Origin of the sequence: Georgenia sp. SYP-B2076 (genome assembly GCF_003991205.1) — a bacterium.
Taxonomy (GTDB): domain Bacteria; phylum Actinomycetota; class Actinomycetes; order Actinomycetales; family Actinomycetaceae; genus Georgenia.
On the sequence record NZ_RXOZ01000003.1, the window covers coordinates 56,202 to 112,205 of the forward strand.

The window sequence follows — 56,004 nt, forward strand, 5'->3', positions numbered from 1 at the left end:
GCTGCCCCAGCTGGTCGGCCTCGTCAACAACGCCGGCGTCAGCTCCCCGGTCCCCTTCCTCGAGGTCACGCCCGAGGAGTGGGACCGCGTGGTCGACATCAACCTGCGCGGGACGTTCCTGATGTCCCAGGCCGCCGCACGGGTGATGGCCGCGAACCGGCTCGGCCGGATCGTGAACATCTCGTCCACCTCCGCCGAGCGCGGCGGCGCCGTCTACAGCCTCGCCGCCTACGCCGCCTCCAAGGCGGGCGTCATCGGCCTGGCCAAGACCCTGGCCCGCGAGCTCGGCCCCTACGGCATCACCGCGAACACGGTGTCCCCCGGCTCCATCGACACCGACATCATGGGTGGCCGGCTCACCGACGAGCGCAAGGAGGCCATGCTGAGGGACCTGCCCGTGGGACGCGTCGGCACCGTCGACGACGTCGCCAACGTCATCGCCTTCCTCCTCGGCCGCGACGCGGGCTACCTCACCGGCGTGACCTACGACGTCAACGGCGGCTCCCACATCGCCTGAGCCGACGGCGCGAGGCGCTACCGCACGCGCCCGGCGTCAGGCGCGCGGGCGTGCGCGGTAGCCGCCCTCATAGACCGACGCGTCGAGGGTGTGGACCGGCCGGCGCCCCCGGGCGACGTCGACGAGCGCCTCGACGACGCTGCCCGAGCCGTCACGCACGAAGTCCGCCGTCCAGCACAGGGAGTGCGGGGTGACGATGACGTTGTCCATGCGCAGCAGCGGCTCGTCGGGGGCGGGCGGCTCGGGGTCGAGCACGTCGAGGGCCGCGCCGGCGATGCGCCCGGCGCGCAGCGCCTCGGTGAGCGCCGCCTGGTCGATCAGCTGCCCGCGCCCGACGTTGATCACGTACGCCGTCGGGCGCATCGCGGCGAGGAAGCCGGCGTCGACGAGGTGCCGCGAGGACGGCGTCAGGGCCGCGGTGAGGACCACGAAGTCGGACTCGGCCGCGAGGCGCGTGCGGGAGACGAGCTCGACGCCGAGCTCGGCCGCCCGGGCCCGTGCGCTCGGGCGGTCCTCGCTCACGATCCGCACACCGAGCGGGGCGATCAGCCGCGCGACCTCGGAGCCCACCCCGCCGAGGCCGACGATGCCCACGGTGCGGCCGGCCACCCCGATCCCGCGGCGCTGCCCGCGGCGTTCCCAGTCCCCGCCGGCCGCGAGCCGGTGGTTCTCGACGAGCCGGTGGCTCAGGGCGAGCAGGAAGGTCAGGGCGGCGGTGGCGAGCGGCCGGCGCGCGGCCAGGGGCGTGTTCGTGACGATGACGCCCTCCTCGGCGAGGCCGGCGACGTCGATGCCGTCGTAGCCGGCGCCGAAGCGGGCGACGTGCTTCAGCCGCGGCGCGGCCGCGACCAGGTCCCGCGAGAACGGCCAGTGCCCCAGGGAGAGGACGGCGTCGTAGGGCGCGAGCATCTCCGGCGTGGGCGCGTGGGGAGCGCCGCCGTCGGGGAAGACCTCCCAGCGCAGCCCGGCGTCGGTGAGCCGGTCCAGGCCGATGTCCCCGAAGACGGTCAGCCCGTCCGGCGCGGCCAGGTCCGCGCTGATCCCGACGACGTACTGGTTCATGCGGGGTCTCCCGAGAGTGATAGATCCGATGTTTACAGGCCAGAGCGCCACCCTACTGGATGAGAGCGGGACCGTCTGCGGCATTCATCTGATGACTGCTACGCTCTGTCGCGTCCCCCTCAAGGAAGAAGGGCGCCATGCCGCGCATCACCAGTATCGAGATCGAAGACGTCCGGTTCCCGACGTCGCTGACCGCCGACGGTTCCGACGCGATGAACAAGGACGGCGACCACTCCGCCGTGTACGTCGTGCTGCGCACCGACGCCCTCGACGGCACCGGGGCGCCGCTGGTCGGCCACGGGATCACCTTCACCATCGGCCGGGGCAACGACATCGTCGCCGCGGCGGCACGCCAGCAGGCTGAGCAGCTGGTCGGCCGCGACGTCGCCGCGATGGCCGCGGGCATGGGCGAGGTGTACCGCTCGCTCACGGCCGACTCGCAGATGCGGTGGCTGGGCCCGGAGAAGGGCGTCGTGCACCTCTCGCTGTCCGCCGTGATGAACGCCGCCTGGGACCTGGCCGCCCGGTTCGCCGGCAAGCCGCTGTGGCGCCTGCTCGCGGACATGACCCCCGAGCAGCTGGTGGACGTCGCCGACCTGCGCTACCTCTCCGATGCCCTGACCCGGGAGGAGGCGGTCGCCCTGCTGCGCGCCCAGGAGGCGGGCAAGTCCCAGCGCATCGCGGAGCTCGAGGACACCGGCTACCCCTGCTACACCACGTCCGCCGGCTGGCTCGGCTACAGCGACGAGAAGCTGCGCCGCCTGTGCCAGGAGGCCGTCGACGAGGGCTACGACCACGTCAAGCTCAAGGTGGGCGCGGACCTGCAGGAGGACATCCGCCGGTGCGCCATCGCCCGCGAGGTCATCGGCCCGGACCGGAAGCTCATGATCGACGCCAACCAGGTCTGGGACGTGGACCAGGCGATCGAGTGGGTGAACGCCCTGGCACCGTTCGACCTGCTGTGGATCGAGGAGCCCACCAGCCCCGACGACGTCCTCGGGCACGCCGCGGTGGCCCGGGCCGTCGCCCCCGTCAAGGTCGCCACGGGCGAGCACTGCCACAACCGGGTGATGTTCAAGCAGTTCCTCGCCGCCGGCGCGATGGACTTCTGCCAGCTCGACGCCGGGCGGCTCGCGAGCCTCAACGAGATCGTCGCGGTGCTGCTGCTGGCCGCGAAGTTCGAGGTGCCCGTGTGCCCCCATGCCGGCGGGGTGGGCCTGTGCGAGATGGTCCAGCACGTCTCCATGCTCGACTTCGTCGCCGTCTCGGGGACCCGGGAGGGCCGCATCACCGAGTACGTCGACCACCTGCACGAGCACTTCACCGACCCCGTCGTCGTCCGCGACGCCGCCTACCGGGCCCCGACCCGGCCCGGCTACTCCACCGAGATGAAGCCCGCGTCGGTCGCCGAGTACCGCTTCCCCGACGGCGCCTACTGGGCCGCCCGGGCGCGGGAGGAGGCCTCGCACGTCGCGGCCGCCGCCGGGGCACACTGAGCCGGTGGAGGAGCGAGGGGCCGCGGGGCGGGCCGGCGGGGCAGGGACCGGGCCGGCGCGGCGCGTCTCGCGCACGGACCGGGTGGTCAACGGGGTCATGCAGCAGATCCTCGACGGCGAGCTCGCCCCCGGCGACCGCCTGCCCGTGGAGCAGGACCTGGCGCAGCGGTTCGGCGTCTCGCGCGGGTCGCTGCGCGAGGGCGTGCGCGCCCTGGCCGCCCTCGGCGTCGTCGAGAGCCGCCAGGGTGCGGGCACGTACGTCACGAGCCTCGACTCGAGCCTCCTGGTCGGGCCCGTCGGCCTGCTCATGGAGCTCCAGGGCGCCGGCCAGGCAGTCCACGTGCACGCCGTCCGCCGCCTGCTGGAGACCGAGGCGGCCGGGCTCGCGGCCCGCCGTGCGCCGGCGGAGTTCGAGCCCGGCGCCCGCGCGGCCCTCGACGCCGCCGCGGCGCTCCTGGCCGCGGCCGCCGGGGCGGAGACGGACCACGAGGGGCTCATCGAGGCCGACATCGCGTTCCACCGCACGGTCGCCCGGGCCTCGGGAAACCCGGTCCTCGCCGCGCTCGTCGAGGCGCTCGCCGGCCGCACGAGCCGGCACCGGCTGCGGCGCGGGCGCACGGAGGAGGGGGCCGCCGAGCGCTCCCACACCGAGCACGAGGCCATCTTCGCCGCCGTCGTCGCCGGCGACCCGGACCGGGCCCGGGTGCGCATGTCCGCCCACCTCCTCGAGGTGGAGGACTTCCTGCGCACCCGGGCCGCCCCCTGACCGGCCCGCGTCTCAGCCCCTGGCGGTCGCGGCGTTGCGCCCGGGGGCGCCGAGGACCTCGGGGTTGACGATGTTGCGCGGCGGCCGCCCGGCGCACACCTCGACGACGTTCTCGATGGTGCGCCGCTTGAGCTCGTCGTAGGACTCCTCCGTGTACCAGGCGAGGTGCGGCGTGAGGACGACGTTGTCCAGCGCGACCAGCGGGTGGTCGACCGGCAGGGGTTCCTGCTCGTGGACGTCGATGCCCGCGCCGGCGATGCGGCCCGCCCGCAGCGCCTCGACCAGCGCGGGGGTGTTGACGACACCCCCGCGGCTGGTGTTGACGAGGATCGCGTCCGGGCGCATCCGGGCGAGCTCCGCCGCGCCGATGAGGTCGCGGGTCTCCTCGTTCAGCGGCGTGTGCATGGAGATCACCTGCGAGCGCTCCAGCAGCTCCTCGAGACCCACGGAGGGGAAGCCGCGGAACGTGTCCGCGCCCGGCTCGGCCCTGATGTCGTGGCCGATGACCCGGTACCCGAGGCCGGCGGCCTTGCGCGCGGTCGCGGTGCCGATCAGTCCCATCCCGATGATCCCGAAGACGCGGTCGGCGCTCTGGTACAGGGGGCGGACCTTGGGCAGGTCGAACCGGCCGGCGCGCACGCCGCGGTCGAGCAGCGGGATGCCCCGCGCGACGGCCAGGGTCAGCCCGATCGCGTGGTCGGAGACGGACTCGGTGCCGTAGTCGGGCACGTTGCACACGGCGATGCCGCGCTCGGTGGCCGCCGCCACGTCGACCGAGTCGACGCCGACGCCGTAGCGCCCGACGACCCGCAGGCCGGGCAGGGCGTCCATGACCTCCGCCGTGATGGACGCGTACTGGACGAGGATGCCGTCCGCGTCCGCGCAGTTGGCGATGAGCTCGTCCGCGCCGCGGGACTGGGTCAGGACGAGCTCGGCGCCCGCGGCGCCGGCCACGGCGTTCTCGGCGGCGAAGTTGTCGTGGTCGCACTCGGTGATGGTGATGCGCATGGGGGTTCTTCCTGGTGGGAGGTCAGCGGGCGAGCCAGCCGCCGTCGACGGGCACGACGGCCCCGTTGACGTAGTCGGCGGCGTGGGAGGACAGGAACAGCACCGCGCCGGCGATGTCGGCCGGCTCGGCCCACCGGCCGGCGGGGATGCGCGTGAGGATGGCCTCGCTGCGCTCGGCGTCCTCGCGCAGCGCCCGGGTGTTGTCGGTCGCGACGTAGCCGGGCGCGACGGCGTTGACGTTGACGCCGTGGGCGGCCCACTCGTTGGCCAGCGCCCGGGTCAGGCCGGCGATCGCGGACTTCGAGGCGGTGTAGCCGGGCACGGTGATGCCGCCCTGGAAGCTGAGCATCGACGCGGTGTTGACGATCTTGCCGTGCCCGCGCGCGATCATCGTGCGGCCGACCTCGCGGGAGAGCACCCAGGCCGCGCGGAGGTTGACGTCCATGACGTGGTCGAAGTCCTCGTCGGGGTGGTGCGCGGCGGGGGTGCGGCGGATGGTGCCGCCGTTGTTGACCAGGATGTCGACGTCGCGGTCCGCCAGGTCTGCGGCGAGGGCGGCGACGGCGCCGCGGTCGGCGAGGTCGACCCGGAGCGGGGTGAAGGCGCGGCCGGTCGCCTCCACCGCCGTGCGGACGTCGCTGTCGCCGTCGGGAAGGGAGCCGGAGACGGCGATGATGTCCGCGCCGGCGGCCGCCAGGGTCTGCGCGATGGCCAGGCCGATGCCGCGGCTCGCGCCGGTGACGACGGCGAGACGGCCGTCCAGGCCGAACAGGCGCTCGGTGAGTCGTGCGGGTGACTGGGGGGACATGGGTGCTCTCTTTCGTGGATGGGCGCCGCTCGGTGCGGCGGTCAGCGGTGGACGGTCAGCGCGGGTGGTGGCCGAGGGCCGCCGAGATCGCGTCGGCGGCGCGGACCGCCTCGGCCGACATGGCCTCGACCTGGTCCTCGGTGTGCTCGACGGCGAGGGTGGAGATGCTCAGCCCGTAGCGGACTGTGCCGGTGTGGTCCCGGATCGGGGCCGCGACGCAGCGCACCCCGGGCACGTTCTCCTCGCGGTCGAGCGCGTAGCCGCGGGAGCGGACGCGCCCGATCTCCGCGCGCAGCGCCTCGGGGGTGGTGATGGTGTGCTCCGTGCGTGGGGGCAGGCCGGCCCGGGCCACGAAGCGGTCGACCTCCTCGTCGGTGCAGGCCGCGAGGATGACCTTGCCGATCCCGGAGGAGTGCATCGGGATGGTGGCCCCCACCCGGGACGGCATCTGGTAGGGCTTGTCCGAGTCGGTGCGGACGAGGTAGATGACCTCGTCGCCGGCCGCCGCCCCGACATGGACGGTGCAGCGCACGCGGCCGACCAGGGCGTCTGCGAACGGCTTGGCGATCGCGGAGATGTCGATGTGCTCCAGCGCCCGGCCGGCCAGCGCCAGGACCTTGGGCCCCGGCAGGTACCGGCCGTCGGCGTCTGCGACGACGAACTGGTGGTCGATGAGGGTCGCGATGATCCGGTGCGTCGTGGCCTTCGCCAGGCCGGTCGCCTCGACGACGTCGGTGAACCGCGTGTGGGCGAGGGCCGCCTCCAGCACGAGCAGCGTCTTCTCGCTCGCGTTCGTCACGCCGTGGCCCGTCCCGCCGGCCGCCGCCGCGTCCCGACCCATCGCCGCCCCGTCACGCGGTCCACGGCATCAGCGCATCTCCGCGATGGCGAAGCCGTCCATGTCGTCGAACGACTGGTTCTCCCCGGCCATGGCCCAGACGAAGGAGTAGCTGGCGGAGCCGACCCCGGAGTGCACGGACCAGCTCGGCGAGATGACGGCCTCCCGGTCCGCGATGACCAGGTGCCGGGTCTCGGAGGGGTCACCCATGATGTGGACGACGCGGGCGTCCTCGGGCACGTCGAAGTAGACGTAGCACTCGGTGCGGCGGTCGTGGGTGTGGGCAGGCATCGTGTTCCACATGCTGCCGGGGTGCAGGGTCGTCACGCCCATGACGACCTGGCAGCTCTTGATGCCGTTCTCATGGATGTACTGGTTCAGGGTGCGCCGGTTCGAGGTGAGCGGGTCACCGAGCTCGCGGACGTTGCCCTGGCCGGCCTCCACGAGGGTGGTCGGGTAGGCGGTGTGGGCCGGCGCGGAGAAGAGGTAGAACGCGGCCGCGCCCTGCTCTCCGTCGGGCTCCGAGGAGGCGAGCACGACGTCGCGGGCGCCGCGCCCGATGTACAGGCAGGCGCCCTTGCCCAGGGCGTACTCGGTCCCGTCCACGGTGATCGTGCCGGGGCCGCCGATGTTGACCACCCCGGCCTCGCGGTGCTCGAGGAAGAAGTCGCTGCGGATCTCCGGGAAGGTCTCCAGGGTGAGGGCCTTCGTCCGCGGGCTCGCCCCCGCCAGGACGATCCGGTCGTGGTGGGTGTAGACGGCCTTGACCGCGTCGTCGACGAAGAGGTCCTGGACGAGGTACCGACGGCGGAGCTCCTCCGTCGTCATCCCCGGGACCTGCTCCGGGCTCGTGGCGTAGCGCTGTTCCATGAGGATCCTTCCGGCCGTGCGCCCGGGTCGCGGGCGCAAGAGGGTGGTGCCGCCGCCGGGCGCGCTGGTGCGGGCCCGTGGTGACGCGGTGGGCCCGCGCACCCGGCGAGGTGGTCTGTGCTGCTGGACTTCAGAACGACAATGTTGGGGTCCCATTAACGGAACGTAGTTCCGTTATATGGAACAACGTAGCGCCCCGCGGGTGGAAGTCAAATGACCCTGGGCGCCATCGCCCGCGGGCGGGGGGCCGCGACGTCGCGTGGCCGCCCCGCGACGGCACAGCCGGCGGAAGCACCGGCGGGCACGGGAACGGCGTCGAGCCCGGCGGGCGGGCACGGGGACCGGAGCGAACCCGGCGCGCGGGCGGGCCGAGGGCCGGCCGCGCTACGCGCTGACCAACGCCGCGATGCGCTCGAGGAGGTTCTCCAGCGAGCTCTCGAACTCCTCGTCAGCGTGGTCCTCGGACAGCTTGGCCTCGAGCCGTTCGACGTTCGGGTACTCCGCCAGGGACCGCGAGCTGTTCGGCACCGACGCGCCGCCCTCGTCGAGAACCTCATCGGCGGGGGCGGTCGGCGCCCCGCGCTGCGCCACGTCGAGGAGCAGGTGGCCGATGAGGAAGCTGGAGAAGGCGCGGTAGGCCGCGACCGCCTCGTCGTCGCTGAACCCGCGGGTGGTCAGCGACATGAGGAAGTCCTCGACCACCTCGAGGCTGCGCAGCGGCGGGCGGATCCACGGGGCGGCCGGGTTGCGGGTCGCCATGAGCGGGAAGACCTGCGGGTGCGCGTAGGCGACGTCCCGGACGGTGTGGGCGAGCCACTGGAGGTACGCCTGCCAGCCTCCGTCGGGCCTGAGGTCCATCTCCTGCGAGAGCTGCAGGCGCTCAGTGAGGTGGTCGACCATCGCCTCGAGGAGGTCCTCGCGGCCGTTGATGTAGCGGTACAGGGCCATGGCCTCGACGCCGAGCTCGGCGCCGAGCCGGCGCATGTTGAGGGCCTCGAGCCCCTCCCGGTCCACCAAATCGAGCGCGGCAGCGACGATCCGCTCCCGCGTGAGCACCGCGCGGCTCGCGCGATCGGTGGTGGCGCTCTCGTCCATGGCCCGATCCCTGCTTCCGACGGCGGATCCTGCCTTCCGACGGCGGATCCTGCGCACTCCAGCCTACGGCGTGCGCGCGGCGGGGGCCGGTCACGTCCTGCCATCGTAGGATGCCGCCTGGTCACACGGAGACCTCCATGGCCTTACACTGTAAACGACCGGGACCCGCCGGTCGTTTGCGACTTCACGCAGAGGGGCGGCGCCATGGCTGACAGCACGGTAGAGGCGCCCCCTCGCGAGGAGTATGCGGGCGACGAGGGTTCGGTCGCGCTGCTGACCTCCCCCAGCCGCAACCGGCTGATCCTGGCCGGTGAGCTGGACGTGAGCATGAACGAGGAGCTCACCGAGGCCGCCCGGGAGATCGAGCGGTCCGGCCTTCCCGTGGACGTCGACGTGCGCAACCTCGTCTTCATGGACTCCTCCGTCATCGCGGTCCTCGCGCGGGTGGCGTACCGGCTGCCGGACAGGATGCAGATCATCGAGCCGCCGGACGTCGTGCGGTTCCTCCTCGAGGTCACCAACATCGGGGAGATCGTCGACATCGTCGAGAAGGACCCCGGGTTCCCGATCGCCCCCGCGGCGGCGGTCCCCGAGCCGCCCAACGTCGCCTGACGTGCCCGACGTCGCGGCTGCCCGGCCCGCCCGGCGGCCGCGCAACGTCGTCTGACGGCCGCACCCAACCGGACGGCCGCCCGGCGGCGCCTACGCGGACCGCCGGAACTCCCCCTCGACCTCCTCGAGCGAGAGCCCGGACGTCTCCGGGATCATCCGCCACGAGAACACGATCGCCCCGACGTTGACGAGGGCGAAGACCAGGAACGTCACCGCGCCCCCGGCCGCCGCGACGAGGACGGGGAAGCTGAACGAGATCGCCGCGTTGACGATCCACTGCATGAACACGGCGATTCCGATCCCGAGCCCGCGCATCCGGAGCGGGAAGATCTCCGAGAGCATCACCCAGGTGACCGGGGAGAGCGCCGCCTGCTGGAAGAGCAGGAACAGCAGCATGAAGCCGAGCACCAGGTAGCTGGCCGCGGCCGGCGGCACGGCGCCGACGTCGAGGGCCGGCTGGATGACCGCCCCGAAGGTCACGCTCAGCGCCACCAGGGACACGAGGATCCCGCCCTGCCCGGCAAGCAGCATCGCGCGGCGGCGAAGCCGGCGCACGATGTGCAGCCCGAGGACCGCCGCGAGCACCGAGACCACGCCGTTGGCGATAGTGGCCGTCAGGGCCGCGTCCGTGGCCAGACCCGTGATCTCCAGGAGCGTCGGGGCGTAGTACATGATCGTGTTGACACCGCTGACCTGCTGGATGACGGCGACGCCGATGCCGACCACCATCAGCCGCCTGATCCAGGGCGCCCGCAGGTCCGGTCGGCCGAGCCGCCGCGTCGCGGACTCCCGCGCGGCCACCTCGGCCATCTCGAGGACCTCGCCGACGGAGTCGTGCCCGGCCGGGCGGGTGCGCCGCAGCGTCGTCAGCGCCTCGCCGTAGCGCGCGCCGGCCGCGTACCAGCGGGAGGTCTCCGGGACGACGTGCACCCCGACCCACAGGGCGACGGCCGGGACCGATGCGATGACGAGCATGTACCGCCAGGTGTGCGGGCTGTCGAGGGTGTTCGCGAGGACGGCGTTGACTGTGTAGGCCAGCAGCTGACCGGTGACGATCATGAGCTGGTCGACGGCGACGAAGCTGCCGCGGCTCTCCTTCGGCGCGAGCTCGGCAAGGTAGACCGGCACGGTGGCCGAGGCGCCGCCGACCGCGAGCCCGAGGACGACGCGCGCGGCCACCATCACCGCCAGGTCCGGCGCGAGCGCCGAGCCCAGGGCACCGACGAGGAAGATGACGGCCAGGACCAGGAGGGTGCGTCGTCGTCCGTGCCGATCGGAGACCCGGCCGGACAGGAGCGCGCCGAAGGCGGCGCCGACGAGCAGCGAGGAGGTCACGAGCCCCTCGGTGGCCGGGGTCAGCCCGAGCCCGCCGGCCTCCGGGCCGCGCGCCATGTACGGCAGCGCGCCGGCGATGACGCCGGTGTCGTAGCCGAACAGCAGGCCGCCGAGCGTGACGACGAAGGCGGCGAGCCGGACCCGCAGCGGCCGCGGCGCCGGCCCGCCGGCCTCCGGGAGGGTCTCGAGGTCGGCCCTGCCGGGCGCCCCCGCCGAGGTGCGCAGACCCGCTGCCGATCCCACGTCGTGCCTTCCGTCGCCCTGCCAGGTGGTGCCGGGTCGCTCGTGGAGCGCCGCGGCGGCCATCGACACTACCGTGCGGGGCTCGCGGGCCTGCCGCCGCGCCCGGGCGACCGCGGCCGCAGGACCGCCCGGACTGGGGCGATCGCCCGGCTTCGGGCGACCGCCGGCTGCGGGACCGCCCGGACTGGGGCGACCGCCGCCGTCACGCCTGGCGCGAGGCGGCCGCCGGGGACCAGCCGGCGGCCACGCCGGCCAGCACCTCCGGCCAGGGGGTGGGGCGGATCCCGAAGGTCGAGGTGGTGACCGCGGCGTCGATCTCGAAGGGCCGCTCGAACTGGTAGAGCATCTCGTCCAGCTCGCGGAGCACGGGCACGAAGGGCCCCGCGGCGCGCAGCACGGAGCGTGGCACCCGGTGCACGCGGGGCGGCCGCCGGCCGGCCAGCCGCGCCAGGTCGGCCAGCACCGCCCGCACCGCGACCGGCGGGTCGGAGGGCACGTGCCACGCCTGGCCCCAGGCCCGTTCGTCGGTCCCGGCGACGGCCAGCGTCCGGGCGATGTCCGGCACGTAGGACCAGCTGTGCGGGGCGTCGGGGTCGCCGAAGACCCAGGTCGGCCTGCCGGCGCGGACCGTCTGCGCGTACCGGGCGAGGAGCCCGGTGGCCGGGGTGACGCCCGGCCCGAGATAGTCCGACGCCCGGACCTCGGTCACCCGCGCGCGCCCGGCTGCGTGGGCCGCGAGCGCCTCCTGCCACATGCGCGCCCGGAGGCGGCCCTTGCGGCTGGCGGCCGCGAGGGGGTGGTCCCGGCTGATGGGCCCGTCCACCGGGCCGTACCCGTAGAGGTTGCCCATCGTGACGAGCACGGCATCGCTGCCCTCTGCGGCCCGCAGCAGGGCGGCGGCAAGGGGCGGCCACTGCGTCTCCCACGCCTGGTAGGTCGGGGGGTTGGCGCAGTTGTACAGGGCGGCTGCGCCCGCGACGTGCTTCGCCAACGCCGCGGGGTCGGCGGCGTCGGCGCGGAGCCGCTCGACGCCGGGGTGCACGGGCCCCCGCCCGGACCGGGTGATGACGCGGACACCGTGGCCCTGGTCTGCGAGCAGGGTGGCGAGGGCGGAACCGACCGGCCCCGCTCCGACGACGACGTGCACGGACATGATGCGCTCCAATGTGTGAACGGTGTTCTCTGACGTGATCACTGTCTTCGTGAAGGACCACGCTGTCAAGAGCACTGTTCACATTGATGTGCGCTGCTCACGTTGTGGTGGCAGACTCAACCCATGGCCTCCACCCTCGGGATTCGCGCGCGCGCCCGCCAGGAGCTGGTCCGCGAGATCACCGACGTCGCCCGCCGGCACCTCGCCGAGCACGGCGCCGGCGGCCTCTCGGTCCGGGCGGTCACGCGCGAGCTCGGCATGGCCCCGTCCGCCGTCTACCGCTACTTCCCCAGCCGGGACGCCCTGCTGACCGCGCTGATCATCGACGCCTACGAGGGCGTCGGCGAGGCCGCCCGCGTCGCCGAGGAGCCGTGCCCGCGCGACGACCACGCCGGCCGGTGGCTCGCCGTCTTCCGGGCGGTGCGCCAGTGGGGCCTGGCGCACCCGCACGAGTACGCGCTGATCTACGGCTCGCCGGTGCCCGGGTACCGGGCGCCCGAGGACACGGTCGTCCCCGCGACCGGCGTCGTGCTGCGCCTGGCCCGCATCGCCGTCGACGCCGGCCGCGGCCCGGGCCTGGACCCGGCCCCGGCACCGCCGCTGAGCGCGGCGCTGCGCGCCGATGCCAGGGACCGCGCCGCCGACGCCGCGGCGACCATGCCGGACGACGTGGCGGCGGTGCTGACGGACGTGGAGCCCATCGTCGTCGTCGCCGTCATCGACGCCTGGACGCTGCTCTTCGGCGCCGTGAGCTTCGAGCTGTTCGGGCACTACCACCGCACGGTCGAGGCGCGCGCGGACCACCTCGACCACCTCGCCCGGACCTCCGGGCGCGCCGTCGGCATCCCCGGCCTCTAGCCGCCCGAAATGCGGACGCCCGTGGCCGCCACCACACTGTCGCCAGCGACCCGCGCTGCGGGTCCCGACAGAAGGGACGGCACATGGGTATCGGAGGCAGCATCTTCCTGATCGTCGCCGGGGCGATCCTCGCGTTCGCGGTCTCGGACGTGTTCTCGGGCGTCGACCTGACGATGGTGGGCTACATCTGCATGGCCGCGGGCGTCATCGCGCTCGTCGTCGTCCTGGCGATGAACAAGCAGCGCACCAACACCAGCCACACGGAGTACGTGGAGCGGCACGACGACCGCCGCATCCACTGACCGGGCGGGCGGCGCACCGCCGTCCGGCCGGACCTCCCGGGCCGGGACGCCGCGGCGTCCCGGCCCGGTGCCGTGTCCACGGGACTCCCGCCCGCAGACCGCGAATCACCCTGTTCGACGCTTGACGCCAACACGGGCCGGCCCGACGCTAGGAGGGAGCCGGCGGCGTCGCCGGCCGGGCGCGAGGTTCTCTCTCCCGCCCGTCCGATGCTCACAACGAAGGAGCCGCCATGACCAGCTCAGCGCCCGAAACGGTGATCTCTGGCGTGCCCTACGCCGTCACCGAGGTGAACGGTCACGCGCCCGGCGACCTCGACGAGTTCCTCGGCCTGACGACGTTCGTCGTCGCCGGCCGCACCGGGCGACAGGTCATCGACGGCGAGGGCGCCGCCGTGCAGGACGCGGTGCGGGTGCACCAGAAGCACTCGCACGGCACCGGGAAGGACGTGCGGGTCTGGCGCGTGTACCGCGCCCCGGACGCCGGCTTCGTCGCCGAGACCTGCTGACCCGGGCGCGCCCGCGGGCCGGACGGCGGGGGCCGGCCCGCGCGGCCCGCTGGCGCGGCCACCCGGCCGGACCCGGCGCGACCATCCGGCCGGGCCCCGGCCACCCGGCCGGACCCGGCGCGACCACCTGCCCGCGCCCGCCGCCGCGCCCGCCACTAGCCTGTGGCCCATGCCCCTGTCCCGGTTCGGCCTCTACCTCGACGACACGATCAACCGCCGCAGCGTCGCCTACCTGCGTGACCGCGGCTGGCGGCCACGGACCATCGGCCTGACCGGCTACGGCTCGGCCCAGAGCCTGCACGTGCTCGGCCGGGTGGTCATGGCCGACCCGGACACGCCCGTGGACCAGGACGTCACCCCGGTCGGGCCCATCAACCTTGCCGCGGAGGCGCAGCGCGGCTGGCGCTCCTTCTTCACCGCGCAGGTGGGCTTCCTGCCCGTCGTCGTGCGCGCCGGCAGCCAGGAGGTGCGCACGACGACGGACCGCGGCGGGTACATCGACGTCATCGTCCGTGACCACGGGCTTCCGCCCGGGTGGCACGAGGTGACCATCGAGGCGCGGGCGGCCGCGCCGACCACCGCGAAGGTGCTGGTGGTGGACCCGGAGGCGCGCGGGGGCATCGTCTCGGACATCGACGACACGATCATGGTGACGATGCTGCCGCGCGCCCTGCTCGCCGCCTGGAACACGTTCGTGCGCCACACCAGCGCCCGCCGGGCCGTGCCCGGCATGGCCGAGCTGTACCGCTCCGTGCTGCGCGACCACCCGGACGCGCCCGTCTTCTACCTGTCCACCGGGGCCTGGAACGTGGTGCCGACGCTGCGCCGCTTCATGGAGCGGCACGGCTTCCCCGAGGGGCCGATGCTCATGACCGACTGGGGCCCCACGAACACCGGCTGGTTCCGCTCCGGCATCGAGCACAAGCGCACCCAGCTGCGCAACCTCATGATCACGTTCCCCGAGATCCGCTGGCTGCTGGTGGGCGACGACGGCCAGCACGACCCGATGATCTACGACGACGTCGCCCGCGAGCACCCCGGCCACGTCGCCGCGATCGCGATCCGCGAGCTCACGCCGGCGGAGCAGGTGCTCTCCCACGGCACGACCGAGGCCATCGAGCAGCCCAACCCGCTGCGCAACGCCAACGCCGAGCACGGGGTGCCCACGGTCCATGGCAAGGACGGCTTCGACCTGGCGCGGCAGGTGCCCGGCGTGCTGGAGGCCCTCGAGCGCCGCCAGGCCGTGCAGGATTGAGGGATGGAGCAACTTCCCGACGACGTCGCCGCCTATCTCGACGCCGCGCCCGAGCCGCGGCGCGAGGTGCTGCTGCCCGTGTTCGAGACCGTCCGCGCGGCCGTGCCGGACGGGTACGCGCTGGGCATGCAGTTCGGGATGCCGGGGTGGGTGGTCCCGCTCGAGCGATTCCCCGAGACGTACAACGGCCACCCGCTCGCGTACGCGTCCGTCGCGGCGCAGAAGAGCTACGTGTCCGTCTATCTCATGGGCCTGTACTCGGTGCCGGAGGACCTCGAGACCTTCCAGGCTGAGTGGAAGGCCAGCACCGGGCGCCTCGACATGGGCAAGAGCTGCCTGCGGCTGAGGAAGCCCGGCGACGTGGACCACGCCCTGCTGGCGAGGTGGGTCGCCGCGATGCCCGTCGAGCGCTTCATCGAGACCTACGAGCGCGTCAGGGCTCGATAGCGTCCCCGACGGCGGTCACGTGGGCGCCGGCGTCGCGGGGCCGAGGTCCGCGCCCGCCCGGCTCCGACGTCGACCGGCCAGGCTCCGACGTCGGCCGGCCAGGTGTCAAGCGCCTGCGGTGAGGATTCGCTGGTCTATCACCAGCAAACCCTCACCACAGTTGGCGAAACGGCGGGCGGCGCCCTCACGGACCGCGTCGCTGCGCCGTCGCGGGCCCGCACCCCGACCTTGACATGATGAGCACGCAGCGGCACCCGCTGCCCGGAGAGCAGGAGGACGTCGTGCCCGAGCCCGCACGGAACGACGCGCTCGTCACCGCCCAGCTCGTCGCGGTCATCATCGCCGTCAGCGCGGGCACCCCCTTCGTCCTGACCACCGCGGGCGGCCGCCGCCTCCCGGCGGGTCCGCTCCAGCCGGAGCACCGGTCGATGCAGGCGGGCCTGCGCTCCTGGGTGGAGCGGCAGACGGGCTACGAGCTGGGCTACGTCGAGCAGCTCTACACCTTCGCGGACCGCGACCGGGGCATCAGCCCGGTGCTCGAGGTGTCCTACCTCGGCCTGACCACGGTCCCGGACGTGACGCCCGGCTGGCGCAGCTGGTACGAGTATTTTCCCTGGGAGGACCGGCGCGACGACCCCGGCCTTGTCGCCGAGCGGCTGGAGCCCGCGCTCGCGGCGTGGGCGGAGTCGGCCGAGCCGCAGTTCCGCGAGCGGCGGCGGCTGAGGTGCGCGGTAACGTTCGGCCTGGGCGGCCACCCGTGGCTGCCGGGCGCGGCGCTGGAGCGCTACGAGCTGCTCTACGAGGCCGGCCTCGTGCCCGAGTCGCGCGGCGGGCTTGCCGGCGACGCCCCGGGGCTGCGCATGGACCGGGACCACCGCCGCATCCTCGCCACCGGCATCGCCCGGCTGCGCGCGAAGATCCAATACCGTCCGGTGGTCTTCGAGCTACTCCCGGGTGCCTTTACGCTTGGTCGCCTTCAGGAGAGCGTCGAGGCCATCGCCGGCCAGCACCTTCACAAGCAGAACTTCCGCCGCCTCGTCGAGCAGCAGGAGCTGGTCGAGGACACCGGGGGCGTGGACCCCTCGACCGGCGGGCGCCCCGCGAAGCTCGTGCGGTTCCGCCGAGAGATCCTCGACGAGCGCGACGCGGTGGGCACCAAGCTGCCGACGCCCCGGGCGCGGTAGGCCTGGCGGCCGCCGGCCGGACCTACGTGATGACCGGCATGACCATGAGCAAGTGGTGACGGACCCGCGCCGCAACGGGGCCGGTGGCGCCAGCGCGCCACCGGCCCCGCAGACGGCAGGGTCAGCGCGCGCCCGCCAGGACGCGGTCGGTCTCGCGCGTGAGCTCGTCGCGGCCGCCCAGCTTCCTGGCGAGCACGGCGTCGACGCTGAGGCGACCGGCGCCCACGGCACCCACCGCCAGCGCGCCGGCGGCCAGCGCCAGGACGAGCTCGTACCCGTTCTCGGCCGCCCAGAGACCGTTGGGGAGGTGGACGAGCACCATCGCGCCGATCATGTCGAGCGCGAGGAGCAGCGAGAAGAGCGGCGTCAGGACCCCGAGGATGAGCGCCGCGCCGCCGGCCGTCTCGACGATGGCGGCGAACCATGCCGAGAGGGCGGGCGCCGGGACGCCCATCGCCGCGAAGCCCTCGGCGGTGGCTCCCATGCCGTTGGTGGCGAACTTCTGCAGCCCGTGGGCGAGGAAGACCACCCCGAGGCCCACGCGGGCCAGGAGCAGGAGGATGTCGCCGAGGGTGCTGTTGGGCGTGGTGCGGAACATGTGAGGTCCTTCGTGGTGGGAGGGGGCGTGCGTCTGGCCGTCAGGGGCGTTGCGAGGCGGCGTATGGTCGGGCGCCGCTCAGCCGCCGGCCGTGTCAGGCCGGGCGGACCACGCCGTGAGTGCCCCGCGGCGGGTAGCCGGCCGAAGCACGCGTCCCGCCCACACCGGCCAGCCACCCGCACCCTAACCCGCACTTAGTTGACGCATCAACAATTTTTCCGACACTGAGTGCGGCGTCACACGGCCCACACCGGACGACGCCCCTCGCCGGCACCCGGCCCACACCCGCCCCGGCGAAACGCCCCGACCCGTCAAGCCGCGGGACGGCGCGCGCCGGCGCGCCTCCGTGCACGCCCGTGCGCACCCGTGCGCGGAGCAACTCGCACCGGCAACGGCGGAATGTCGCGACGCGCACGCACCTCGGTTATGCTCATCGCCAGCACATTAAATGCTCATTGTCAGCATAAGCAGGGTCGGCAGACCGGCCGTGCCCCGACGCCCTGGTCGCGCCACCGAACGGAGCACCTCGTGACAACCCTCGCACGCACGCAGCCCCCGGCGCGGAGCGAACATGCGCCGACCCCGGCACGGACCGACGGCGCGGTGCGGACCCTGCCGGACCTGATGATCGAGCCGCTCGTGCGCCGGGCCCTGCTAGAGGACCTCGGCCGCGCCGGGGACTTGACCACCGACACGATCGTGCCCGCGGACGCGCGCGCCACGGTGGTGATGGCGGCCCGCGAGGCGGGCGTCGTCGCCGGGACGGACCTGGCGCGCCTGGCGTTCCGGCTCATCGACCCGGCGGTCACCGTGGAGATCGCGCGGCCCGACGGCGCGCGGGTGGCCCCCGGCGACGTCATCGGGACGATCTCCGGGCCGGCCCGCGGGATCCTCACCGCGGAGCGGGTGGCCCTGAACTTCCTCGGCCACCTCTCCGGCGTCGCCACGGCGACGGCGGAGATAGCCGACGCCATCGCGCACACCCCCACCCGGGTGTGCTGCACCCGCAAGACGACGCCCGGGCTGCGGTCCGTCGAGAAGCACGCCGTCCTCGCGGGCGGCGGCATCAACCACCGCTTCGGCCTCGACGACGCGGTGCTCATCAAGGACAACCACATCGCGGTCGCCGGGGGCGTGCGCGAGGCCATCGACCGGGCGCGCGCCGGGGTGGGACACCTCGTGAAGATCGAGGTAGAGGTGGACACGCTCGACCAGCTCCGCGAGGTCCTCACCGACCCCGTCGACGCCGTCCTGCTGGACAACATGGGGCCCGAGCTGCTGCGCGAGGCGGTGGCCCTCGTCGGCGGCCGCATGATCACCGAGGCCTCCGGCCGGATCACCGCGACGACGGCGCTGGCGCTGGCCGAGAGCGGCGTGGACCTCGTCTCCGCCGGGTGGCTCACGCACTCGGCGCAAGTGCTCGACATCGGGCTGGACCACCGCCCGGAGGCGTAGCAGGCGGCTCCCGGCACGCCGCGGCGGGAAGCGGGCCGCTCCCGCCGCGGCGGCCACGCTCAGCGCGTCGCGGCGGCCCGGTACTGCCGCCACCCGCCGTGCGCCGTGATGTCGGGATGGCGCTCCGCCAGGTCGCGCGCGCAGAGGATGCCCGGGACGAGGCGGCCGTCGGCCAGCTCCACGGGCCCGCGATAGAGGCCGGCGGGCTCGCCCTCGATCACCCGGAGCAGGACCTCGATGGGCACCTGGTAGAGCTCCCCGGAGACTGGCGCGCCCTCCTCGCCGTCGGAGACCTGGTACATGCCGGGGTGGACGTCGCCGATGCTGTGCACGCGGTACTTCGGTGCCGTCCGGACCTCGCCCAGCAGCTCGGCGCCGGCGAGGTTGCCGTGCAGCTCCAGGCCCCGCATGAGGGTGCCGTTGACGAACAGGAGCGAGTCGTCGAGGGGCGCGCCGGCCCCGCCCCGCTCCCGCCACCCGAAGGCGGCCAGGATGAGCGCGAGCAGCACGTACCCGAGGGTGACGCCGGGCGAGGCGTTCACGCCCACCTCGTAGGCGTTGATGAGGCCGACGAAGGACAGCACGGCGCCGATCCCCGCGGTGAGGGCGGCGGCATACAGCTTCCGGTCGATGACGAAGCAGGCGATCGCGCCGAGGATGATGCCGACGAGGACGGCTCCCTGCCCGAACAGCAGGAGGCCGTCGTAGACCACGCCGTTGTCCACGAGGGTCCCGAAGCCGACGCCCCTCGCGCTGGTCCCCGCCGCGGCGAGGGTGTTGTCGATCTGCCCGGTGCCCCACTGCGCGAGGCTGGGCAGCATCGCCAGCACGATGGCGGGGGCGTAGCGCAGCGGGCTGACGTTGAAGGCCTGCGCGCCGATCACCAGCCCGATGTACAGCAGCACGGGGACGAGGGCCTGCACCGGGAACACCGCCAGGAACGTCCCGACGAGACCGGTGAAGCACACGACCGCGACGACGATCCCAGTGACCAGCGAGTAGCCGATCCGCCCGCCCACCTGCTTCCAGCCGGGGTGGCCGATGTACACGGCGGGCGGGAAGGGGGACCCGAGGAACGAGCCGACGATGGCACCGAGCCCGTCCGCGCCGAGCACCTGCCGCACGGAGTACCGGTCCCCGGCCGCGGCGGCGGACTCCACGTTGGTCATGCCCTCGGTGGCGTTGTAGACCCCCAGCGGGATCGCGGAGGCGAGGAGCGGGGCGATGCCCCCCAGGCCGGTGACCACGTCCCCGGTGGGGAAGGGCAGGTGGAGGGCCAGGTTGGAGATGGACGCCGCGACGGCACCGGGCTCCAGGATGTGGGACCACCCGGCGGCGACCGCGACCCACCCGACGGCGGTGGCGAGGATGACGGCCACCAGCCCGACCGGGGCGTCGAACGGCATCTTCCGCCCGCCCAGCCACCCGACCAGGATGAAGGCCAGGGCGATGAAGGCGATCCAGGGCGCCTGCCACATCTGCGCGACCGGCCTCATCGAGATGAACGTGATCGAGATGCCGGCGAGGGCGCCGAGCAGAGCCGCCCGCGGGGTCCACCTGCGGATGTACGGGCCGAACACCGCGCCGAGCAGCACGATGCAGCCGATGATGAAGGCCCACGCCAGGCCGGCCTGCCACGCCAGGACCGCGTCGCCGGAGCGCAGCAGCACGGGCAGCATGACGACGAAGACGACGATGAAGGTGTGCGGCACGCTGGGCCCGTAGGGCAGGGCGGCGACGTCGGTGCGGTTCTCCCGCCGCGCGAGGCGCCGGGCCAGGATCGCGTACCAGATGTTCCCGAGGGGCAGGGCGATGCCGAGGGCGGGGAGGATGCGGCCGTAGACGGTGCCCTCGGGGATCTTGACCACCGCCAGGCACAGGCCGGTCAGGACGATGACGTTGAGGAGCACGTTCGTGCCGAGACCGAACAGGCCGTTCCAGTCGCCCTTGACCCACCACCTCGCGGCGACGCGCTGCTCACCCGCAGCGGGCGCCGCCACAGACGATGTCGCGCTCATGATGCCTTCTCCCCGTCGATCGACGTGTCGTCGAGGGCGGCGAGCAGGTCGGCGGACGTGCCGACCCACCCGACGATCCCGCCCTGGGCCGCGAACATGGCCAGCGCCGACTCGTGGAACTCGGGGAAGTACGAGCCGGTGCAGTCGGAGAGGACGAGCGACTCGAAACCGCGGTCGTTCGCCTCGCGGACGGTGGACTGGACGCACACCTCGGTGGTCACGCCGGTGACGACGAGGTGGGTGATGCCCCGGGCCCGCAGGATGGTCTCCAGGTCGGTGGCGTAGAACGCGCCCTTGCCCGGCTTGTCCAGGACCACCTCGCCGGGCTCGGGGGCCAGCTCCGGGACGATCTCGTGACCGGCGGAGCCCCGAACGAGGAGCCGGCCCATCGGGCCCTCCTCGCCGATCCGCAGGGTGGGGTTGCCCCGGTCGCGCTTGGCGAGGAACAGGTCGCTCAGATCGGGGCGGTGCCCCTCCCGGGTGTGGATGATCGCCCACCCCCGCTCGCGGGCCGCGTCCAGGACGGCGCGGGTGGGCCCGATCGTGGTGCGGAGCCGGGACACGTCGTTGCCGAGCGACTCGCCGAACCCGCCCGCCTCGACGAAGTCGCGCTGGAAGTCGATGCAGAGCAGGGCCACCCGGGAGGGGTCGAACGTGTACGGGAAGGGTTGTGCGTCGACGGTGACCATGGTGCCTCCTACGCTCGTCCGAGGGCTCCTGCGGACTGTGCGGGATCGTCGTGATGGCGGACGGTGATGCTCGTCCCGGCCCGACCGTCGAGGGCGTCGCGCAGCCGGGGCAGCGACGTGATGACGACGCGGCGGCCGCCGTCGTCCAGGAACCGCAGGGCGGACTCGATCTTCGGGCCCATGGAGCCCGCGGGGAACTCGCCGGCCTCGAGGTGGGCGCGGACCTCACCGACGTCCACCTCGGTCAGGGCGCGCTGCGCGGGGGTGGCGTAGCTGACGTAGACCCGGTCCACCCCGGTGACGAGCACCAGCGTGTCGACGCCGACCCTGGCGGCCAGGAGCGCCGACGCGCGGTCCTTGTCGATGACGGCGTCGACGCTGCGCCAGCCGTCGGCGTCGCGGACGACCGGGATCCCTCCCCCGCCGGCGGCGATGACCACCGCGCCGGACCGGACCAGGACGCGGATCTGGTCGGCCTCGATGATGGCTCGCGGCCGCGGGCTGGCCACCACGCGACGGAAGGTCCCCGGCCCGGTCTCCCTGACGGTCCAGCCCTCCTGGGAGGCGCGCAGGCGCGCCGCCTCGGCGGTCAGCCGCGACCCGATCGGCTTGGTCGGGTTGCCGAACGCCGGATCGGCGCCGTCCACCTCCGCGTGGGTGAGGACGGCGACCGCGCGCGACGGCAGCCCGCGGCGCGCCAGGGCCGTGTCGATCGCGACGGTGAGCATGTGCCCGATCCCGCCCTGGGAGTCGGCCACCGCCAGCCACAGCGGCAGCTCGGGCAACCCCTCGATCTGGGCCTCCGGGGCGACGAGCTCGCCGCGGCGGAGGATGAAGCCGACCTGGGGGCCGTTGCCGTGCGTGACGACGACCGTCCAGCCGTCCGCGACGAGGTCGGCGACCTGGTCCGCGAACACCGCGGCCCGCTCCTGCTGGCGCGGCACCGAGCCGGCCTCGCCGTCGAGCACGAGCGCGTTGCCGCCTATCGCCACGAGCACGGTGCGGCTCATCGCGCGCCTCGCGCCTCGGCCAGGCCCCGCGCGGCCAGCAGGAACACCGCGCTCGGCGCGTCGACGACGCCGGCGCCGATCTGCCCCACGCCGGCCTCCCGGTGCGCGATGCCGGTGTTGATCACGGGCAGCACCCCGGTCTGGAGGACCTTGAGCACGTCGATGCCGCTGGGGCTGCCGGCGAAGTTCAGCGGGGGCAGCGAGTAGGCCGGGTGCGCGGCCATCGTGATGCGCCGCATCCGCCTCGTGGTGGCGAGCGCGTCGTCCGGCGTCCCGCCGACGAACCGGGTGATCGCCGGGGCCGCCGCCATGGCGAAGCCGCCGATCCCCAGCGTCTCGGTGATGGCGGAGTCACCCAGGTCCGGGTTGGCGTCCTCGACGCCGAAGCCCGGGAAGAACAACCCCTCCGCGGGCCCGACCGGGGCGGTGAACCACCGGTCGCCCGTGCCGGCCACGCGCAGGCCGAACTCGACGCCGTTGCGCGCCATCGCGGTCACGAGCGTCGAGCCCGGGGTGCCGGCCGCGGCATCCATCGCGAGCTTCGCGGCCGCCATGGAGAGGTTGAGCGCGAAGTGGTCGTTGCCCGCGAGGAACTCGAGCACCTCGATGCCCCGGGGCAGCGCGGCGAGGTGCGGGGCGAGGCGGCGGGTCAGGAGGCTGGTGGCCGCCACGTTGCGGTTGTGCCCCTCGTCGCCCATCGCGAGCGCCTGCGCGACCAGGGACGTGACGTCGATCGGGCCGCCCGCCACGATCGCCGCGTCGAGCACGGGGCCGAGCACGTCCCGCATCCACGCGAGGCGGGTGAGGACCTCCTCGTCGTAGGCGCCGAACCGAAGCACCCTGCCGAGGCCCTCGTTCAGGGTGGCGTACGCCTCCCGGCCGCCGTCCTCGACGACCAGGACCGGCATGGACGGGGCGACGACGCCGGCCATCGGCCCGACCATGCCGTGGTGGTGGCCCGGTTCCGTGACGATGCCGCCGGAGCGCAGGAGCGCCTCGGCCTCCTCGGGGCCGGCGGCCCAGCCCTCCGAGAGGATGGCGCCGAGGAGCGCACCGATCATCGGGCCGCACATGTCCGCCACGGCGATCGGGGGCGCGGCGTGCAGCAGGATCCGGCCGGCCCCCAGCCCCGGGACGACGTCGCGGGCCGGGCGCACGCGCACGAGACGGGGCCGCACGGCGTGGACGGCGGCGATCGCCCGCTCGTTCGCCTCGCGGGTGGCCGAGTCGTCCAGCCCGACGGCGAGCCTGGCGACCTCGGCGTCGCCGAAGGCCGGCGGGCGCCAGTCGAGCTGGACGACGTCGTCGGCCGGGACGCCCTCGACGATGAGGGGAAGTCCGGCGTTCAGGACTCGGACGCCGCCGGGGATCATGCCCGCTCCTGGTTGGCCGTGATGGCGGCGCTGCCCGTGGTGGCGCTGCCCGTGGTGACGGCCGCGGACACCCGCGCGGCGTACCGTGCGGCGGCGGCGTTGGACGGCAGGAGGACCACCCCGGCGTCGCGCAGTGTGGCGCGCTGCTCGTCGAGGCCCTGCGGGTCCGCTGCCGTGCCGCACACCGAACCGACGACGACGAGCTCGCGTCCGTCGTCGGCTGCGGCACCCCGGGCGGCCCGGACGGCCTCGGCCAGCGGCGTGGCGGGGTCCGCGGCGGCGCCGTGGCCGAGCACGAGGTCGACCAGGACGAGCCCGACGTCGGACCGCGCGCCGGCCGCGGCCACCCGGTCGGCCCGCGCGGCGGGGTCGATCATCGGGTGCGGGCGCCCGGCCGTGTACCGGTCGTCGCCCAGGTCGAGGATCTCGGCCGCGAGGCCGGCCCGGTCGAGGATGATTCGCGCCTCGGCGGCGAGGGTGCCGCCGGTGTACAGGCCCAGGATCCGCCCGCGGGCGCGGCCCGCCCCCGCCGCGGCGGCGCCGTCGGGCGTGGCGGTCTCGTCGATCGTCAGCGGGTGCCCGGCCAGCCTCGCCGCGGCGGCGGCTCCCCCCTCGAGGGTGCCGCGCACGAGGACGGGGCTGTCGGCGTCGTCCATGCCCAGCAGGCACGCGACCACCGGCTTGCCCAGCCGCTCCAGCCGGCTCAGCAGCCGCCCGGCGACCTCGGGGTCCGGCGGCTTGGACACCACCACCACCACCTGCGTGGCGGCGTCCTCGGCGACCATGTCGAGGGCGAGGTCGGTCATCAGGCCGCCCACCGCGGCGGACAGGTCCCGCCCACCCACGCCGATCAGCTGGGAGACGCCCGATCCGGCGTCGTCGAGGAGGCGGGAGATCTCCTGGGCCCCGGTGCCCGAGGCCGCGACGATCGCGACGGGGCCCGGGCGGACGGCGTTGGCGAACCCCAGCGGAACGCCGTCGAGGATGGCGGTGCCGCAGTCCGGGCCCATGAGGAGCAGCCGCCGGTCGGCGGCCATCCGCTTGAGCCGGACCTCGTCCTCCAGCGCCACGTTGTCGGAGAAGCAGAACACGTGCAGCCCCGTGCGCAGCGCCTCCTCCACGACGATCGGCGCGTAGGTCCCGGGTGTGGAGACGGCCGCGAGCGTGGCGGAGCCCATGACCGCGAGCCCCTCGTGGAGGGTCTGCTGGGCGGTCTCGACGCGCGAGCCGCTCCCCCTGTCCGTGGCGGTCAGCCCCGCCACGGCGGCCTCGAGCGCCTCCGCGGCGACGGCGTCGTCGCGCGCGCGCACGGCGAGGACCAGGTCGTCCGGGGCGGCCGCCACGTCGGCCGGGAGCATCGCCGAGCGCCGCAGGATCTCCAGGTTGGCGGGTGTGGCCATCATGGCCCCCACGCGGATCACCCCGTCGCGCTTCTCGATCGTCGAGGCAAGCGCCATCAGGGCGACCGAGTCGCGGTAGAGGCGGGGGAGGATCTTTGCGGCGAGGGTGCCTGCTCCGGCGCTCATGCGCTCCTCCTGCGTGTCGCCGCCAGGTCGCGGTGCCCGGCCTGGTCGGGGATGAGCGCGGCAAGGCTGAACGCCACCCCGCAGGTCAGGTCCGTCCCCGAGGTGGCCCCCCACGTGCGGGCCGCGGAGAGGACCCCCGGGACCGCCGCGGGATCACCCAGCGCCGCGATGACGTCGTGCACGTGCTCGGCGAACCGGCCGGCCACGGCGGCGGCCAGATCATGCCGGGAGACGGCGGTCGTCCGGTCGAGCATCCCGGTCAGGTGCCGCGCGATGAGGTCGCGGGCCGCGCGGGGTTCTTGCGGGGCGGGCATCGAACCGGCGACGGCGTCCAGGGCCGCGAGCGCACCCACGACCACGTCGTCACCCGCCGGGGTGGCGCCCGGGCCGGCCCCGACGAGGCGGGCGAGCAGCCAGGCGACCTGGGGTCCGTCGCCGTCGAGGGCGGCCCGGACGAGCGGGGTCGCCAGGGACCGCAGGGGCCGGGGGTCCATGACGCCTGCGCCGGTCTCCCGCTGCTCGGCGTTCGCGTGCGCGACGAGCGCCGCGACCGACCGGGGGTCGGGGACGACCGGCCGGCTGCGCAGGTCGACCCGCTCGATCTGGGCCGCCGTCTCCCACGAGGTGAGGTCGACCGTCGTGGTGGCGGCGCCCCACCCGGTGGCCGTCGCCGCAGCGCCCCACCCGGCGCGCCCGGCGTCGCCCAGGCGCGCGACGAGTGAGCGGAGCTCCCGGGCGTCGGGCAGGCACGCGCCGCCCGGGACCAGGCCCCGCCGCCCGGCGGTCAGGACCACCACGGCCCCCGGCCGGTCCTGGTCGAGGGGTGCGAGAATGGCGGCGGAACGTCCGACATGGACGACGTGCAGGGCGGGCGCCCCACGCCAGGGCTCATGGCCCCGCTCGACGCGGACCCGGTGCGGAACTGGAGGTTTCCAGCGGCCCATACGAGGAATGTAGGGCGCGGCACCGCCAGCGCGCAGCGTCCAGATCAGACGCAATTTTGCTGTCCGCATGTCCTCATCGGACAAGGAGGTCCCGAGATGGGCGCCGTCACCGTCGGCGAGATCATGACGCTGCCCGTGCTGTCGGGGGCGTACGTGGTGGCCGGCGAGCGTGGGCTCGAACGGCCGGTGACCGGGGTGAACGTCATGGAGGTTCCCGACATCGAGGCGTTCGTCAAGCGGGGCGAGATCCTCCTGACCACCGCCTACCCCGTGCGTGAGCGGCCCGAGCGGCTGGTGGAGATGCTGCCCGGGCTGGCCGCCCGGGGCCTCGCGGCCCTGGCGATCAAGCCCATGCGGTACCTGGACCGTCTGCCCGAGCGGCTGACCGCCGAGGCGGACCGGCTCGGCTTCCCGGTGCTGATCGTGCCGGACCACACCTCCTTCAACGAGGTCATCGGGGCGGTGCTGGCGGTGGTGCTGGCCGAGTACGGCGCCGAGCCGGGCGGGGCCGAGGCCATCCGGGAACGACTGACCGGCGTCGCCCTCTCCGGCGGGGGGCTGGAAGAGATCGCCCGTACCCTGGCCGGCGCCCTCGCCAGGTCAGTGACGATCGTCGACGACGAGCACGCGGTGCTCGGCCGGGCCGTGCCTCAGCTGCGGGGCGGTCCCGACGAGCCGGTGGAGGGGGCCCGGGCGCCGTGGGAGTTTCCCATCACGGTCGCGGGGATGCGACGGGGCATGATCCTGGTCGAGGGGAAGGCGGAACCGACCCTTGGGCAGCGTCGCCTGATCCGTCAGTCGTGCTTCGCCGCCGGCATGCACATCGCCCAGGCGATGGCCGGGCTGGAGCTGGACCGGCGGTTGCGCGTGCTGTTCCTCGAGGAGCTGGTCAGCGGGCCGCACCTCGACGACTCCACGCTGCGGCAACGCTCGCGCCTGTTCGGCTGGCACCTGGCCGGAGACCTGGTGGTGCTGCTGGCGCGGTGCGACGCCGAGCTCACGGACCCCGAGGTCGCCGCCGCGGCCGAGCGGGCCCTGCCGCCGGGTTCCCTGGCGTGGCCGCGCGGTCACGAGGTCCTCGCCATCGCGCCAGCGGCACCGTTCCGGGCGGCAGGGACGGTGAGCCCCGACCACCCGACCGCCGAGAGCCGCTGGCACGCGGCCCTGCTCCACGCCGGCGCGCGCCGGGCGGCCCTCGCCGTCGGGCCGGTCGCGGACGGACCCACCGAGATCTCGCAGAGCTACACGGGCGCCCGGGAGACGCTCCGGATCGCCCAGGGCACCGGGCGCGACGTCGTGCGCCACGACGCGCTGGTGCTCGAGCGGCTGCTGCTCGCCCTGCCGAGGCCGCTCCTGCGGGAGTTCGTGGACGGCGAGCTCGGGCCGCTGGCCGCCCACGACCGGGTCACCGACTCCGACCTGTGCGGCACGCTCGCGACGTACCTCGGTGTCGGCAACGGCGCCGAGGCGGCCCGCCGCCTGTTCGTCCACTACAACACCATGAAGCACCGCCTGGCGCGGATCTCCGACCTCACCCGCGCCGATCTGCACGACCCGCGCACGAGGCTGACCCTTGCGCTCGCCCTCGAGGTCAGGCGGCTGCTGGCCTCCTCGCCCTGAGGGGTCGACGCCATGGCCGACCCGGACTGACCGGGGCGTCCTGCAGCATCACCGGGCTGCGACCGGGGGACAACTCTCGACAACCGCGCCCATTCCGGCGCCGCAGCAGGGAGACTGGGTCTGAAACACGTGAAGGGAAACCCAGCATGCCTCAGCCGACCACCGCCCAGCCGACCCTCGGGGCCCGGGAGAGCCAGATCCTTCGGGTCGACGGGCTCGAGTTCAAGGACCTGAACGGGAACGGGCGGTTAGACCCGTACGAGGACTGGCGCCTCCCGGTCGCGGAGCGCGTGGCGGACCTGCTCGGCCGGATGTCCACCGAGGACAAGGTCGGCATGATGCTGATCACGTCGCACTACATGGGCGCGTCCAAGATCATCGACGACCCGGACCAGGGCCTGCTGAACACCCACGAGAAGTGGAACGATACGAACCCCTGGGCCGCCGAGTCCTCCTCGACCCGCCACTTCGACCCGCCGGTGCTCGACTACGCCGGGTCGGAGAAGGCCATCAAGGAGCTCGGCCTGCGCTACCTCATCATCCGGGACAACCCGACCTCCTACGAGCTGGCCACCTGGGTGAACGCGCTGCAGGCGCTCGCGGAGTCCACGCCCCTGGGCATCCCCGTGGTGATGGTGAGCAACCCGCGCAACCACGTCTCCGACGTCAAGCTCTTCGGCATCGCCGAGGCCGCCGACCAGATGTCCCAGTGGCCCGGCGAGCTGGGTCTGGCGGCGACGCAGGACCCGGACCTGGTCGAGGAGTTCGGCCGGCTGGCCGGGAGGCAGTGGCGCTCGGCGGGCATCACCAAGGGCTACATGTACATGGCCGACATCGTCACCGAGCCCCGCTGGTCCCGCTCGAGCGGCACGTTCGGTGAGAACACGGAGCTCGCGGCGAAGATGATCGCCGCCGTGACCCGGGGCTTCCAGGGTGAGGCGCTGAGCTCCGGCTCGGTGTCCATGACCACGAAGCACTTCCCCGGCGGCGGCCCGCGCGACCGCGGGCACGACCCGCACTTCGAGCACGGCCGGTTCCAGCCCTACCCCACCGAGGGCAGCCTGTACCGCTACCACCTGCCGGTCTTCCAGGCGGCCATCGAGGCCGGGACGACGTCGATCATGCCGTACTACGCCACCACCAACAACGCCATGTCGGCCCCCCAGCTCCACGGCGGCCGCGCCTTCGAGGAGCTCGGGTTCGCCTACGACAAGTACCTCATCACCGAGGTGCTGCGCGGCGAGCTCGGCTTCACCGGCTACGTGAACTCCGACACCGGCATCTCCACCGGGATGCCCTGGGGCGTGGAGTCCCTGAGCCGGTCCGAGCGCTTCGCCAAGGCCATCGACGCGGGCGTCAACGCCTTCGCCGGGGACGGCAACCCCCAGCCGCTGCTCGACGCCGTCGCCGAGGGCCACGTCTCCACCGACGACCTCGACCGGTCCGTCGGCTACCTGCTCAGCGAGATGTTCTCCCTGGGCCTGTTCGAGAACCCGTACGTCGACCCGGACGAGGCGCAGGCCCTCGCCGAGGACCGCGAGATCCAGGCCCTGGCCGACTCCGCCCACCGCAGGTCCCTCGTGCTGCTGCGCAACGACCGCGGCCTGCTGCCGCTGGCCGCTGACGGCGCAGCGCCGGTCCGGCTCTACGTCGAGGCCTTCACCGGCACCGACCCGGAGGAGGAGACCGCGAAGGTCCGCCGCGAGGCCGCGGACGCGTTCGCCTCGGGCGCCGGCGTCGAGGTGGTCGGCTCCGTGGAGGAGGCGACGCACGCCCTGCTGTGGGTCCGCCCCGCGATGTCCCTGCTCAACGACACGCCCGACAAGGAGCTCTCGATCGCGCTCGACTCCGAGACCGGGATCGACGCGGACCGCATCGTGGAGATCGAGCGCACCCTCCCCACGATCCTCGCGGTGACCTTCTCCAACCCGTGGCTGCTGGACAAGGTGGCGCCCGGCGCGGCCGCCGTCGTCGGGACCTTCGGCGCGCTCACCGACGCGCTCGTGGACCTCGTCCGCGGCGACGTCACGCCGAGCGGGAAGCTGCCGTACACCATCCCCGCCGACCAGCAGGCGGTGCTCGGCAAGCACTCCGACATCCCGGGCGCGGACGAGCCGAGCGGGTACGCCTACAAGGACGCGACCGGCGCCGAGTACGTGTTCGGGTACGGGCGCACGGAATTCTGAGCCCCGGCGACGGCCCGGGCGCCCTGGGCTCCCGAGCCGTCGCCCCCCACCCCCCGCCGACAGGTCAAGTCCTGACGCGCAGTTCCGTCGCTGACCGGTCAAGTCCTGACGCGCCGCCCCACCCGTCAGCGGCGACTGACGTCGGCGGCGGGCACCCACACGCCGCGGACGTGCGACCGCCGGTCGTCGACGATGACGAGGACCACGCGGCGGGTCCACCCGGTGGCGACCGTGCGCACGAGCTGCTCCCCGGCGTTCTCCCAGACCAGCCGTGCGGTCACGGGTATCGGCGTGCGTGCGGCGGTGAACCGGCCGGGCACGGCACGGGCGTTGACGATGCGCTGCAGCCCTTCGTCCCACGCGAGCTGGCGGTCCACGTCCATCGGACCCACCCCTCTCCCGCGGGCCGCGCGCCTCGGCGGGGCGGGCCCGATCCGCCGTCGGCCGCGTCCTGAGATTCACCCTCGCTCGAACACATGTTCGCACAGAATCCGACCCCATCCGGACCGTGGCGTCACACCGACGCGACGACACCATTGACGTGACATCACTATGGTGTCACTCTGATGCACATGGACATCACCCCGTATGTCGAGGCGCTGCGCAAGGACCTCCTCACCGCTGCCGGAGCCGGCGGCGACGAGGCGCAGGCGGCGGCCGAGCGCCTCCTGCTCAGCCTCGAGCCGGCCGTGCGCCTGGCCCTCATGGATGCCCTCTCCCAGGCCGCCGCGGAGATCACCACCGAGCTGCCGGCCGGTTCCGTCGAGGTCCGGCTCAGGGGCCGCGAGCCGCAGTTCGTCGTCGAGGTCCCGACGTCGGCGTCCTTCGACGAGCCCTCGCCCACGACACCGGAGACGGAGGACGACGACGCGGACGGCGCTGTCGCCCGCATCACGCTGCGCATCCCGGAGTCGCTCAAGGTCCGCGTGGAGGACCTCGCCGCCAAGAGCGGGCGCTCGCTCAACAGCTGGATCGTCGGCGCGCTGCGCGTCGCCAGCCGCGAGCGGGTCATCGACATCGACCTCTCCGGCCTCCACGACCTCGGCGAGAAGGGCCGCGGCGGCCGCCCGCGCGGGCGCCGCATGACCGGCTGGGTCTGACCCACCCCTCCCCGCCCGCCAGCGCACCGACTCGGTGCACGAGCACAGGAGCACGACATGCACCACGTCTTCGAGACGCCCAGCCCCGTCGACCTCTACGTCGAGCTCGGCGCCGGCCACCTCACCATCCACGCGGACGACGTCACCGGGACCACCGTCGACGTCGAGGGCCGCGAGTCCGAGCAGGTGGCCGTCGAGCAGCGCGGCAGCCGGGTGGTCATCATGGCGCCGCGGCGGTGGACCGACCTCCTCGGTGCGACGGACCTCGTCGTGACCGTGACCCTGCCGACGGGGAGCGCCCTCGCCGCGAAGCTCGGCTCCGCGGACCTCCTCGCCACGGGCGGCTTCGGTGCCACCCGCGTCCGGTCCGGCTCGGGCGACGTCCACATCGACGAGCTCGCCGGCCACGCGGCCGTGGACACCGGGTCTGGAGCCGTCGAGATCACCGCCGCACTGTCGGACCTGCGCGTGAAGTCCGGCTCGGGGGACGTCCGCGTCGGCCGCGTGGGCGGCACGGCCGTGGTCGTCACCGGCTCGGGGGACGTGGTGCTGGGCGCCACGGAGCGTGACGTCGTGGTGAAGTCCGGCTCCGGCGACCTCCACGTCGGCGACGCCCACACCGACGTCCGGCTCACCACGGCCTCCGGCGGCATCATGGTCGCGGCGATCCGGCGCGGCACCGTGCGCGCCCGGGCGGTCTCCGGCGACGTCCGGGTGGGCGTGCCGCGCGGCATCCCGGTGTGGACGGACGCCAGCAGCATCAGCGGCGACGTCGCCTCCACGCTCGAGGGCGCCGGCCGGCCGGGCCGGGGGCAGGACTTCGTCGAGGTGCGCGCCTCGACGGTCAGCGGCAGCATCCGCCTCGAGCAGCTCGCCTGACGGCGAGCCCCGGGTGGTCGGTCAGCGGATCGTGACCGACCGGTCCAGCCACGTCAGCACCCGCTCCTGGCCGAACGGCCACAGGTCCGCGAGCGCGGCGGTGCCCTCGCGGGCGAAGGTCGGGGCTCCCGGCAGGGCGAGCCCGGCCCCGACGGTGCGCACGGGGGCGTCGTCGGCGAGCGCGGCGAGGCGGCGGGCGGCGGCGATGCCGGCGTCGAGGTCGCCGAGCTCGTCGACGAGCCCGATGCCCAGGGCGTCGCGGCCGCTCCAGATGCGTCCGCGCCCGATCTCGTCGACCCGCTCGGCGCTGAGGCCGCGGCCGGTGGCCACCCGCTGGACGAACCGGTCGTACACCTCGCGCATCATGCGCTCGGCCCAGGCCCGCTGATCCTCGGAGAACCCGCGGGCGGTGCTGGCGAACAGGGCTCGCTCGCGGCCCACGACCTCGGGGTTGAGCCCGTGGCGCTCGTTGAACTGGGTCAGCACCGGCTTGCCCACCACGACGCCGATGCTGCCGGTGAGGGTGTACGGGCTGGCGACGATGCGGTCGGCCTGCGCGAGGACGTAGTAGCCGCCCGAGCCGGCGATCTCCCCCATCACCGCGACGACGGGTTTACCCAGCGTCGCCACGGCCCGGCAGATCACGTCCGACGCGAGAGCGGACCCGCCGCCGGAGTCGACGAACAGCACGACCGCCTTGGTATGGGAGTCCCGCTGCGCGCGGCGCAGCGCGGCGACCACGGTCTCCGACCCGGCCCGCGGCCCGCCCAGGAAGGGCAGGGGCGGCCCACCGCGGCTGCGGCCGCTGACGATCATGCCGACCACCGGGACGACGGCGACGCCGTCGGCATGCCGGGTCAGCTTCTTGGCGGAGAGCTGCGGCCTCATGAGCTCGAGCGCGCGGCCCCAGTGCGGGTCGACCGGCGTGACGATCTCGTCGTCGTAGGCGATCCGCGTGATCAGTCCGGCCTCGAGCAGCTGGTCCGCGTTGGTGAGGTCGGCGTCGAGCCAGGCCCGGGCGCGCTCGACGCCGACGCCTCGCGCCCCGGCCAGCGCCGCGAGCCACCCCTCCTCGGCGGAGCCCAGGTAGGCGGTGAGCTGCTCGCGGTTGAACTCGTCCATGTGGTCCTGCGAGAAGGGGGTCAGGGCGGACTTGTACTCCCTGATCCGCAGGTTCTCGAACGTCACGCCGTGCCGGGCGAGGAAGGCGCCGAAGAAGACCTGCTCGGCGGCGAAGCCGGGCACCGAGACCTCGGCCGACTCCGGGGCGACGACCTCCGTCAGGGTGGCCGTGGCCAGGAGGCTGCGCATCGAAACGTGCGGGAGATAGGCGACGACCCGCTTGCGGGCCGCGAGGCGGCCGAGCACCGTCCCGATGGCCTCGGCGGTCGCGAGGCCGGCCGTCAGCCCGGTCACCCGGACCAGCACGCCCTTGACCCAGGGGGTCTTCCCGATCCGGTCGAGCCGCTCGGCCAGCCCCTCGAACGTCTCGCTCCGCTGCAGCACCGCCTGGACGGGCGCGAGCGAACGGTGGGTGGGGTAGCTCCCGTGGAGGTCCATCACGACCCAGTCCGGGCCTCCGCCCTCGTGCGAGTCACGGCCGAGGGCGAGGCGGATCATCTCGGGCAGGCGCACCATGCGATCAGGCTAGTAGCGGGACCGGAAGCGGCGCGGGGCAACGGGCGGCCCGATCGGGGGCGCGCGTGGGGGCCAGCCGGATCGCGCCACAAAGCCCCGAGGCACGGGGGGCACACGCCGACCACACGCCGCGCGGCCGCCGGCCCCAGGCCGCGTTTGTGGCGCGATCCGCACGCCGTCGGCGCCCGCGCCGGCCGCGGCACGGCAGAGTGTCCCCATGTACTTCGTCGGCATCGACCTCGCCTGGGGCGAGCGCAACCCTACCGGCGTGGCGATCCTGGACGCTGACGGGTCGCTCATTCATGTCTCCGCGCAGACCACGGACGAGACGATCACCGCCGCGCTCGCGCCCTACCGCGAGGAACCCGTCCTGGTGGCGATCGACGCGCCGCTCGTGGTGACCAACCCGACCGGCAACCGGCCGTGCGAGGCGGCCCTGAACCGGGACTTCGCCCGCTTCGACGCCGGCGCCCACCCGGCGAACACCGGCAAGCCCGAGTTCGCCGGCACGCCGCGCGGTGCCCGCGTGGCCAAGGCGCTGGGACTGGACATCAACCCCACCTCGGGGCGCGCCCGGCGTGCCATCGAGGTCTACCCCCACCCCGCCACGGTGGTGCTCTTCGGGCTGGGCCGGACCCTGAAGTACAAGCAGCGGACCGGCCGGAGCAGGGCCGAGCTGCGCGAGGCGCTGCTGACGCTGGTGGCCCACATCGAGGGTTTGGCCGACGCCGACCCGGCCATGGTGGTCACGGAGCACGCGGGCTGGCGCGAGCTCGTGGCACGGGTGCGGTCCGCCCGGCGCAAGAGCGAGCTGCGCGTGGCGGAGGACCAGATCGACGCGGTGCTGTGTGCGTACGTCGCCCGGTTCTCCGTCGCCCACCCGGAGCGCACGACGACGTACGGGGACCTGGACACCGGGTACATCGTCACCCCGACGCTGCCCGAGGGGCTCACGCCAACGCCGCGGAGGCGAAAGGCCGGCGCCGGCGCGGCGGCGAAGACGGGCGTCGGCGAGCCGGGCGTCGGCGAGCCGGCGGCGAGCACCGGGAAACCGGGCGCCAGCATCGGGGAGCCGGCTACGGACAAGCGGGCGGCCATAGGCGCCGGGGAGCCGGCCGCCAGGGCGAGGGTCGTGGGGGCCGCCACCCCCGCCACCCCCGCACCGGGCGGGGCCACCACCCCGGCCCCCGTCATCGAAGCCGGCGCAACCGGCGCGTCGGGCACCACCGCCAATGCCGACGTGGCCGCGCCGAACGCGCCGAGCGCGCCGGCCGCGGGCGACGGGGACCCCGTCCGGCGCGCGGTGCAGGCCTACGCCTCACAGCGCCCGGCGCTCGTCCGGATCACGGCGGAGTACGTCGCCCTGATCACCGCGCTCCTGGACGAGGCCGGCATCAACTACCTGACGGTCACGGGCCGCACCAAGAGCGTCGAGTCGTTCGCCGGCAAGGCCGCACGCACGGTGGACGGCAGGCCGGCCTTTCCCGACCCGTTACGCCAGATCACCGACCAGATCGGGGTGCGGGTCGTGACCTACGACCTCAGCGACGTCCAGACCGTGGTCGATCTGCTCGCCGACCAGCTCGTGCTGCTCGGCGACCGGGACATGGGGCTTGAGACGGCCCGGGAGGGGCGGTTCGGCTACTCCAGCCGGCACGTGCTCGTCACGCTCGACGCCACCCGGGCGACCGCTCCCGAGCACGCGGACCTGCGGGACCGGACCGCCTCGGTGCAGATACGCACGGTCCTCCAGCACGCGTGGGCCGAGTTCGAGCACGACATCCGCTACAAGGGCACTCTCCCCGAGGAGTACGCCCCGGACCTCAACCGGCGTTTCACGCTCGCGGCCGGGTTGCTCGACCTCGCCGACCGGGAGTTCTCCGCGATCCGGGACCGGCTGCACGAGAGCGTGACCGACCAGGAGCCCCAGGCCGACGAGGAGGACCCGCGGATCAGCGCGCAGGACCTGGCCGCGTACCTCGCCGGGCGGTTCACCGACGCCGGCTGGTCCCGGACCGACCACTACGCCTGGGTCTCGGGCCTGCTGCTGGAGCTGGGCGTCACGTCGCTGCTGGAGCTCGGCGACGTGCTGCGATCGGTGGACAGCGCCGCGATCAGCGAGCGGATGGGCTACCGGTACCCGCCGGGCGCCGTCCGCCGTCTCGACGACGCCCTGCTCGAGGTCTTCGGCGACCGGTACCTGGGGCTGCACGGCAACGCCAAGCGGGTCGACGCGCTGCGCGCCCGGCTGGACAAGCTCCGCGGGTGACGGGGGCGAGACCCGGCCCGGCCGCCGACGCCGAGAGCGCCGAAACGGTCAGGCGCTGCAGGACCTCGAGGTCCGCGCCGTCGGCCGCCGACCGCCGCCGGTTCCTCAGGAGCCCGCCGGCACCCGCACGGACGACGCGCCGCGGGCGGCGCGCCAGTCCAGCCGGATGTGGTCCGGGTTGAGGTCCGCCACCGAGGTGACGCCGAGGAGCTGCATGACGACGCGGATCTCGTCCCGGAGGATGTCGATGGCCCGCTCCACGCCGCTCCGGCCGCCGGCCATGAGGCCGTACAGATAGGCACGGCCCACCATCGTGAAGTCCGCACCGGCCGCGAGCGCGGCGACGATGTCGCCGCCCGACATGATCCCCGAGTCCAGGATGATCTCGACGCCGGGGCCGACGGCGGATCGGATCTCCGGCAGCACGTGCAGCGGCACGGGCGCCCGGTCCAGCTGGCGGCCCCCGTGGTTCGAGACGACGATGCCGTCCACGCCGCGGTCCGCCGCCCGGGCGGCGTCGCCCACCGTCTGGATGCCCTTGACGAACAGCTTGCCGGTCCAGGCCTCGCGGATCCAGGCCAGGTCGTCGAAGGTCAGGGTCGGGTCGAACATCTTGGTGATGAGATCGGCGACCGAGCCCGAGTGGCCGGAGAGCGACGCGAACGTGAGCGGCTCCGTCGTGAGGAAGTTGAACCACCACTCCGGCCGGTAAGAGGCGTCGAGGACGGTCTTGACGGTCAGCGCGGGCGGGATCGTCATGCCGTTGCGCGCGTCCCGGAGCCGCGCGCCCGCCACCGCGGTGTCGACGGTGACGAGGAGGGTGTCGTACCCCGCGGCGGCCGCCCGCTCGACCAGGGCGAGGGACTTCTCCCGCTCCTTCCAGAGGTAGAGCTGGAACCAGCGCCGACCGTGCGGGCTCGCCATGGCGACCTGCTCGATCGACGCCGTGCCCATGGTCGAGAGCGCGAAGGGGATGCCGTTCGCGTGGGCGGCGGCCACCCCCGCGCGCTCCCCGGCCGCGTGCATCATCCGCGTGAACCCGGTGGGCGCGATGCCAAACGGCAGGGCGGAGGCGCCCCCGGCGATCGTCGTGCTCAGGTCCACCGAGGAGACGTCACGGAGCACGCCGGGGACGAACTCCAGGTCCGCGAAGGCCTGCCGCGAGCGCCGCAGTGCGATCTCCTGGTTGGCGGCGCCGTCGACGTAGTCGAAAGCCGCGGTGGGCGTGCGCCGCTTGGCGATCTTGCGCAGGTCCCAGATGTCGGCCGCCTGCCGCAGGCGCGCCCGCGTCCGGTCGAGCTCGACGGGCTTGAACTGCATGAGCGGTCGCAGCTCGCCCCACCGGGGCATCTGACGGTGCATGACAAACCTTTTCTTCTCAGGGGTGCGGGTGGCCGGGTCAGGCGTCGACGACGGGGCGGTTGCCCCGGTTGCCGACGACGAACACCGCGCCCAGGGTGACCAGCGAGCAGATCACGATGAACAGGGCGGCGAGCCACACCTGGCCGTCCACGGCCGCGATGAGGGCCGTGGCGATCAGGGGCGTGGTGCCGGCCACGAGCGCACCGTTCAGCTCGCGGGCGGTGGCGACCCCGGTGAAGCGGTAGCGGGCCGGGAAGAGGTTCGTCAGGAATGCCCCCTGGGAGCCGTTGGTCGCCCCGAGCGTGACGCCGTAGCCGATCGCCAGGCCGACCGTCACCAGCGGGAGGTCGCCGGTCTGCATGAGCTCGAAGAGCGGGAAGGCGTAGAGGGCGCCGAACAGGCCGCCGAAGCCCAGCACCCGGCGCGCGCCGAACCGGTCCACCATCTTCCCGCCGAGCGGCGCGGAGAAGATGCCGACGACCGAGCCGACCACGACCGCGGTCAGCGCCTCGGACCGGGTCATCCCGACCGTGCCGGTGAGGTAGGAGAGGGAGAACGCGGTGAGGACGTAGAGGTTGGCGTTGTGGCCGGTGGTGGCCAGGAAGCCGGCGAGCAGCGGGCGGCGGCTCTCCTGGAAGAGCTCCTTGAGCGGCACCTTCTGCTCGTGGGCCGCGGTGGCGCGCTCGTCGACCACGCGGGTGTACTCCGGGGTCTCCTCCAGCCGCCGGCGGATGTACAGGGCGACGAAGAACAGCACCGCGGAGACCAGGAACGGGATGCGCCAGGCCCAGCCGAGCAGCACGTCCTCGGGAAGGGTGGCGACGAACAGGAAGGCCAGCGTCGCCAGGGTGGTCCCGGCCGCCGGGGTCGCGTTGACCAGCCCGGTGTGGAAGCCGCGCTTGTTGGCCGGGCTCGTCTCCGCCACCAGCGTGAAGGCGCCGGCGAGCTCGGCGCCGGCGCCGAAGCCCTGGAGGCACCGGAAGAGCACCAGGAGCACGGGCGCCCAGACGCCGATCTGCGTCGCGGTCGGCAGCAGCCCGATGCCGACCGTCGCCGCTCCCATGAGCACGATGGTGAGGATCATGGCCGGCTTGCGCCCGTAGCGGTCGCCGATGTGAGAGACGATCACCCCGCCGAGCGGCCGGATGAGGAAGCCGACCGCGAAGGTCGCGAAGGCGGCGAGGGTGGCTGCGGTGCTGACCGCCTCGGGGAAGAACAGCGGACCGATCACGAGGCCGGCCGCGGCCCCATAGAGCGCGTAGTCGTACCACTCGATGAGCGTCCCGCTCATGGAGGCGACAAGGGCGCGCCTGACCCCGGGGCTCTGCCGGGCGTCGGTCCGGTCAAGGACTGCGTCGTGTGCGGACATCGTTGGCCTTTGGTCGAGCCGCCAGGCTGATAGCCCGGCGGCAGCTGGGGTTGCGACCCGGGACGTAGGTCCCGTGCGGTGGCGACCTTAGGCGGAAGTGTCGACAGTCGTCAATCACCTTCGTGACATGGCACACTTGCCGCCATGCGTGCCAGCGATGTGGCGGGGCAGTCCCCGGCGTTTGCCCCGATCCGGGCAGGCAGCCTCGTGACCGAGGTCCGCGAACAGATCCGCGAGGCGATCCTGAGCGGGAAGGTCCACGCCGGCGACCAGGTGCGCGACTCCGTCGTGGCCGGGCAGATGAACATCAGCCGCGCACCGGTGCGCGAGGCGCTCCGCCTCCTGGAGCAGTCCGGCCTGGTGGAGAAGACGGCCAACAAGCCGTACACGGTCAAGTCCTTCGACGGCGAGGACCTCCACGAGCTCGTGGTGCTCCGCATCGCCATCGAGACGACGGCGGCACGGGTCGTCATCGCCCAGCACCGGGACCTCGGCCCGGTGCGCGAGGCGCTGGCGGAGATGCGACGCGCGTGGGACCACGAGCGCGGCTCGGGGATGGACGCCGCCGACTGGGCATTTCACAACGCCATCGTCGTGGCCTCGGGGCAGCAGCGATTGCTGGCCCGCTACCGCGAGCTGGTGGACCAGATCATCCTCGCCTGGGTCCTGCACGGGCCGGAGCGTCCCCGGGTCACCGCCGGAGACGTCGGCGCGCACGCCGAGCTCCTCGACGCCCTCGACCGGGGCGTGGGGACCGGGGACCACGTCCCGGTCCAGGAGCTCCTGGTGAGCCACATCAAGTCCGGCATGGGCTGCGACGACCTCGACTTCTAGCAATCACCCGAGCAACAAAGGAACCCCACGATGAAGCTTTCCACCCTCCGCCACAACGGCCGCACCGCGGTCGTCCGCCAGGACGGCGACACCCTCGTCGAGATCGACGGTTTCCGGGACGTCGGACACCTGCTGCAGGACCCGAGCTGGCAGGACGTCGCGGCACGCGCCGACGGCGCCACGCACCCGGTCGAAGGTGCCGACCTCGCGCCGGTGGTGCCGAGCCCGGGCAAGATCATCTGCGTCGGCGCGAACTACCGCCAGCACATCCTCGAGATGGGCAGCGACCTGCCCGAGTACCCGACGCTGTTCGCGAAGTACGCGGACTCCCTGGTCGGGGCCTACGACGACATCGAGCTTCCCCCGGAGGACTCCTCGATCGACTGGGAGGCCGAGCTGGCGATCGTCATCGGCACGCCGGGCCGCCGCATCGACGAGGCCGACGCGCTGTCCCACATCGCCGGTTACGCCGTCCTCAACGACGTGTCGATGCGCGGCTACCAGTTCCGCACCAACCAGTGGCTGCAGGGCAAGATGTGGGAGAAGAGCACCCCGATCGGTCCCGCGCTCGTCACACCGGACGAGTTCGACGGCGACGCGGCCATCCGCACGGTCATCAACGGCGAGGTGCTCCAGGAGTCGACGACGGCGGACCTGCTCTTCGGGCCGACGGAGATCATCGCCTACCTGTCGACCATCACCACGCTCCGGCCGGGCGACGTCATCGCGACCGGCACCCCGGCGGGCGTGGGCTTTGCCCGCACGCCGCAGCGCTTCATCCGGCCGGGCGACGTCGTGGAGACGACCATCGACGGGCTGGGGACCCTGCGGAACACCGCGGTCGCCGGGGCCTGACCCGGGCGAACCGTCCCAGTCGGTGACCGCGGACGTGGCACGGCCCGGGGCACCCTAGGATCCTCGGGTGCCCAGCCGCCCGCTCAGCCCCGCGCGGCGCGCGTTCCCCTGGGCCGTCCTCGCCGGCATCGTCCTGGTCGCGCTGAGCCTGCGCGGCCCGATCGTCGCCACCCCACCGGTGATCGGCGAGATCCAGGCGGACCTGGGGCTCTCGGCGACGGCGTCCGGTCTCCTGACCGGCCTGCCGGTGCTCTGCTTCGCCCTCGCGACCCCGCTGGCCGCGTGGGTGATCCGCCGCGCCGGACCGGAGGCCGCCGTCCTCGTCTGCCTGCTCGGCGTGCTGCTGGGGACCGTCGTCCGCTCCGCCGGGCCGGCCCCGGTGGTCATCGTCGGCACCGTGATCATCGGGGCGGCGATCGGCATCGGCAACGTCGTCGTCCCGGTGGTGATCCGGCGCGACGTGCCGTGGCAGCGCGCCGCGCTGGCGACCGGGACCTACACCGCGGCGCTCAACGCCGGTTCCATGATCACGTCGGTCGGCACCGCACCGCTCGCCGCGGTGGTCGGCTGGCGCTGGGCGCTGGCGTGCTGGGCGGTCTTCGCGGTCGTCGGGGCGGCGTTCTGGGCGGTGCTGGCGCGGCGCCGCCGGCGCGCCAGGCTGCCGGACCCGGTCGCGGCCCGCCCGGACGAGCCGCGCCCCGCGGGGCGGGTGAGCCGGATCGGCTGGCTGCTCATGATCGCCTTCGCCGGCCAGTCGTTCTCCTACTACGCAGTCACCGCGTGGCTGCCGCTCCTCCTGGCTGACACCCGTGGGCTCGGTGCGGAGACGTCCGGTGCCATCGCCTCGGTGTTCCAGATCGCCGGGGTGGTCGGCGCCTTCGGCGTGCCGGTGCTCGCCGCCCGGACGCCGGCGTGGGTGCCCGCGGCCATCATGGGCCTGTTCTGGTGCTCCCTGCCGGTGGGCCTGCTCCTGGCGCCCGAGGCGTACACGACGTGGGCCCTCGTCGGCGGCATCGCCCAGGGCGGTGGCTTCACGGTGATCCTCTCCATCATCGCCCGCGTGACCCGCAGCAACCAGGAGGCCGCCGCGATGTCCGCGCGCGTGCAGGCGGGCGGCTATCTCGCCGCCACCTTCGGCCCACCCGTCGCGGGCGCGCTGCACGCCGCCACCGGCGGATGGGCCGCCCCGCTATTCCTCGTGCTGGTCGCCACGATGACCTTCGCGACGGGCGGCGTCGTCGCCGCCGTGACTGCGCGGCGCGCGCGGCCGGGCGGCCGCGCGGCCTGAGTCGGTCCCGTCCCGTGTGGGCCGCGACGGCGGAGCACGTGTCCAGGAGCGTCCCGCGGTCAGGCGATGCCGCCGCCGTCGACCACGAGCGCCGCGCCGGTCACGTAGCTCGACTCGTCGCTGGCCAGCCAGACGACGGCGGACGCGATCTCGTCCGGCTGCCCCATGCGGCGGAGCGGCCGGTCGGAGGACTCGGCAAGGAACGCCTGCTCGTCCTGCCCGAGCTGGCGGGCCTCGTCGCGCAGCATCCCCGTGTTCACGTCGCCCGGGTTGACCGAGTTCACCCGGATGCCCTGAGCGCCGTGGTCGATGGCCAGCGCGCGGGTCATGTTGACCACGGCGCCCTTGGAGGCGCAGTACGACAGCGCCTGGCCGCCGCCCTTCAGGCCCCACCCCGAGCCGGTGTTGATGATCGACCCTCCGCCCGCCTCGGTCATGACCGGCACGACGTGCTTCGCCATCAGGAAGATGGACCGCACATTTACCCCGAAGACCTTGTCCCACTCGTCGACGTCGATGTCCAGGGCCGTGGTCCGGCGGATGATGCCGGCATTGTTGAACACGACGTCCACGCCGCCGAAGGTGGCCACGGTCGTCTCGACGATCCGGCGCACGTCCGCCTCGGACGACACGTCGGCGGCCACGGCGACGGCCTCACCACCGGCCCGGACGATGTCCTTCGCAACCTCGTCAGCGGCCTCCCCCTTGATGTCCACGGCAACGACGCGGGCGCCCTCGGCGGCGAAGGCGAGGGCGGTGGCCCGGCCGATGCCCCCCGCCGCACCGGTGACGATCGCCCGCTTGTCCTTGAGTCGCATGGTCATGCTCCTTCGTTCTCGGGTGCGTGTACGGGGTACAGACTGGTGGTGGACGGCCCGGTGATGACGCGGACGTGGCCGGCAAGGCGGGCGTCCAGGTCGGCGTCGCCGGTGTCGACGAGGAGGGGCCGTCCGTGCAGGGCGGTGAGCTTGTCCTCGGTCGCCACGACGAGGAGTGGGTCCGGCCCCATGACCGCGACCACGGCCGCGGAGAGCTGCTGGTTCCCTCGCCCGAGGAGGAACCCCTGGCCGCCGATCACGGTGACGACAGCGCGTGCCGGTCCCCCGGCGACGACCGCGCGGAGCTGCTCCTCGCTCGCGTCCGCGAGGACCAGGCTTCCGTCACGCACGACGTCCACGCCCAGCGGGGTGAACGGGACGCCCAGGAGGCGGGCGACCTGTGCCGTGGTCCCGCCCGGGCCGAGGAGGTAGCTGACGTCCGGCTGCATGGCCTGGACCGCCCCGTGGGCGGCCGCCCCGACCGCCGCGCGCTCGGACGTGGGGGTGGGGGCCTTGCGCGCCTGTGTGCGGCCGGCGAGCACCGGGACGCGCACCAGCCCGTGCAGGCGGGGCTCGACCCGGCCGGTCCGGACCTGGTCCTCGTCGACGTCGAGGACCTCACGCTCCTCCGTGGCCACCTCACCGCCGAGCCAGGCCACGGCGAGCGCCCCCGCGGCGGCGGGGCTGACGGCGAAGCAGCCCGAGTACATCTTCACGCCGGCCGGGATCCCGAGGACCGCGACGCCGGCACCCGCGCCGGTGCAGACATCGCGGGCGGTGCCGTCTCCGCCGGCGAAGAGGACCAGGTCGGCACCGGCCGCCACGACGGCTCGGACGGCGGCGGTCGTGTCCGCGCCGGTGGTGGCCCCTTCCGCACCGGTGGTGGCGGAGGGGCCGTCCCAGACGACCTCCGCGCCGAGGCCCGCCGTCAGCGCGGCGCGCTCTCCCATCCGTCCCCCGGCCGTGACCACCACGGCGCCGGGCCGGGCAGCGACCAGTCGTTCGAGGGCGCGGACGGCACGCTCCTCGGCGCGCGCACGCGCCCCACGCTCTCGCGCAAGCCGCTGCACGGCCGGGCCGTCGCTGCCCTTGAGCCCGGCGGGGCCGCCGATGCCGGCGACCGGGTTGACGACCAGGCCCACGATGCCGCCCTCGCGCGCTGCCGGTGCCCGGGCCGGCCGCGTGCTCATCGGCGCGCCCGTGCGGTCACCGGAGCGCAACCGCCTCGTCGGCCGCCGGGCCGCCGGGGGCGTGCGGCGCCACGCCCACAGCGTCGGCCTCCCGTGCCGAGCCGCCGTTCTGGTGGGCGTGGGGGTACTTGCGCAGGTAGGCGCGCCACGTCGTGGCCCAGCGGTCCGGGTCGTCGAGGTCGTCGTGGTGGGTGTGGTGGACACTCTGGTGGTGCGGCGCGGTACGGACGAGCTCGGGATCCTCACGCGCCTCCGTTGCCACCCGCGCGATGACGTCGGCGTACTCGTCGAGCTCCGCCCGCGAGTAGGACTCCGTGGGCTCGAGGGTGAACGGCTGCGGCACCACGTAGGGGTGGTGGCTGGTCCAGTAGTGCATGCCGTAGTCGGCGGCACGCACGCCGATCTCCTCGGAGCTGACGCCCGTCTCCTCGAAGAGCTCCTGCCAGGAGTAGCGCACCTGCTCGATCCGGCGGCGTCCAGCGGCGTACGGCGCGGACGCGCCGGGGATCTCCAGGATGCGCTTCATGAGGTAGTTGTTGTTGAGGACGGCGACCTCGGCCACGGCGCGGAGCCCCTCCGCGCCGAGGGCCCTGATCCAGGAGTAGGCCCGCACGATGTTGGGCACGACCCCGTAGAAGGGCGCGACCTTGCCGATCGACCTGGGCCGGTCGCCGTCGAGGTAGAACCGGTCCCCGTCTCGCTCGACCACGGGTCCGGGCAGGAACGGGGCGAGCTTCTCCGAGACGCCGTTGGCGCCGGCGCCCGGCCCACCGGAGGCGTGCGGGGTAGCGAACGTCTTGTGCAGGTTGAAGTGGCACACGTCGAAGCCGGCGTCGCGGGCCCGGGTGATGCCGAGGATCCCGTTGGCGTTGGCCTGGTCGTAGGAGGCCAGCGCACCGACGGAGTGCGCCAGGTCCACCCACTCGCGGATGCGGGGGTTGTAGATCCCCGTGTCCTCCGGGTTGGTGACCATGATGGCTGCCGTGCGCCCGGAGAGCGCGGCCTTCAGGGCGTCGATGTCCGGGTAGCCCTGGGCGTCGGGGTAGACCGTGATGACCTTGTAGCCGGCGGCCTTGGCGGCCGCGGCGTTGGACGGGTGGGAGAAGATCGTCGTGATGACCTCGTCGCGCTGGTCGCCCTCGCCGTTGGCCTCGTGGTACGCGCGGATCATGGCGATGTTGGTCCAGATGGCGGCGGAGCCGCCCTGGGTGGCGAGCGAGATGCGGCTCATCCCGGAGATCTCGGCCAGCGCCCGCTCCGTCTCCCAGATGATCTCGAGCACGCCCTGCACGGTGTCCTCGGCCTGGAGCGGGTGCAGGTCGGCCAGCCGCGGGGTGGTGATGATCCGCTCGTTGACCTTCGGCGAGTACTTCATGGTGCACGTGCCCTGGCCGACGTCGACGTTCAGGTCCGCGCCCAGGTTCTCCTGGCTCAGGCGCAGGTAATGGCGCAGCACCCGCATCTGGGCGATCTCGGGCAGGGCGGGCGCCTCGGGGCGGCGCAGCGAGGCGGGCAGGTCCGCGACGACGTCGCCGACGGTGTCGCGCACGCCGGGCTCCGGCCGGGAGACGAACACGCCGCGCTCGCCGGGGGCGTGCAGCTCGAACACGATCGGCTCGTCCCACCGGGCCTGGTGGAAGCGGCGCAGGGCGGGCTTGGGGGCGATGGGCAGGCTCACGCGGCACTCTCCTGGAGGATCTCGGCAAGGGTGGTGACAAGGAGGTCGATGTCCGCCTGCGTGGTCACCTCGGTGACGCACACGAGCAGGCGGTACTCCCCGACGACGACCCCGGGCTCGATGTCCCGGGCACGGACGGCGTCGCGGACGTCCCGGGCGGAGCGGCCGGTCGCGCGGACGTCGACGACGAGCTCGCGGAAGTGGACGGCGCCGTCGGCAACGGCGACTCCCGGCAGCGACCCGAGACGGGCGGCGGCGTAGGCGGTGCGGGCCAGGACGGTCTCGCCGAGCTCCGCCATGCCCTTCGGGCCCATCAGGCTCAGGTACACGCCGGCGGCGATGCCCCAGAGGGCGGCGGCGGTGCCCACCCACTCCTTCCCCTCCTCGCGCAGGGCGAAGGAGGTCCGCTCGTAGGCGACGTCGCCGAAGCCGTACTCGCCGGGGACGTCGGTGGACGCGAGCCCGAACAGTCGGGAGGGGAGCTCCATGACGAAGCGCGGGTCGTCGTGCACGGCGATGAAGCCGCCGTGGCCGCCACCGAACCACTGGTGGACCCCCAGGGACTGGATGTCGCCGCAGACGATGTCGGCGCCGCTGTCGGCCGGCGCGGTGATGACGCCGAGCATGATCGGGTCGGTGGTGACCACGAGGAGCGCGCCGGTGGCGTGCGCCGCCTCGGCCAGGGCGGGGAGGGCCGCCTCGAGCGCGCCGCCGTAGGACGGGGTCTGCACCCACACCGCGGCGGTGTCGGCGTCGAGCGCGGCCGTGACCGCGGCCAGGTCCGCGGTGCCGTCGGTGGTGGGCACCGGGACGAGGTCGAGGTACGTCCGCACGTAGTCGGTGACCTTGGACAGCTGGTCGGGTGTGACGTCACTGACGACGAGGGCGCGGCCGCGGCCGGTGATCCGATGCGCCATCGCGAGCGCCGTGGCGCTGGCCTGGAAGCCGTCGTAGGTCGGGACCGTGACGACGTCCATGTTCAGCAGCTCGCCCATGAGGGACTCGTACTCGAACAGGGCCTGGAAGCGGCCGTGGTCCTCGTACGGCTCGCCGGCGTAGGCGGTGAGGAACTCGCTGCGGGAGATGACCTCGTCGACGACGGCGGGCACGTGGTGGTTGTAGGTGCCGGCACCGAGGAAGCTGAGCCGCTCCCGGGTGGAGCGGTTGCGCCCGAGGAGGCTTGTCACGTGGCGCTCGAGGTCCTGCTCGGCGAGGAAGGCCGCGGGCAGGTCGAGGCCGTCCTGGACGCGCAGGTCACCAGGCACGTCGGCGTAAAACTCCTCGACCGAGCTCGCGCCGACGGCCGCGAGCATCTCGGCACGCACGGCGGGGTCGCTGTTGGGGATGTACGGGTGGACGAATGGCTGGCTCATGCGCTCGGCCCCTTCTCGTCGGTGAGCGTGGTGAGGATCCTCACCGCGGGTGGTCGGTCGGTGGTCGGGTGGGTCAGGACGGTCACGTCGAACGGCCCGAGAGTCACGTGCCCATCGGCGGGCGGCGGGCCGGTGAGCACCCGCGAGTCCGCCGGGAGGTCGGAGAGCCGGACGGTGCGTCGGCCGTGGTTGAGGAGGAACGTGACGTCCGTCGCGCCGTCGGTCCTGGTGACGACCTCGACGTCGTCGGTGGTGCCGGGCGTGGCGGGGACGCCGGCCCCGCGCAGGACGTCGCGGAAGAGCGCGACGAGCCCGTCGTGGTCGAGGACGGCGCTCAGGTACCAGGCGGTGCCGCCGTCGGCGCGGCGGACGACGGCGGGCCGGCCGGCGAGGTCGCCGGAGCCGTAGGTGGCAACCACGTCGGCGTCGCCCGAGACCTCGAGCCACTCGCCCCAGGTGTGCGCGCGCCACGCGCGGCCGCCGGAGCGCAGCGTCTCGTGGGCGTCGTCGGGCAGGGGCCACCACTCGTCGACCGCGACGCCGAGCAGCGCCCGCAGCGGGCCGGGGGCGCCGCCGTCGTGCACCTTCTCGGTGTGGTCGACGACGCCGGAGAACGGGCCGACGACGAGGGTGCCGCCGCCGCGGACGTAGGCGGCGAGGGCGTCCGCCTGCTCGTCGGTCATGGCGTAGAGGTTCGGCACCACCACGATCTCGTAGGCGTCGAACGGGCCGGTGGCACGGACGACGTCGACGGTCTGGCCGAGGGCGAAGAGGGCGGCATGCCAGCCGCGGGCCTGCGTGGCCCAGTCGAGGCGCACCGAGGGGAGCGAGTCGGGCGCGGAGAGCCCCCACCAGGCGTCCCAGTCGACGACGAGGGCGACGGCGGAGCGGACCCGGGTGCCCTTGACCGCCGACAGGGCGCTCAGCTCACGGCCGAGCGCCGCGGTCTCCCGGTAGCTCCGCGACGCGGTGCCGCGGTGACCGAGCATCGCTGAGTGGAACTTCTCGGGGCCGAACCTGGCCTGGCGCCACTGGAAGAACATGACGCCGTCGGAGCCGTGGGCGACGGCGTGCAGGCTCATCGCCCGCATCTGGCCGGGCGCCTTGGGGACGTTCACGTCTCGCCAGCTGACGGCGGAGGGCGCCTGCTCGAGGAGCAGCCAGGGCTGTCCGCCCTTGAGCGAGCGCATCAGGCCGTAGTTCAACGCGGCGCCGACGTGGGCGGCGGGGTCGGCCGGGTCGGGGTAGGCATCGTCGGTGACGACGTCCTCGGCGGCGGCGAAGTCCCAGTAGTCGAGCTCGCGGAACAGGCTCATGAAGTTGGTGGTGACCGGGATGTTGGGGGTGATCTCCCGAAGCACGTCGACCTCGGCGCGGAAGAGCTCGAGGAGGGCGTCGGAGGAGAACCGCTCGAAGTCCAGCTGCTGGGTGGGGTTGATCGGCCCAGTGGCGCAGCGCGGGGGCTCGATGTGCGCCCACTCGGTGTAGTGCTGGCCCCAGCAGCTCGTGCCCCAGGCGTCGTTGAGACCGTCGAGGGTGCCGTAGCGGGCCTGCAGCCAGCGCCGGAAGTGGGCCGCCGACTCCGGGCACCAGCAGCGGGCGACGTGGTCCCCGTACTCGTTCGACACGTGCCACAGCGCGAGCGCCTCGTGGTCACCGTAGCGGCGGGCCATCGCGTCGGTCAGGCGCAACGCGTGCTCGCGGAAGACGGGCGAGCTCGGGCAGTAGGCCTGGCGCGAGCCGAACTCCAGCCGCACACCATTGCGGTCGACCGGCAGGACCTCGGGGTGAGCGCGCACCAGCCAGGCCGGCGGGGTGGCCGTGGCGGTCGCGAGGTCCACCCGGATCCCCTGGGACCACAGCAGGTCCACCACCCGGTCGAGCCAGGCGAAGTCGTACTCCCCCTCACGCGGCTCCAGCAGCGGCCACGAGAAGACCGGGAGGCTGACGAGGTTCACCCCCGCCTCGCGCATGAGGCGCGCATCCTCGGCCCAGGTCTCCTCCGGCCACTGGTCGGGGTTGTAGTCCCCGCCGTAGGCCAGCCCGTCCAGGCGGATGGGCCGGACACCGTCCTGCGTCACCGCTCCACCCCTCTATACTGTCTGTATTTTGTATACAAAACGTAGCGGACGCCTCAGCGGTAGGCAACCCCGAGAGGGTCACCCCTTGACGGCCCCGCCCAGCAGACCCGCCACGAACTGCCTCTGGAAGAGCAGGAAGACGACCAGGACCGGCAACGTCGCCAACAACGAGCCGAGCATGAGCCCGGAGTAGTCCACCCGCGTCGCCCCGATCATCGTGTTCAGCGCGACGGGCAGGGTGTACCTCTCCTCGCTGTTGAGCATGAGGAGCGGCCAGATGAACGCGTTCCACTGGGTCATGAACGTGTAGATCACCAGGGCCCCGATCTGCGGCTTGGAGACGGGCACGACGACCCGCCAGAACGTCCGCAGCTCGCCGGCGCCGTCGAGGCGGGCCGCCTCGAGGAGCTCGTCGGGGAAGTCCAGGAAGGACTGCCGCATGAGGAAGATGCCGAAGGCGCTGGCGAGGAAGGGCACCACCACGGCCTGGTAGCTGCCGATCCAGCCCATCGAGGCCATCATCTGGAACAGCGGCACCAGCAGCACCTGCATCGGCACCATCATCGTCACGAGGACCAGGCCCAGCAGGACGCCACGGCCGCGGAAGGCGTACTTGGCCAGGCCGAAGCCGCACATCACCGAGATGGCGACGCTGAGCACCGTGTACACCGCGGCGATGCCGACGCTGTTGACCATCACCCGACCGAAGCCCACCTCCTCCGCCAGGCGCGCGAGGTTGGCCAGGAGCTCGCCTCCCGGCAGGACCGGCACGGGCGTGCCGAACAGGGCGGAGGTCTGGTGCGTGGAGGCGATGAGCATCCAGGCGAAGGGGATGACGCTGACGACCGCCGCGACGGTCAGGACCAGATAGGCGGGAGCGCGGCGCAGGGCGGAGATCACGGCTTCTCCCTCGTGAGGCGCAGCTGGACGACGGAGATCGCCATCGTGAGGACGACGACCACCCAGGCGATGGCGGAGGCGTACCCGAAGTCGAACTGCTCGAAGCCCACCTTGTAGAGGTAGAGCACCGGGGTGAGCGTGGCGTTCGTGGGTCCACCGCCCGTGAGGATGACGACCTCGTCGAAAAGCTGGAGCGCCCCGATCGTCGAGGTGATCGTGACGAACACCAGGACCGGCCTGAGCTGGGGCACCACGACCCGGGTGAAGACCTGCCAGCCGTTGGCGCCATCGAGCCGCGCGGCCTCGTACAGCTCTTGCGGGACGGCCTGCAGGCCGGCGAGGAGGATGACCATGTTGTAGCCGGTCCACCGCCACGTGATCGCAGCGATGAGGGCCACGCGCGCCCACAGGGGGTTGTTGAGCCAGTCGACCGGGTCCAGCCCGAGCGCGCCGATCAGCTGGTTCATCGCGCCGTCGGTGGCAAGCAGCACGCGGAAGACGACCGAGTAGGCCACGAGCGACGTCACGGCGGGGAGGAACGCCAGCAGCCGGTACCCCGTGCGCAGCCGCAGCCAGCTCAGGTTGAGCAGGTACGCCAGGCCCAGCGCGAGGCAGACCATGAGCGGGACCTGCACCGCCAGCAGCAGCCCGGCGTTGAGCAGGCTCTGTGCGACCAGCGGGTCGTCGAGCATCCGTCGGTACTGGCCGAGGCCGACGAAGGTGGCGGCCCCGGCCTCGGTGGCGAAGAAGCTCTGCCAGAGGGAGGCGAGCAGCGGGTAGACGAAGAAGACGGCGAAGAGGGCCAACGCCGGCGAGACGAACCACCACCCGGCCATGCGGTGGCGGCGTCCCACCGGCCGCGGCGCCCGGGCGCGGTGCGCGGCCGCGCCCGGGACCCGCCCGGGCGCGGTGGCCGTGCTCGGCGCACCGCGCTCGAGGACCGCCACGTCAGCCGGCGATCTCGCGACCGGTGGCCGTGGCGATCTGCTCGGCCGCCGCCTGCAGCGCGGCCGCCGGGTCCTCGCCGTTGATGACGGCTGCGACGACGGCGTTCGCGGCGGTGTCGTTGGCGAGGGCGTCATCGGTGGCGTAGGTGATGGTGGGGATCTGCTTCGTCTGCTCGGCGAACAGCTGGAACACGGGCTGCCCGCCGAAGTACTCCAGCTCCTGCTGGAAGTACTCGTCCTCGAGCGCCGGCAGGTAGGCGGGGAACAGCCCCTCGTTCTCCATCATGGAGACCTGCGACTCCGTCCCGGCCAGGGCGAAGTCGATGAAGGCGGCCGCGAGCTCGGGGTTCTCCGCCTGCGTCGGGACGGCCAGGCCCGACCCACCGTTGTTGGCGGTGCGGGCTCCTCCCTGCTCGAACGCGGGCAGCTCCATGACTGAGAACTTGCCACTGAGCTCGGGCATCTCGCCGGTCAGGGTGCCGGTCCACCACACCGCCTCGGGGTGGAACGCGGAGCTTCCGTCCTTGGTGGCACCCACGCGGCCGTCCCAGCCGCGCACGTTCTGGAGCAGCCCGCGGGCGTTGATGTCCTGCAGGAGCGTGAGGGCCTCGACGGCTTCCGGCGAGGTGATGGCGATGTCGCCGTTCTCGTCGAAGTAGCCCTGCCCCTGCTGGTGCAGCATCATGCGAAAGATGGCGCCCGAGGCGACGTCGACCGACATGAGGGTATTGCCGGTGGCGGTCTTGACCTGCTCACCGGCCTCGACCAGGTCGGCCCAGGTCTCGATCGACGAAGGGTCGACGCCGGCCGCCGCGAGGTAGTCCGCGCGGTAGAACATGCCGACGGTGCCCGAGTCCCAGGGCGCGACGGCGATCGTGCCATCGGCGGTCGTGCCGGTAGACCACTTGAAAGGGTCGAAGTCTGCCTGCTTGTCCCCCAGGACGGGCCCGAGGTCGACGAAGCCGTCAGGGAACTCGGCAAGGTAACCGGGTGCGCGGTCCACCTCGATCGTCACGATGTCGGGCAGGCCGCTGCCGGCCTGCAGACCGACGGACAGCTTGTCGTAGGCGTTGTCGTAACCGACGTCGACGACCTCGACGCTCGTGCCGGGGTTCTCCTTCTCGAACGTCGCCGCGAGACGCTCGAGCGCGACGGCCGCGACGTCCCACGTCCAGACGGTGATCTCACCCTCGAGGGCACCGTCGGCGCCCACCGTGACGGGCTCGGTGGGTGAAGTCCCACCACCGGTGGCACATCCGGCGAGCAGCAGCATCGTTGCGGCCGCGGGGACCAGTGCCCGGCGAACAGCCATGGCGTTCCTTCCGTCGTTGTGAAGAATATTGCATACAGTACGCAAAACGAATATGCTGTCAATGCCGGATCCGGACTTGGAGGGCGACATGGTGATCAAGCGGACCGCGCTGCGCGCGCAGGTGCGTGAGGAGCTCCTGGAGCGCATGCGCAGCGGCGCCGTCCACCCGGGGCAGACGATCAACGAGGTCCAGCTCGCTGCGGAGCTGGGCGTGAGCCGGACGCCGTTGCGGGAGGCGCTCATCTCCCTCGAGACCGAGGGGCAGATCGCCAGCGAGAGCGGTCGCGGGTTTCGCTTCCTGCCGCTCAGCGCCCGCGAGCTCGAGGAGCTCAGCCCCATCATCGCGGCGCTCGAGTGCCTGGCCCTCGAGCTGAGCCCGCCCGAGGAGCTGGCCGAGCTCGGCAGGAACCTGCTCGTCCTCGCGCGCGATTTCAAGGACGAGGTGGCCCAGCACGCGCTCATCAACCAGCGCGACGACGAGTGGCACACGCTCATGCTCAGCGCCTGCCCGAACGGCCGGCTGATGGACCACCTCCAGAGCGTCCGGCTGGCGCTCCACCGCTACGAGTCGCTCCTCGTCCACGACGAGGCCATGGTCGCCCGAAGCTCGGCCGAGCACGAGGCGATCGCCCAGCGGCTCGTCGACGGTGACCTCGCCGGCGCGCAGGCCGCACTGCGGGCGAACTGGCGCAACGGCGCCCGCAGGCTGCTGCAGACCCTCGACTTCCAGACCGACCGCGCCAGCTGACCGCCCGGCGGCACACGACGCGCCGGTCGTCGCCCCCCGGGTCGGTGCACGCCGCCCCGGACGGTGCGCCGGCACCTCAGCTGCGCGAGAGCCGGACGGCGAGGTCCACGAACAGCGCCGCCGACCACCCGAAGGATGTCGTCGCGGTGGGGGCGCGTTCCCCCGTCAACGGGTTGACGTACTCGTACGGGCCGCCGGCCCGGATGACGCCTGCCAGTGCCTTCTCGGCGAGCGCGTCCGCCTCGTCCCGGAAGCCGGAGGCCTCCAGCCCGTCGACGAGCAGGGCACAGATGTTCATCCAGCTCGGTCCGCGCCACATGGCGTCGGGGTCGAACGCCGGGTCGTTGCGCGCGACGGTCGGCACTCCCCAGGGCGCGCCGAACAGGTCGGGATCCGCGAGCGCCTCCCGCAGTCGTGCGACGACCTCCCGCGGGAGGCGGCCCGTCAGCGTGGGCAGCAAGCTCACCACCGCGTAGGTAGGGAGGGCGCGGCCACCCGCGTGGGCGGCGAACATCCCCCGTCCCTCTTCCCAGGTGTCCAGGAGCAGCCGAAGCGTCCGGGTCGCCCGGCGACGGTGGTGGTCCGCCGCTGCCAGGTCACCGTCGCGGTGGGCCCGGCGGGCGAGCAGGTCGTCCTGGACCACGAGATAGGCGGCCAGGTCGGGTGATGCCACGGGCGGTGCGGAGTCGAAGATCGGGCTGTCGTCCAGACCGGAGGAGTACGGGTGGCCGTACTCGGGCATGCCGTCGCCGTCGGTGTCCGACCGCGCGAACCACCACTCCTGGGAGCGGGCGGCCACGCCGTACGCGGCGGCGCCCCAGTCCTGGTCACCGAGCACGTCGAGCACCTTCTCGATCGCCCAGGCCGTCAGGGGCGGCTTGGTCAGGGGCACGACGGCGTCGCTGCCCGCCACGCCAGAGCCCTTGCGACGCAGCGCCGCCAGATCGGCTGGGGGCAGGTCGGCACTCGAGGCGAGCACGCCGCCATCGTGCACGACGTCGGGGAGCTGACCGTCGGCCGTGGGATACCGCAGCGCCAGGTCGAGCTGGTGGCGCGCGAGCCCGGGCGCCCCATGGCGGAGGCCCACGGCGATGAAGTAGGCGTCCCACTGCCACAGCCCCACGTAGCCGATCTTGGAGGGCACCACCGCGTGGGCGTCGTCGTGGCCGTGGAGCCGGACCGCGTTCGCCCCGAGCACCCACCAGCACAGAGCGGTCATGGGCGCCAGGTCGGGGCGCACGGCCGGGCACCGGGACATCCAGCCCTGCCACGTGGCTCGCGTGGCCGCGAGGTGCGCGGCGTGGTCACCGTCGCTCCGCGCCGAGTGGTCACCGCCGACCCGCCCCGCCACGTCGAGCTCGACCCACCCGGCGCTGTCGGCCCGCAGGTCGAGGCGCTGCCCGCGCGCGCTCACCGTGACGCCGTGGGCCACGAGGTCGGTGCCGGGCGCCGAGGGCAGGGCGGTCACCCAGCCGCAGCCGGTGGGGACGACGGGCAGCTCCAGGGACGCCGACCAGGGTCTGGCCGTCGTCGTGCCGAGGCTGAGCGCCCCCGGACCGGCGAAGGTGAGGGTGACATGGCCGAGCTCGATGCGGTCCGGCGTCACCCGGGTCACCGGCAGCACCCGCCCCCCGCCGTCGCGGACGGTGAGGCGATCGACGACCACGCACTCCGCCGGGGGGCGCTCGTACTCGGCCGTACACACGGTCAGGGCGTCCGGTGGACCGGCCGCCGCCTGGTAGTCGACAGCCGTCGGCTCGGCGGTGCCCGGGAGCGCCCCGTAGCGCGGGTCAGCGCGCGGACGAAGCGCGGCCGCGTCGGCGCGTAGTACGAACAGCCGCGACGCGGGGAGGGTGAACGGCGTGTGTTCGAGGTCGAGCAGGTGCTCGACGGCCGCCATCGCCTCGGCCCCGGCCGCCGGCGTCACGGTCCCCGCCGCCGTCACGTCGCCCATCGCCCTACCGCCCGCCCAGGCCGGAGGCGGCCATGGACGCGATGATCCGCCGCTGGCCGAGGAGGAACGCGATGAGCATCGGCACGGTGGCGACCGCGGAGGCCGCCATGACGAGGCCGTAGTTCACGGCGCCGTACTGACCCTGGAAGCTCGCAAGGAGCAGCGGGACCGTGAACAGCTCCTGGCTGTTGAGCAGCACGAGCGGGAAGAGGAAGTTGTTCCACGTGTCCAGCACCACGATGATGCTCAGGGCGCCGAGGCCCGGGCGCAGGTTGGGCAGGATCACGGAGAAGAAGGTGCGCACCTGGCCCGCGCCGTCGAGCGTGGCCGCCTCGGTGAGCTCCCGCGGGATGGACAGGACGAACTGCCGCATGAGGAACACGGCGAAGGGGTTGGCCAGGGCTGCGGGCACGATGAGCGCCAGGTGGGAGTCCACCCAGCCGAGCCTCGCCATCAGGAGGTAGAACGGCACGAGCGTGACCTGCTTGGGGATCATCTGCGTGGCGAGGAAGACGAGGAAGAGGACCTTGGCGCCGCGGAACGGGATGCGCGCGAACGCGTACCCGGCCATGGCTGCGGTGACGAGCGTGCCCGCGACCACCAGCACGGCGATGTAGATGCTGTTGACGTAGGCGCGGCCGAAGGGTAGCGACTGCCAGGCCTGCGCGAAGTTGCCCGTGGTCGCCGGGGCGGGCAGGAGGCTGAGTGGGTCGGTGAGCAGCTGAGGGAGGGTCTTGAGGGAGGTCAAGAGCATCCACAGGAACGGCGCGACCATGAGCAGGCCGCCGACGAGGAGGACGGCGTGCAGGGCCACCCGGCCGGCCGGGGGCCGCCGTCGGCCGCTCCGACCCGACGGGCGCACGGCCGGGGTGCCGGCGCCCGCGGTGCGTTCCCCGGCTGCCGTGGCGACGGCGGTCATGCGGCCTCCTCGTAGTGCACGAGCTTCTTCTGCACCGCGAACTGGGCGGCCGTGATAACCAGCGTCAGCACGAGGAGGATGACGGCGGCCGCGCTCGACGGCCCGAACTCGAACCGGCCGAAGCCCAAGTCGTAGATGTGGTAGACGATCGTCCTCGTGGCGTTGTCGGGTCCGGCGTCGGCGGTCAGCAGGAAGACGGTGTCGAAGGTCTGCAGCGAGCTGATGAAGGCCACCACGGAGGAGTAGAAGAGGACGGGTGAGAGCAGGGGCATCCGGATCCGGAGGAACATCGTGACCGGCCCCGCACCATCGAGCCGGGCGGCCTCCACGACCGTGGACGGCACGTTCTGCAGGCCGGCCAGGATGATCACCACGTTGAGGCCCAGTGAGCCCCAGATCGTCACGATGCACACGGCCAGCAGCGCGAGGCGCGGGTCTCCGAGCCAGTCCGGCGGCGCGATGCGGAAGATGCGGCTCAGCGCGGCCGAGAGCGCACCGTCCGCGCGGAAGAGCTGCTGCCAGATCATGGCGACCGCCACGGAGGACGTGACGACGGGGGCGAAGAAGAGCACCAGGTACAGGGCTCGCGAACGGAGCTGGTCGAGCGCGACGGCGATCACCGTCGCGAGCCCGAGCCCGATGGGTACGGTCACCAGCGCGAGCAGGAGGGTGTTGATGATGGAGCGCAGGAGGAGCGGGTCCGTGAGCTGGTCGGC

At 73.4% G+C, this 56,004-nt stretch carries 50 protein-coding genes (2 of these 50 running past the window's edge); 20 read left to right on the forward strand and 30 right to left on the reverse strand.

Features of this window, described 5'->3' with window-relative positions; genetic code table 11:
- Positions 1–517: the 3' portion of an SDR family NAD(P)-dependent oxidoreductase gene (locus EJK16_RS01845; RefSeq protein ID WP_127125772.1), read on the forward strand. The gene continues 269 nt to the left of window position 1, outside the view; 517 of the gene's 786 nt are visible here — the last part of the coding sequence; its start codon lies beyond the left edge, outside the window; its stop codon occupies positions 515–517.
- A 36-nt stretch (positions 518–553) separates the two neighbouring features.
- On the opposite strand, the gene EJK16_RS01850 is transcribed toward EJK16_RS01845, so the two are convergent.
- A complete protein-coding gene (locus EJK16_RS01850; RefSeq protein WP_127125774.1) occupies positions 554–1,579 on the reverse strand; it encodes a 2-hydroxyacid dehydrogenase in 1,026 nt (341 codons plus the stop codon).
- A gap of 137 nt (positions 1,580–1,716) precedes the next feature.
- Between EJK16_RS01850 and EJK16_RS01855 the strand changes: the two genes are divergently transcribed.
- Entirely contained in the window at positions 1,717–3,075 is a 1,359-nt protein-coding gene (locus EJK16_RS01855) for an enolase C-terminal domain-like protein (RefSeq protein ID WP_127125776.1), read from the forward strand.
- 4 nt (positions 3,076–3,079) lie between these two features.
- A complete protein-coding gene (locus EJK16_RS01860) occupies positions 3,080–3,841 on the forward strand; it encodes a FadR/GntR family transcriptional regulator (protein WP_240645713.1) in 762 nt (253 codons plus the stop codon).
- 12 nt (positions 3,842–3,853) lie between these two features.
- Here EJK16_RS01860 and EJK16_RS01865 read toward each other — a convergent pair whose 3' ends face one another.
- From EJK16_RS01865 to EJK16_RS01885, 5 genes are all read right to left on the reverse strand, one after another.
- On the reverse strand, positions 3,854–4,849 hold the full coding sequence (locus tag EJK16_RS01865) for a C-terminal binding protein (protein WP_127125778.1): 996 nt from the start codon (positions 4,847–4,849) through the stop codon (positions 3,854–3,856).
- 22 nt (positions 4,850–4,871) lie between these two features.
- Complete coding sequence (locus EJK16_RS01870) at positions 4,872–5,657, reverse strand: SDR family oxidoreductase (protein WP_127125780.1); 786 nt, start codon at positions 5,655–5,657, stop codon at positions 4,872–4,874.
- A 55-nt stretch (positions 5,658–5,712) separates the two neighbouring features.
- Positions 5,713–6,456, reverse strand: coding sequence for an IclR family transcriptional regulator (locus EJK16_RS01875; protein ID WP_240645714.1), 744 nt, complete (start codon positions 6,454–6,456; stop codon positions 5,713–5,715).
- Between the two features lie 69 nt (positions 6,457–6,525).
- A complete protein-coding gene (gene kduI / locus EJK16_RS01880; RefSeq protein WP_127125784.1) occupies positions 6,526–7,365 on the reverse strand; it encodes a 5-dehydro-4-deoxy-D-glucuronate isomerase in 840 nt (279 codons plus the stop codon).
- 384 nt (positions 7,366–7,749) lie between these two features.
- The gene (locus tag EJK16_RS01885) at positions 7,750–8,460 is read right to left on the reverse strand and encodes a TetR/AcrR family transcriptional regulator (RefSeq protein WP_127125786.1); all 711 of its coding nucleotides are present in this window, start codon (positions 8,458–8,460) and stop codon (positions 7,750–7,752) included.
- Between the two features lie 204 nt (positions 8,461–8,664).
- Between EJK16_RS01885 and EJK16_RS01890 the strand changes: the two genes are divergently transcribed.
- Positions 8,665–9,072, forward strand: coding sequence for an STAS domain-containing protein (locus EJK16_RS01890; protein WP_127125788.1), 408 nt, complete (start codon positions 8,665–8,667; stop codon positions 9,070–9,072).
- 90 nt (positions 9,073–9,162) lie between these two features.
- On the opposite strand, the gene EJK16_RS01895 is transcribed toward EJK16_RS01890, so the two are convergent.
- Positions 9,163–10,713: a sugar porter family MFS transporter gene (locus EJK16_RS01895; RefSeq protein WP_127125790.1), complete on the reverse strand. Its 1,551-nt coding sequence runs from the start codon at positions 10,711–10,713 to the stop codon at positions 9,163–9,165.
- Positions 10,714–10,852: 139 nt separating this feature from the next.
- Positions 10,853–11,803 (reverse strand): NAD-dependent epimerase/dehydratase family protein, encoded by a 951-nt coding sequence (locus tag EJK16_RS01900; protein ID WP_127125792.1) that lies wholly within the window; start codon positions 11,801–11,803, stop codon positions 10,853–10,855.
- Positions 11,804–11,926: 123 nt separating this feature from the next.
- Here EJK16_RS01900 and EJK16_RS01905 point away from each other — a divergent pair, with 123 nt between their 5' ends.
- From EJK16_RS01905 to EJK16_RS01930, 6 genes are all read left to right on the forward strand, one after another.
- Positions 11,927–12,661 (forward strand): TetR/AcrR family transcriptional regulator, encoded by a 735-nt coding sequence (locus EJK16_RS01905; protein ID WP_127125794.1) that lies wholly within the window; start codon positions 11,927–11,929, stop codon positions 12,659–12,661.
- 83 nt (positions 12,662–12,744) lie between these two features.
- The gene (locus tag EJK16_RS01910; protein WP_127125796.1) at positions 12,745–12,963 is read left to right on the forward strand and encodes a DUF6458 family protein; all 219 of its coding nucleotides are present in this window, start codon (positions 12,745–12,747) and stop codon (positions 12,961–12,963) included.
- Between the two features lie 230 nt (positions 12,964–13,193).
- Complete coding sequence (locus EJK16_RS01915) at positions 13,194–13,469, forward strand: hypothetical protein (protein WP_127125798.1); 276 nt, start codon at positions 13,194–13,196, stop codon at positions 13,467–13,469.
- A 169-nt stretch (positions 13,470–13,638) separates the two neighbouring features.
- On the forward strand, positions 13,639–14,724 hold the full coding sequence (locus tag EJK16_RS01920) for an App1 family protein (RefSeq protein ID WP_127125800.1): 1,086 nt from the start codon (positions 13,639–13,641) through the stop codon (positions 14,722–14,724).
- Between the two features lie 3 nt (positions 14,725–14,727).
- The gene (locus tag EJK16_RS01925; RefSeq protein ID WP_127125802.1) at positions 14,728–15,171 is read left to right on the forward strand and encodes a DUF1801 domain-containing protein; all 444 of its coding nucleotides are present in this window, start codon (positions 14,728–14,730) and stop codon (positions 15,169–15,171) included.
- Positions 15,172–15,407: 236 nt separating this feature from the next.
- Positions 15,408–16,355 carry a hypothetical protein gene (locus EJK16_RS01930; RefSeq protein ID WP_240645715.1) on the forward strand — a complete coding sequence of 316 codons (948 nt, stop codon included), beginning with the start codon at positions 15,408–15,410 and terminating at the stop codon, positions 16,353–16,355.
- A 121-nt stretch (positions 16,356–16,476) separates the two neighbouring features.
- On the opposite strand, the gene EJK16_RS01935 is transcribed toward EJK16_RS01930, so the two are convergent.
- Complete coding sequence (locus tag EJK16_RS01935) at positions 16,477–16,953, reverse strand: DoxX family protein (protein WP_127125804.1); 477 nt, start codon at positions 16,951–16,953, stop codon at positions 16,477–16,479.
- Positions 16,954–17,481: 528 nt separating this feature from the next.
- On the opposite strand from EJK16_RS01935, the gene nadC reads away from it, so the two are divergent.
- Positions 17,482–18,408, forward strand: a complete 927-nt coding sequence (gene nadC, locus EJK16_RS01940; RefSeq protein WP_370275883.1) for a carboxylating nicotinate-nucleotide diphosphorylase — start codon at positions 17,482–17,484, stop codon at positions 18,406–18,408.
- Between the two features lie 59 nt (positions 18,409–18,467).
- On the opposite strand, the gene EJK16_RS01945 is transcribed toward nadC, so the two are convergent.
- From EJK16_RS01945 to EJK16_RS01970, 6 genes are read right to left on the reverse strand one after another with little or no spacing between them, the layout of a single operon-like run.
- Positions 18,468–20,426 carry a gamma-glutamylcyclotransferase gene (locus tag EJK16_RS01945; RefSeq protein ID WP_127125808.1) on the reverse strand — a complete coding sequence of 653 codons (1,959 nt, stop codon included), beginning with the start codon at positions 20,424–20,426 and terminating at the stop codon, positions 18,468–18,470.
- Complete coding sequence (locus EJK16_RS01950) at positions 20,423–21,115, reverse strand: cysteine hydrolase family protein (protein WP_127125810.1); 693 nt, start codon at positions 21,113–21,115, stop codon at positions 20,423–20,425. The genes EJK16_RS01945 and EJK16_RS01950 overlap by 4 nt, the downstream gene beginning before the upstream one ends.
- Before the next feature lie 8 nt (positions 21,116–21,123).
- Positions 21,124–22,125 (reverse strand): carbamate kinase, encoded by a 1,002-nt coding sequence (locus EJK16_RS01955; protein WP_127125812.1) that lies wholly within the window; start codon positions 22,123–22,125, stop codon positions 21,124–21,126.
- Positions 22,122–23,498: a DUF1116 domain-containing protein gene (locus tag EJK16_RS01960; protein ID WP_127125814.1), complete on the reverse strand. Its 1,377-nt coding sequence runs from the start codon at positions 23,496–23,498 to the stop codon at positions 22,122–22,124. The genes EJK16_RS01955 and EJK16_RS01960 overlap by 4 nt, the downstream gene beginning before the upstream one ends.
- Positions 23,495–25,024: a transcriptional regulator gene (locus EJK16_RS01965; protein ID WP_127125816.1), complete on the reverse strand. Its 1,530-nt coding sequence runs from the start codon at positions 25,022–25,024 to the stop codon at positions 23,495–23,497. The genes EJK16_RS01960 and EJK16_RS01965 overlap by 4 nt, the downstream gene beginning before the upstream one ends.
- The gene (locus EJK16_RS01970; RefSeq protein ID WP_127125818.1) at positions 25,021–25,821 is read right to left on the reverse strand and encodes a DUF2877 domain-containing protein; all 801 of its coding nucleotides are present in this window, start codon (positions 25,819–25,821) and stop codon (positions 25,021–25,023) included. Before EJK16_RS01970 ends, EJK16_RS01965 begins: the two co-directional genes overlap by 4 nt.
- Positions 25,822–26,064: 243 nt before the next feature.
- On the opposite strand from EJK16_RS01970, the gene EJK16_RS01975 reads away from it, so the two are divergent.
- Both EJK16_RS01975 and EJK16_RS01980 read left to right on the forward strand, forming a co-directional pair.
- Entirely contained in the window at positions 26,065–27,588 is a 1,524-nt protein-coding gene (locus EJK16_RS01975) for a PucR family transcriptional regulator (protein WP_164737173.1), read from the forward strand.
- Positions 27,589–27,734: 146 nt separating this feature from the next.
- Entirely contained in the window at positions 27,735–29,774 is a 2,040-nt protein-coding gene (locus EJK16_RS01980; protein ID WP_127125822.1) for a glycoside hydrolase family 3 protein, read from the forward strand.
- Positions 29,775–29,899: 125 nt separating this feature from the next.
- Here EJK16_RS01980 and EJK16_RS01985 read toward each other — a convergent pair whose 3' ends face one another.
- Entirely contained in the window at positions 29,900–30,157 is a 258-nt protein-coding gene (locus EJK16_RS01985; RefSeq protein WP_127125824.1) for a hypothetical protein, read from the reverse strand.
- Between the two features lie 189 nt (positions 30,158–30,346).
- Here EJK16_RS01985 and EJK16_RS01990 point away from each other — a divergent pair, with 189 nt between their 5' ends.
- Complete coding sequence (locus EJK16_RS01990; protein WP_127125826.1) at positions 30,347–30,874, forward strand: toxin-antitoxin system HicB family antitoxin; 528 nt, start codon at positions 30,347–30,349, stop codon at positions 30,872–30,874.
- 57 nt (positions 30,875–30,931) lie between these two features.
- Complete coding sequence (locus EJK16_RS01995; protein ID WP_127125828.1) at positions 30,932–31,753, forward strand: DUF4097 family beta strand repeat-containing protein; 822 nt, start codon at positions 30,932–30,934, stop codon at positions 31,751–31,753.
- A 21-nt stretch (positions 31,754–31,774) separates the two neighbouring features.
- Here EJK16_RS01995 and EJK16_RS02000 read toward each other — a convergent pair whose 3' ends face one another.
- Positions 31,775–33,391 carry a S49 family peptidase gene (locus tag EJK16_RS02000; RefSeq protein WP_205739552.1) on the reverse strand — a complete coding sequence of 539 codons (1,617 nt, stop codon included), beginning with the start codon at positions 33,389–33,391 and terminating at the stop codon, positions 31,775–31,777.
- Between the two features lie 217 nt (positions 33,392–33,608).
- On the opposite strand from EJK16_RS02000, the gene EJK16_RS02010 reads away from it, so the two are divergent.
- Positions 33,609–35,660, forward strand: a complete 2,052-nt coding sequence (locus tag EJK16_RS02010; RefSeq protein WP_240645716.1) for a DUF429 domain-containing protein — start codon at positions 33,609–33,611, stop codon at positions 35,658–35,660.
- 105 nt (positions 35,661–35,765) lie between these two features.
- On the opposite strand, the gene EJK16_RS02015 is transcribed toward EJK16_RS02010, so the two are convergent.
- Both EJK16_RS02015 and EJK16_RS02020 read right to left on the reverse strand, forming a co-directional pair.
- On the reverse strand, positions 35,766–37,022 hold the full coding sequence (locus tag EJK16_RS02015; protein ID WP_127125830.1) for an alpha-hydroxy acid oxidase: 1,257 nt from the start codon (positions 37,020–37,022) through the stop codon (positions 35,766–35,768).
- Positions 37,023–37,059: 37 nt separating this feature from the next.
- Complete coding sequence (locus EJK16_RS02020) at positions 37,060–38,391, reverse strand: MFS transporter (RefSeq protein WP_127125832.1); 1,332 nt, start codon at positions 38,389–38,391, stop codon at positions 37,060–37,062.
- A 144-nt stretch (positions 38,392–38,535) separates the two neighbouring features.
- Here EJK16_RS02020 and EJK16_RS02025 point away from each other — a divergent pair, with 144 nt between their 5' ends.
- The 3 genes from EJK16_RS02025 (at position 38,536) to EJK16_RS02035 (ending at position 41,368) form a co-directional block, all read left to right on the forward strand.
- On the forward strand, positions 38,536–39,225 hold the full coding sequence (locus EJK16_RS02025; protein WP_127125834.1) for a GntR family transcriptional regulator: 690 nt from the start codon (positions 38,536–38,538) through the stop codon (positions 39,223–39,225).
- Between the two features lie 30 nt (positions 39,226–39,255).
- The gene (locus EJK16_RS02030) at positions 39,256–40,080 is read left to right on the forward strand and encodes a fumarylacetoacetate hydrolase family protein (RefSeq protein WP_127125836.1); all 825 of its coding nucleotides are present in this window, start codon (positions 39,256–39,258) and stop codon (positions 40,078–40,080) included.
- 67 nt (positions 40,081–40,147) lie between these two features.
- The gene (locus EJK16_RS02035; protein WP_240645718.1) at positions 40,148–41,368 is read left to right on the forward strand and encodes a CynX/NimT family MFS transporter; all 1,221 of its coding nucleotides are present in this window, start codon (positions 40,148–40,150) and stop codon (positions 41,366–41,368) included.
- A gap of 59 nt (positions 41,369–41,427) precedes the next feature.
- On the opposite strand, the gene EJK16_RS02040 is transcribed toward EJK16_RS02035, so the two are convergent.
- The 8 genes from EJK16_RS02040 to EJK16_RS02075 form a co-directional block, all read right to left on the reverse strand.
- Positions 41,428–42,192: an SDR family NAD(P)-dependent oxidoreductase gene (locus tag EJK16_RS02040; protein WP_164737174.1), complete on the reverse strand. Its 765-nt coding sequence runs from the start codon at positions 42,190–42,192 to the stop codon at positions 41,428–41,430.
- Positions 42,189–43,376: an ATP-NAD kinase family protein gene (locus EJK16_RS02045; RefSeq protein WP_127125838.1), complete on the reverse strand. Its 1,188-nt coding sequence runs from the start codon at positions 43,374–43,376 to the stop codon at positions 42,189–42,191. Before EJK16_RS02045 ends, EJK16_RS02040 begins: the two co-directional genes overlap by 4 nt.
- 16 nt (positions 43,377–43,392) lie before the next feature.
- Positions 43,393–45,054, reverse strand: coding sequence for an aminomethyl-transferring glycine dehydrogenase subunit GcvPB (gcvPB, locus tag EJK16_RS02050; protein ID WP_127125840.1), 1,662 nt, complete (start codon positions 45,052–45,054; stop codon positions 43,393–43,395).
- Entirely contained in the window at positions 45,051–46,427 is a 1,377-nt protein-coding gene (gcvPA, locus tag EJK16_RS02055) for an aminomethyl-transferring glycine dehydrogenase subunit GcvPA (RefSeq protein WP_127125842.1), read from the reverse strand. The genes gcvPB and gcvPA overlap by 4 nt, the downstream gene beginning before the upstream one ends.
- Positions 46,424–48,508: a beta-galactosidase gene (locus EJK16_RS02060; RefSeq protein ID WP_240645719.1), complete on the reverse strand. Its 2,085-nt coding sequence runs from the start codon at positions 48,506–48,508 to the stop codon at positions 46,424–46,426. The genes gcvPA and EJK16_RS02060 overlap by 4 nt, the downstream gene beginning before the upstream one ends.
- Before the next feature lie 78 nt (positions 48,509–48,586).
- The gene (locus EJK16_RS02065; RefSeq protein ID WP_240645720.1) at positions 48,587–49,408 is read right to left on the reverse strand and encodes a carbohydrate ABC transporter permease; all 822 of its coding nucleotides are present in this window, start codon (positions 49,406–49,408) and stop codon (positions 48,587–48,589) included.
- Positions 49,405–50,355, reverse strand: a complete 951-nt coding sequence (locus EJK16_RS02070; protein WP_240645721.1) for a carbohydrate ABC transporter permease — start codon at positions 50,353–50,355, stop codon at positions 49,405–49,407. Before EJK16_RS02070 ends, EJK16_RS02065 begins: the two co-directional genes overlap by 4 nt.
- A gap of 1 nt (position 50,356) precedes the next feature.
- Positions 50,357–51,667, reverse strand: coding sequence for an ABC transporter substrate-binding protein (locus EJK16_RS02075; RefSeq protein ID WP_127125846.1), 1,311 nt, complete (start codon positions 51,665–51,667; stop codon positions 50,357–50,359).
- 88 nt (positions 51,668–51,755) lie between these two features.
- Between EJK16_RS02075 and EJK16_RS02080 the strand changes: the two genes are divergently transcribed.
- Positions 51,756–52,415: a GntR family transcriptional regulator gene (locus EJK16_RS02080; protein ID WP_127125848.1), complete on the forward strand. Its 660-nt coding sequence runs from the start codon at positions 51,756–51,758 to the stop codon at positions 52,413–52,415.
- Positions 52,416–52,491: 76 nt separating this feature from the next.
- On the opposite strand, the gene EJK16_RS02085 is transcribed toward EJK16_RS02080, so the two are convergent.
- The 3 genes in view from EJK16_RS02085 to EJK16_RS02095 are tightly spaced (at most 4 nt apart) and all read right to left on the reverse strand, a layout consistent with a single transcriptional unit that may run on beyond the window.
- Entirely contained in the window at positions 52,492–54,369 is a 1,878-nt protein-coding gene (locus EJK16_RS02085) for an amylo-alpha-1,6-glucosidase (protein ID WP_127125850.1), read from the reverse strand.
- Positions 54,370–54,373: 4 nt separating this feature from the next.
- The gene (locus EJK16_RS02090) at positions 54,374–55,288 is read right to left on the reverse strand and encodes a carbohydrate ABC transporter permease (protein WP_127125852.1); all 915 of its coding nucleotides are present in this window, start codon (positions 55,286–55,288) and stop codon (positions 54,374–54,376) included.
- On the reverse strand, positions 55,285–56,004 hold the 3' portion of the coding sequence (locus EJK16_RS02095; RefSeq protein WP_127125854.1) for a carbohydrate ABC transporter permease. It continues 234 nt past the right edge of the window; 720 of the gene's 954 nt are visible here — the last part of the coding sequence; the start codon falls outside the window, past its right edge; it ends in the stop codon at positions 55,285–55,287. The genes EJK16_RS02090 and EJK16_RS02095 overlap by 4 nt, the downstream gene beginning before the upstream one ends.

Excerpts from the sequence above, each read along its gene's own strand:
- EJK16_RS01960 (WP_127125814.1), bottom strand. The coding sequence starts at position 23,498 with ATGATCCCCGGCGGCGTCCGAGTCCTGAACGCCGGACTTCCCCTCATC.
- EJK16_RS02000 (WP_205739552.1), bottom strand. The coding sequence starts at position 33,391 with ATGGTGCGCCTGCCCGAGATGATCCGCCTCGCCCTCGGCCGTGACTCG.
- EJK16_RS01945 (WP_127125808.1), bottom strand. The coding sequence starts at position 20,426 with ATGAGCGCGACATCGTCTGTGGCGGCGCCCGCTGCGGGTGAGCAGCGC.
- EJK16_RS02020 (WP_127125832.1), bottom strand. The coding sequence starts at position 38,391 with ATGTCCGCACACGACGCAGTCCTTGACCGGACCGACGCCCGGCAGAGC.
- EJK16_RS01985 (WP_127125824.1), bottom strand. The coding sequence starts at position 30,157 with ATGGACGTGGACCGCCAGCTCGCGTGGGACGAAGGGCTGCAGCGCATC.
- gcvPA (WP_127125842.1), bottom strand. The coding sequence starts at position 46,427 with ATGAGCCAGCCATTCGTCCACCCGTACATCCCCAACAGCGACCCCGCC.
- EJK16_RS02015 (WP_127125830.1), bottom strand. The coding sequence starts at position 37,022 with ATGCACCGTCAGATGCCCCGGTGGGGCGAGCTGCGACCGCTCATGCAG.
- EJK16_RS02040 (WP_164737174.1), bottom strand. The coding sequence starts at position 42,192 with ATGACCATGCGACTCAAGGACAAGCGGGCGATCGTCACCGGTGCGGCG.
- EJK16_RS01975 (WP_164737173.1), top strand. The coding sequence starts at position 26,065 with ATGGGCGCCGTCACCGTCGGCGAGATCATGACGCTGCCCGTGCTGTCG.
- EJK16_RS01855 (WP_127125776.1), top strand. The coding sequence starts at position 1,717 with ATGCCGCGCATCACCAGTATCGAGATCGAAGACGTCCGGTTCCCGACG.
- EJK16_RS01920 (WP_127125800.1), top strand. The coding sequence starts at position 13,639 with ATGCCCCTGTCCCGGTTCGGCCTCTACCTCGACGACACGATCAACCGC.
- EJK16_RS02080 (WP_127125848.1), top strand. The coding sequence starts at position 51,756 with ATGGTGATCAAGCGGACCGCGCTGCGCGCGCAGGTGCGTGAGGAGCTC.
- EJK16_RS02045 (WP_127125838.1), bottom strand. The coding sequence starts at position 43,376 with ATGAGCACGCGGCCGGCCCGGGCACCGGCAGCGCGCGAGGGCGGCATC.
- EJK16_RS01905 (WP_127125794.1), top strand. The coding sequence starts at position 11,927 with ATGGCCTCCACCCTCGGGATTCGCGCGCGCGCCCGCCAGGAGCTGGTC.
- EJK16_RS01995 (WP_127125828.1), top strand. The coding sequence starts at position 30,932 with ATGCACCACGTCTTCGAGACGCCCAGCCCCGTCGACCTCTACGTCGAG.
- EJK16_RS02075 (WP_127125846.1), bottom strand. The coding sequence starts at position 51,667 with ATGGCTGTTCGCCGGGCACTGGTCCCCGCGGCCGCAACGATGCTGCTG.
- EJK16_RS01930 (WP_240645715.1), top strand. The coding sequence starts at position 15,408 with ATGAGCACGCAGCGGCACCCGCTGCCCGGAGAGCAGGAGGACGTCGTG.
- EJK16_RS01925 (WP_127125802.1), top strand. The coding sequence starts at position 14,728 with ATGGAGCAACTTCCCGACGACGTCGCCGCCTATCTCGACGCCGCGCCC.
- EJK16_RS01955 (WP_127125812.1), bottom strand. The coding sequence starts at position 22,125 with ATGAGCCGCACCGTGCTCGTGGCGATAGGCGGCAACGCGCTCGTGCTC.
- EJK16_RS02025 (WP_127125834.1), top strand. The coding sequence starts at position 38,536 with ATGCGTGCCAGCGATGTGGCGGGGCAGTCCCCGGCGTTTGCCCCGATC.
- kduI (WP_127125784.1), bottom strand. The coding sequence starts at position 7,365 with ATGGAACAGCGCTACGCCACGAGCCCGGAGCAGGTCCCGGGGATGACG.
- EJK16_RS01850 (WP_127125774.1), bottom strand. The coding sequence starts at position 1,579 with ATGAACCAGTACGTCGTCGGGATCAGCGCGGACCTGGCCGCGCCGGAC.
- EJK16_RS02010 (WP_240645716.1), top strand. The coding sequence starts at position 33,609 with ATGTACTTCGTCGGCATCGACCTCGCCTGGGGCGAGCGCAACCCTACC.
- EJK16_RS01950 (WP_127125810.1), bottom strand. The coding sequence starts at position 21,115 with ATGGTCACCGTCGACGCACAACCCTTCCCGTACACGTTCGACCCCTCC.
- EJK16_RS02085 (WP_127125850.1), bottom strand. The coding sequence starts at position 54,369 with ATGGGCGACGTGACGGCGGCGGGGACCGTGACGCCGGCGGCCGGGGCC.
- EJK16_RS01900 (WP_127125792.1), bottom strand. The coding sequence starts at position 11,803 with ATGTCCGTGCACGTCGTCGTCGGAGCGGGGCCGGTCGGTTCCGCCCTC.
- EJK16_RS01915 (WP_127125798.1), top strand. The coding sequence starts at position 13,194 with ATGACCAGCTCAGCGCCCGAAACGGTGATCTCTGGCGTGCCCTACGCC.
- EJK16_RS01980 (WP_127125822.1), top strand. The coding sequence starts at position 27,735 with ATGCCTCAGCCGACCACCGCCCAGCCGACCCTCGGGGCCCGGGAGAGC.
- EJK16_RS02090 (WP_127125852.1), bottom strand. The coding sequence starts at position 55,288 with ATGACCGCCGTCGCCACGGCAGCCGGGGAACGCACCGCGGGCGCCGGC.
- EJK16_RS01895 (WP_127125790.1), bottom strand. The coding sequence starts at position 10,713 with ATGGCCGCCGCGGCGCTCCACGAGCGACCCGGCACCACCTGGCAGGGC.
- EJK16_RS01935 (WP_127125804.1), bottom strand. The coding sequence starts at position 16,953 with ATGTTCCGCACCACGCCCAACAGCACCCTCGGCGACATCCTCCTGCTC.
- EJK16_RS01865 (WP_127125778.1), bottom strand. The coding sequence starts at position 4,849 with ATGCGCATCACCATCACCGAGTGCGACCACGACAACTTCGCCGCCGAG.
- EJK16_RS01885 (WP_127125786.1), bottom strand. The coding sequence starts at position 8,460 with ATGGACGAGAGCGCCACCACCGATCGCGCGAGCCGCGCGGTGCTCACG.
- EJK16_RS02030 (WP_127125836.1), top strand. The coding sequence starts at position 39,256 with ATGAAGCTTTCCACCCTCCGCCACAACGGCCGCACCGCGGTCGTCCGC.
- EJK16_RS01870 (WP_127125780.1), bottom strand. The coding sequence starts at position 5,657 with ATGTCCCCCCAGTCACCCGCACGACTCACCGAGCGCCTGTTCGGCCTG.
- EJK16_RS01890 (WP_127125788.1), top strand. The coding sequence starts at position 8,665 with ATGGCTGACAGCACGGTAGAGGCGCCCCCTCGCGAGGAGTATGCGGGC.
- EJK16_RS01965 (WP_127125816.1), bottom strand. The coding sequence starts at position 25,024 with ATGAGCGCCGGAGCAGGCACCCTCGCCGCAAAGATCCTCCCCCGCCTC.
- EJK16_RS01910 (WP_127125796.1), top strand. The coding sequence starts at position 12,745 with ATGGGTATCGGAGGCAGCATCTTCCTGATCGTCGCCGGGGCGATCCTC.
- EJK16_RS01990 (WP_127125826.1), top strand. The coding sequence starts at position 30,347 with ATGGACATCACCCCGTATGTCGAGGCGCTGCGCAAGGACCTCCTCACC.